The following is a 56486-nucleotide window of genomic DNA, read 5'->3' as shown; positions in this document are numbered from 1 at the left end:
AAGGTCTCTTCCTGACCCGCGGAGCGACCCCGGTGGAGTCGGGCCGATCCGCACGACGCGGGCGCGGCGCGGGCGCGGGCGGGTGGCTCCTACAGCAGCGGAGCCACCCGCTCCCCGAACTTGCCCATCTGGTCGATGAGTTCGGCCCGGCCGCGACTGCGGAACCGCACCTGGATCTGGTCCACGCCCATCGCCGCGTACCCCCGGAGCGACTCCGCGAGCGCCTCCGGAGGGCCGCTGAGCGTACGGCGGCCGACGTCCCACGCCGGCTCCCCGACGTACAGCGGCTCGGTGATCGCGCCGACCGTGAACGGGTCGGTGGCCCCCGCCTCCTCCCGCAGCCGCCGCAACCGGGCGATCTGCCCCGGCAGCCGGTCGCGCGGGTCGCCCTGCGGCAGCCAGCCGTCACCGCGGACGGCGGCCCGGCGGACGGCCGCCGGGGAGGAGCCGCCGACCCACAGTGGGACGCGGGCCTGCGCCGGGCGGGGCCGCTGGCCCAGGTCCTCGAAGTCGTACGCCTTCCCGTGGTGGGCCGGGAACTCGTCCGGGCCGAGCGCGGCCCGCAGCGCGTCGACGCACTCGTCCAGGACGGCGCCCCGCCGCTCGAAGTCCACGCCCAGCACCTCGAACTCCTCCCGCACGTGCCCGGCGCCCACCCCGAGGACCAGGCGCCCGCCCGCGAGGTGGTCGAGGGTCGCGTACTGCTTGGCCGTCAGCAGCGGGTGCCGCAGCCCGACGATCGCGACATGGCTGAGGAGGCGGACCCGTTCGGTGACGCCGGCCAGGAAGGCGAGCGTGGCGACCGGGTCGTACCAGACGGTGCCCATCGCGTCCGCGAGCCGCCGGGGGATCGCCACGTGGTCGCAGCTCGCGATGTAGGCGAACCCGGCCCGGTCGGCGGCCCGCGCGATCTCGACGAGGTCCTCGGGGCCGGCGTCCGCCTCCCACGGTTCGGCGTAGAGGGTGCTCTGCGACTGGACGGGGAGCTGCATGCCGTAGCGGAGTGACGCGCCGGCGCCGTTCACCTCGCGCTCCCCGGTCCCGTTCACGCCGTGCTCCCCGGCCCCGGCCAGAGCCCGTCGTCGGTCAGGCCCAGCAGGTCGATGGCGTTCCGGCGGACGATCCGGTCGACCACGTCGGGGGCGAGGTGTCCCATCTGGGCCTCGCCGACCTCCCGCGACTTGGGCCAGGTGGAGTCGGAGTGCGGGTAGTCCGTCTCGTACAGGACGTTGCCCACGCCGATGGCGTCGAGGTTGCGCAGCCCGAACGCGTCGTCGAAGAAGCAGCCGAAGACATGCTCGGTGAACAGCTCGGACGGCGGCCGGTGGACCTTGTCCGCGACACCGCCCCAGCCGCGGTTCTCCTCCCAGACGACGTCCGCCCGCTCCAGGATGTAGGGGATCCACCCGATCTGGCCCTCGGCGTACATGACCCTGAGGTTCGGGAACTGCTCGAACTTGCCGCTCATCAGCCAGTCGACCATCGAGAAGCAGCAGTTGGCGAAGGTGATGGTGGAGCCGACGGCGGGCGGCGCGTCGGCGGACGTGGACGGCATCCGGCTGCTGGAGCCGATGTGCATCGCGATGACCGTGCCCGTCTCGTCGCAGGCGGCGAAGAAGGGGTCCCAGTCGTCGGTGTGGACGGAGGGCAGACCCAGATACGGGGGTATCTCGGAGAACGCGACGGCCCGCACCCCGCGCGCGGCGTTGCGGCGGACCTCGGCGGCGGCGAGTTCGGCGTCCCACAGGGGGATGAGGGTGAGCGGGATGAGCCGGCCCCGCGCCTTCGGGCCGCACCACTCGTCCACCATCCAGTCGTTGTACGCCTTCACGCCCAGCAGACCCAGCTCGTGGTCCGCGGCCTCGGTGAAGGTCTGGCCGCAGAAGCGCGGGAAGGTCGGGAAGCAGACGGCGGACTGGACGTGGTTGACGTCCATGTCGGCGAGGCGCTGCTCCACGTCGTAGGAGCCGGGACGCATCTGCTCGAAGGTGATGATCTCCAGTTTGATCTCGTCCCTGGAGTAGCCGACGGCGGTGTCGAGGCGGGTCAGGGGGCGGTGCAGGTCCTCGTACACCCACCAGTCGCCGATGGGGCCGTCGTCTCCGGGGGCGCCCATGACGGGCCGGAAACGGCCGCCGAGGAACGTCATCTCCTTCAGCGGCGCGCGCACGATCCGGGGGCCGATGTCCCGGTACTTCTTGGGGAGCCGGTCCTGCCAGACGTTCGGCGGCTCCACCGTGTGGTCGTCGACGGAGATGATCTTCGGGAATACCGTCTCGCTCTCCATGGTCTCCATGTGCGCCACGGTAGCGCCGATCTGACGGATCGTCAGCTCCCGTGTCCGTCATTGCCCCGCACCGGGAGGGTCGAGGAGAGATTGTGTGGACCTGGTGACATCCCGCACGGCTCCCTGTGATCGGGGACTCGCACGGCTGACGTATCTGCCATGAACAAGGCAAACTGGCCTGGATAGCAAAGGGCCTTGGGGGGCGTCGATGGGCGGTGAGTCGCGAGTGCCGGAGGCTGGTGAGCCGCGGGTGCCGGAGCAGCGGGGTTCCGGGGAAGGACGGGCTCCGCTGCCGGCGCCCGGACCGACGGATCCGGAGCCGGAGGGCGCCGCGGCCCCCGAGCCGGAGGCCGGGACCGCCACGGGGCTCCGGTTCAGCGTGCTCGGCCCCGTACGCGCCTGGCGCGGCCCCGAACCCCTCGCCACCGGCTCACCTCAGCAACGCGCGCTGCTGGCCGCGTTGTTGCTGCGAGAGGGCCGGACCGCCACCGCGAGCGAACTGATCGACGCGCTGTGGGGCGACGACCCTCCGTCCCAGGCGCTGGCCGCCGTACGCACCTACGCGTCCCGGCTGCGCAAGGCCCTCTCCCCCGACGTCCTGGTCAGCGAGTCCGGCGGCTACGCGATCCGTTCCCTGGCGGGTGGAGCGCTCGACCTCGCCGTCGCCCAGGACCTCGCCGCCGACGCGGAGAAGGCCAAGAGCTCCGGGGACCTGTGCCAGGCCCGTCTGCTGCTGAACAAGGCGCTCGGCCTGTGGGACGGCGAGGTCCTGGCGAGCGTCCCCGGCCCGTACGCGGAGACCCAGCGGGCCCGCCTCGACGAATGGCGGCTCCAACTCGTCGAGTCCCGCCTCGACATGGACCTGGAGCAGGGCTGCCACGCCGAGGCCGTGTCCGAGCTGACCGCCCTGACCGCCGCGCACCCCCTGCGGGAGCGGCTGAGGGAACTGCTCATGCTGGCCCTGTACCGCAGTGGCCGGCAGGCCGAGGCCCTCGCCGTGTACGCCGACACCCGCCGTCTGCTCGCCGACGAACTCGGCGTGGACCCGCGCCCCGGCCTGCGCGAACTCCAGCAGCGGATCCTGCGGGCCGACCCGACCCTCGCCGAGCCCTCCGCCCCGCTCGCCGCCGAGCCCTCCGCGACCGCCGTGCGCCCCGCCCAGCTCCCGGCGACGGTGCCGGACTTCACGGGACGGTCCTCCTTCGTGTCGGAGCTGAGCGAGGTGCTGTCGGCGGCGTCCGCCGCCGAGGGCCAGGTCATGGCCGTCTCCGCGCTCGCGGGCATCGGCGGCGTCGGCAAGACGACCCTCGCCGTGCACGTCGCCCACCAGGCCAGACCGGCCTTCCCCGACGGACAGCTGTACGTCGACCTCCAGGGTGCCGGCGCCCGGCCCGCCGACCCGGAGACCGTCCTCGGCTCCTTCCTGCGGGCCCTCGGCACCGCCGACTCGGCGATCCCCGACTCGCTGGAGGAGCGGGCCGCGCTCTACCGGTCCGTCCTGGACGGCCGCCGGGTCCTGGTCCTCCTCGACAACGCCCGTGACGCCGCCCAGGTCCGGCCCCTGCTGCCCGGCACGGCGGGCTGCGCGGCCCTGGTGACCGCCCGGGTGCGGATGGTCGACCTGGCCGGGGCGCACCTCGTCGACCTCGACGTCATGTCCCCGGACGAGGCGCTCCAGCTGTTCACCCGGATCGTCGGCGAGGAGCGGGTCGCCGCCGAGCGCAAGGCCGCCCTCGACGTGGTCGCCGCCTGCGGTTTCCTGCCGCTCGCCATCCGGATCGCCGCGTCCCGCCTCGCCGCCCGCCGGACCTGGACGGTGTCCGTCCTCGCGGCGAAGCTCGCCGACGAACGCCGGCGGCTGGACGAACTCCAGGCCGGCGACCTGGCCGTGAAGGCCACCTTCGAACTGGGCTACGGCCAGCTGGAGACGGCCCAGGCCCGCGCCTTCCGTCTGCTGGGCCTGGCCGACGGCCCGGACATCTCGCTCGCCGCCGCGGCCGCCGTCCTGGACCTCTCCCCGGAGGACACCGAGGACCTGCTGGAGATCCTCGTCGACACCTCCCTCCTGGAGTCCGCCGCTCCCGGCCGCTACCGCTTCCACGATCTGGTCCGGCTCTACGCGCGTGCGTGCGCGGAGCGGGACGAGCAGCCGCCCGGTGAGCGGGACGCGGCCATGTCCCGGCTGCTGGACTTCTATCTGGCGACGGCGGCGGAGGTGTACCGGCTGGAGAGGCCCGGGGACCGGCTGGCGGACGACCTGGAGCCGACCGAGTACCCGGGTCTGCGCTTCAGCGGCCGGCAGGAGGCCCTCGACTGGCTGTACTCGGAGGCCAACTGCCTGCTGGCCTGCGCCCGCCAGGCCTTCGCCACCGACCGGCTGCGCCGGGGTGTGGACCTGCTGTGGGCCGCCAAGGACCTGGGGGAGTCGGGAGCCAACTCCAAGCAGTACGAGTCCGTCGCGCTGGCCGCCAGGGACGCCTCCCAAGCCGCTGGCGACCCGCGTACGGAGGGGCGGGCCCGGGCGACGCTCATCAACGTCCACCTGGTGGCGGGGCGCTACGACGACGCCGAGGACGAAGCGCGCCGGGCCGTGGACCTCGCCGAGCGGGCCGGGGACACCACCGCCCTCAACTGGGCGAGCAACGACCGGGGCATCATCGCGCTCATCCAGGGCCGCAACGCCGACGCCGAGAACTGCCTCCTCGCGGCGATCGAGGGTTCGCGGGCGGCCGGGAACCAGCCGCTGGAGGCGAGCGCGCTGTGCAACCTCTCCCGGGTCCACCTGGCCATGGGCCGCACCGGCCACGCGATCACGCTGGCCCAGCAGGGCATCGAGCTGTACGACCGCGTGGGGCTCACCCTGCGGCTGGCCAACGCGCGCTATGCCCTGGGGCTCGCCTTCACGGAGGCGGGGCGCACCTCCGAGGCGCTGGACGAACTGGGCGAGGCCCTACAGATGTTCGGGACCAACCGGCAGCGTCTGTGGGAGGGGACGACGCACTTCCGTATCGCGCAGGCCCATCTCGCGGGCCGCCGCCCGGCCAGGGCGGCGCAGCACGCCGAACAGGCCCTGGCGACCGGCTGCATCGGCGGGGACCGGATGCGGGCCAACGTCCTGACGGCTCTGGGGCGGTCGCTGGACGCCCTCGGCCAGGCGGACCGCGCCCGTGCCTGCTGGCGGGAGGCCCTGGCGCTGTACGAGCAGGTCGGCGCCCCCGAGGCGGTCGAGGTGCGGGCGCTGCTCTCACCGGCCTCCGCGGCCTGAGGCCCGCCGCGGTCCGAGGTGCGCCGCGGTCCGAGGTGCGCCGCGGTCCGAGGTGCGCCGCGGAGGGGCGTTCATCGATTGTTTATGCGCGCCTGGCATGCTCAGCGCAGTGATCCGTCGCGTCGGGGGGCAGGCGGGTCGTCGGCCCTCATGCTCCGTGCGAGGGCCGAGTGGGCCTCGGTCCGGCGACGCCTCGGGGGAGCCGCCGGACGGGGGCCGTACAGCCTTCACTCGAACCAGGGGAGAGTTCGTCAGCATGAGCGACAAGAAGAACCCGCAGAACGCCGCGCTGGACAACCACGCGCCGGTCCCGCCCGCCGACGACACGATCACCACGCTCGACAACCACGCGCCGGCCCCGCCGAAGGGCGACCCGGTCGCCCCGCTCGACAACCACGCGCCCGCGCCGCCGGTCGACGACACGATCACCACGCTCGACAACCACGCACCGGCCCCGCCCGCCCTCAACCTGGGCGGCGGCAAGTAGACCTCCATCCCGACGGGGATCGGCCGCGGTGGCGCGGAGGGGGAGCCACCGCGGCCGAGTCGTGTGCGGGGGCGGACCTCCGGGGGCGGGCGGCGGTCGGGGGGCCGCTGCCCGCCGGGGGCCGGGGCCGGGGCGGATCACATCGCCCGGCACCGGGCCCGGAGTTCGCCCTTGACCACTTTCCCGCCCGCGTTGCGCGGCAGTTCGCCGACGAAGTCGACCGTCCTCGGGACCTTGTAGTTGGCCATCTCGCGGCGGGCCCAGGCGATGAGGTCGTCGGCGGTGACCAGGGAGCCGGGGCGGCGGACGACGAAGGCCTTGCCGACCTCGCCGAGGCGGGTGTCGGGGACGCCGATGACGGCGACGTCGGCGACGTCCGGGTGCAGGCCGAGGAGCTGCTCTATCTCGGCGGGGTAGGCGTTGAAGCCGCCCACGATGAACATGTCCTTGATCCGGTCGGTGATGCGGAGGTTGCCCGCGTCGTCGAGGACACCGACGTCGCCGGTGCGCAGCCAGCCGTCGTCCGTGACGGCGCGGGCGGTCTCGCCGGGGTCCTCGAAGTAGCCGCGCATCACGTTGAAGCCGCGGACCCGGACCTCGCCGGGGGAGCCGGGCGGCAGCGGGGCGCCCGAGGGGTCCACGACCCGTATCTCGGTGCCGGGGACCGCCCGCCCGGAGGTCGAGGCGATCACCGACGGCTCGTCGCCGCGCCGGCACATCGTGACGATGCCGCTGGCCTCGGACAGCCCGTACGCGGTGAGGACGGTCTCGACGCGCAGCTCCGTGCGCAGCCGTTCGACGAGCCGCAGCGGGACCACCGCCGCGCCGGTGACGACCAGGCGCAGGGCGGAGAGGTCGTAGTCGTCGCGGTCGGGGTGGTCCAGGAGCGACTGGTGGAGCGTGGGCGGGCCCGGGAGGACGGAGACGCGTTCGGCGGCCACGTTGGCCATGGCCGTCCGCACGTTGAACACGGGCTGCGGGATCATCGTCGCGCCCCGCATGAGGCAGGCGATCACCCCGGCCTTGTAGCCGAAGGTGTGGAAGAAGGGGTTGACGATCAGATAGCGGTCGCCCCGGCGGAGCCCGGCCAGCCGGCACCACACCTCGTAGGCGCGCAGGGTCTGGGCGTGGGTGATGACGGCGCCCTTGGGGCGGCCGGTCGTGCCGGAGGTGAAGATGATGTCGGAGGGCGAGTCACCGTCCAGTGCGGCCGCCCGTGCCCGTACCGTCGCCGCCGGGACGCCGTCGCCGCCGGTGAGGAAGTCCTTCCAGGTGCGGAAGTCGGCGGGGGCGTCGTCGGCGAGGACGACGACCTGTTCCAGGTGCGGGAGACCGGGCAGCGGCCCGCCGCCCACCACCGCCGGGCCCGCCGTCCGCCGCAGCACCCCCTGCCCGGCCGCCCGCCGCAGCGACGCCACGTAGGAGGTGCCGAGGAAGGTGCCGGTGACGAAGAGGAGCTTCGCCCTGCTGCGGGCCAGGACGTCCGCGGCCTCGGCGCCCTTGAAGCGGGTGTTGAGCGGGACGAGCACCGCCCCGGCACAGACGGCGCCGAGCGCGGCGGTGATCCAGTCCAGGGAGTTGGGCGCCCAGATGCCGACCCTGTCGCCGGGTCGCACCCCGGCGGCGACGCACGCGGCCGCCGCCCGTTCGACGCGTGCGCCGAGGTCGGCGTAGGACACACGTGTCCGCCCCTCGACGACCGCCTCGGTCTCGCCGTACCGCTCGGCGGCGGCGCGGATGAGTCCCGGGATGGTCCCCCACTCCAGGTCGCCGCGTACCTCCGCGTCACCGCGTCCTTCCGAGTCACCGCGCACAGCCCGCCTCCGTACCCGAATCCCAGTAGCTGACTGACCGTCAGATTAGCTGTACCCTGACGGACTGTCAGCAGCGAGCGACGCCCCGGTGCGGAGGTGTGCCCCATGGCTCCCATGGCCGTGCTCAAGGACGCGACAGCGATCGTCGGCATCGGCCAGACCCCCTTCGCCAAACAACTCCCCGAGACGGAGCGGGCGTTGGCGTGCAGGGCGATCCTCGCGGCGCTCGACGACGCCGGGATCGCGCCGGACGAGGTCGACGCGCTCGCCTCGTACACGATGGAGGAGACGGACGAGGTGGAGGTGGCCAAGGCCCTCGGCCTCGGCGACCTCACCTTCTTCAGCAAGGTCGGCTACGGCGGCGGCGGTTCGTGCGCCACGGTCGCGCACCTGGCCGCCGCGATCGCCTCCGGTCAGGCCACGGTCGGTGTCGCCTGGCGGTCCCGCAAACGCGGCTCGGGCCCCCGCCCGTGGAAGAACACCACGGTCCAACTGCCCACCCCCGCCCAGTGGACGAGACCCTTCGGTCTGCTGCGGCCCGCCGACGAGATAGCCATGCTGGCCCGCCGCCACATGCACGAGTACGGCACCACCCGCGACCACCTCTTCAACGTCGCCCTGGCCTGCCGCAACCGGGCCAACCAGAACCCGGCAGCGATCATGTACGACCGCCCGCTGACCCGCGAGATGTACATGACCTCGCGGTGGATCAGCGAGCCCCTGTGCCTGTTCGACAACTGCCTGGAGACGGACGGCGCGCTGGCCTGCGTCCTCGTCTCCGCCGAGCGCGCCCGCGACTGCCGCCGGACCCCCGTCTACGTCCACTCCGCCGCCCAGGGCCTGCCCGCCCAGCACCACGGCATGGTCAACTACTGGAACGACGACCCGCTGACCGGGCCCGCCTGGACCGCCGCCCGGCATCTGTGGAAGCACGCGGACCTCACCCCCGACGACATCGACGTCGCCCAGATCTACGACGCCTTCACCGCCCTCATCCCCCTCTCCCTGGAGGGCTACGGCTTCTGCGCCCGCGGCGAGGGCGGCGCCTTCACGGAGGGCGGCGCCCTGGAGATCGGCGGCCGGCTCCCCCTCAACACCTCCGGGGGCGGCCTCAGCGAGGCGTATGTGCACGGGTTCAACCTGATCACCGAGGGCGTACGGCAGCTGCGCGGCACGAGCACCGCCCAGGTGCCCGGCGCCGCGACCTGCCTGGTGACGGCGGGCGAGGGCGTACCGACCTCGGCCCTGCTGCTGCGCAACTGAGCGCGCGGACAAGGACGTGGGACGAGCGAGGGAGTCGAAGGCATGCTGACACCGGTCGTGGACATCGACGGCGCCCCCTTCTGGGAGTACGCCGCCCGGGGCGAACTACGGGTCCAGACCTGCGCCGACTGCGGCGAGCCGCGCTTCCCGCCCCGGCCCTGCTGCCCGCACTGCCGGTCCTTCGACCACGAGTGGCGACCCCTGAGCGGCCGGGGCCGCATCTGGTCGTACGTGCTGCCGCACCCACCGCTGCTCCCGGACTACGCCGAGCAGGCCCCGTACAACGTGATCCTCGTCGAGCTGGCCGACGCCCCGCGCGTCCGGCTCGTCGGCAACCTGGTGAGCGAGGCCGGGGCCCGTCTGGACTCCGTGCCCGCCGACCGCATCCGCATCGGGGCGCGGGTCCAGGCCGTGTTCACCCCGCAGGGCCTGCCCCAGTGGGTTCTGGAGCGCCCGTGACCGTACGCCTGACCACCGACAAGGACACGGGTGTCGCGCTGCTGACCCTGGACCGCCCGGAGAAGCTCAACGCGATCGACGCGGACATGGCCGGGCGGCTGGGCCGGATCTGGCGGGAGTTGCGGTTCGACGACACCGTGCGGGCCGTCGTCGTCACCGGCGCGGGCGGGCGGGCGTTCTGCACGGGCCTCGACCGCGACACGGCGGCCGAGGTGCCGCAGCCCAGCTCCCCCTACGCGATCGACGATCCGCTGCTTTCGATCGGCCCGAAGGCGAACGACCTCTGGAAGCCGGTGATCGCGGCCGTCGACGGCATGGCCTGCGGGGGCGCCTTCTATCTGCTGGGCGAGGCGGAGTTCGTGATCGCGGGCTCGACGGCCACGTTCTTCGACCCCCACACCACGTACGGCATGGTCAGCGCCTTCGAGTCGATCCTCATGGCCCAGCGGATGCCTTTCGGGGAGGCGGCCCGCATGGCGCTGATGGGCACCGCCGAGCGGATGTCGGCGCGCCGGGCGTACGAGGTGGGCCTGGTGTCGGAGGTGACGGAGCCGGGTGAGGCGGTGGCGGCGGCCCTGCGGTGCGCGGAGGTCGTCGCCGGATACCCGACACAGGCGGTGCAGGGCACGGTGCGGGCCTGCTGGGCGGCCCAGGAGGCGGCGCGGACGCACGCCCTGACGCACGCGCCGCACCTGATCTCGCTGGGCAACCTGCCCGCCGACCGGCAGTCCCGGCTGTTCGCCGGACGCCGGCCGGGCGGGTTCCGGGTGCGGTGAGCCCCGGCGCGGGGCTCAGAAGGAGGAGCTCACGAGGGGCTCAGAAGGAGGAGCGCTCCAGGTCGGTCAGCTTGCAGCTGCCGCCGCTCGCACCGCCGTCCTCGACCGCGCCGGCGGGCGCCTTCACGTCGATGGTGGCGGACTCGCCCGGCGGCACCGAGGGGATGAGGTTGTCCTCGGCGGTGTGCAGCACGCTGCCGCTCGCGTCCGTGAACTCCAGGTCGAACGTGTAGGAGTACGTGGCGGTGGAGCTGCTGTAGGTGGCGCGGACACGGGAGACGAGACCGTTGTCGTAGGTGCAGGTCTCGATCTTCAGATCCCTCGCGGCGCCGCGCTTGGAGCTCGACGAGCCGCCGGTCCCCACGGTGCTGCTGCCGCCCGAGGTGGACGAGGAACTGCTGTCGGAACCACCGGAGCTGCTGGAGCCGCCGCTGGAGCTGGACGAGCTGGACGAGGACGAGCCGCCCGAGCAGCCGCCGCCGTGGGAGCCGCGGGCTCCGGTGAGGGCGATGACGGCGACACCGAAGACGGCGACGGCACGGATATGACGGGACTTCACGTGTTCAACCGTTCCTAAAGACTGAGCGGGCGTGCGTCCTGTCGCCAGAACTCATGCTCAGCCGGACGCCCCGAACGGTGTTGGGTGTCCTGGTCGCCCGCGTTCGCTCCGCGTCCGGCACGCACGGATCGTGTCCGTGGTCCGGGGATGCGGGGGCGGGGTCCCTCACGCCCCGGGACGCCTGGTCGGGCCTGGACGGTCCGATGCCCCTGCTCATCGCTCCGGTGAGCAGGGGGCGGTGCCGTCCGTCGCCGGACCGGGTGCCCGAGGGCGCGCCTTCCGATCGCCACGGCTGCCGCGTCGTGGCGGGTGATCTTGCGGTTTGTGCTGGTGAGGGGTTGTTGCCAGTGCTGGGCGCCCCAGCGGCTGGTGTAGGCGGGGTCGACGGCGACGACGGGGATGCCGAGTTCGGCGGCCATCGACACCAGCCGGGCCCGCAGCCTGGCCACGGGCATGCCGGAGATGAGCCTGCGGAACTTCTTGCGGCGGCCGTGTTTCTCGCGGGTCGTCTCGGCGGTGAAGTCGAGGTCTTCGATGGCGATGGCGAGGTGATGGCGGCGGGCCCAGTGCAGCAGGCGGATCAGGGCGTGCCGGATCTGGGCATCGCGGTGGGCGGCGCTGCCGGATAGGTCGTAGCCGAACCGTCTCGGTACGCCTACGGGGTTGCCGTGGGCGTCCAGGCGCCAGGCGGCCAGGTGGTCGGCGTTGGTGTCGACCCCCACCAGACCGCCCGCGCGGACTGCGGCCAGCGGCACGCTCTGCACTGTGGGGGTGGTCCAGGAAGCGGTGAGGTACCAGCGGTCGCGTGCGGGGTCCTCGTGGATGCGGTAGGCCACGGCCCGGTTCGCGTGGATGCGGTCGGCCCACTGCTCACCCCGGTGCGCGAACCTCACGCGGGCGGTGAGCACGTACCGGCCGTGCGGGGCGTTCGCCAGATACGCAAGCGGGGCGGGGAGTTTGAGGGAGACCTCGCCCTCGGGGGTGACGCGGATGGTCTCGTTGCCGAACCGTTTGCCGGACTCACCGTCAGCCTTCAGGAAACGCCGCTCGGCCTGCCACCGGGTGCGCCACTGCTCCTCGGTGAGCCGGGCGGCCTCCAGGTGGTGGCGGGTGTTCAGCAGCCGCTTTCCGCCCCGCACCACACCTACCCGCCCGGCCTGCCAGTCCGCCCGGAGGGCTTGGAGCCGGTCGGTGAGCACGTGCAGACGACGGGACTTCGCATGCCACTCCCGCCTGCTGGCATAGCCGCCCGGGGCGTGCTTGCTGCCTTTCTCGCCCACCGGAAGCGACAGCCGGTGGGCGATCATGCGCACCCCCGCTTCCAACTGCTGGATGTGTGCGAGCTGACTCCGCCGGGCCAGCGCCCACTGATCATGCGTGGCCTTCGTGATGCTGCCGGCCCAGCGGGAGGACGACACCCCCGTCACCATCCGCTTACGCGCGGCCCACCCCTCGGCGTCATGGTCCAACCCCACCGCGCACCGGACCTTCAGATCCCGGGAGGCGAGACTGCCCAGATGATCGCCGACCAGGCGCAGTACGGTCTCGTCCTCCGCCGTCAGGTGCTTGAGCCGGTCACAGACCGCCACACCAGACGGGCCGACGGCGACGAACGGCACCGCCAGCTGCCGCAGCCCACCCAACCCCGATCACCCCGCCGTCCGCGCCCGTCGAACCCACCACGCTCCTCAACGACCCACACGGGCGAAGGTCACACATTCGACCGAGGAACCTCCGTTCACACCCGTGAGGCCATATGGGAAGCAGCCCTGACAGGCGATTGCCCCCAGGGGGAGGGGCGGCATGCCTCCCCCCGCCCCTGCGGCTCAGCGGGCCCGGTCGTGGACCCGGGCCGTCGCGTCAGTCGTGGGTGGGGTCGAGGTGCCAGACCGTGGCCTTGTCCAGCTTCACCGAGCCGTTTTCGGCGAAGACCTGGACCCCTTGGCTCGCGGGGTCGGGGAAGATCTGGTCGGTGATCACCGCTTCGCCGCCGCCGAAGACCTCGACGGACGACCAGTCGACGAGGACCCGCAGTGTGATCTTTCCGTTCACCGCCTTCAGGGGCGCGGTCTGGATGCCGGGGAAGGTGCCGCCGAAGTCGACGGCGCCGGAGCGGGTGCGGTCGACGTACAGCTCCTGGGTCGTGGTGTCGTAGCCGATGACGGTCTCCTCGCCCCCGGCGCCGGTACGCACCTTGAGCCCGAAGCGTGCGGCGTCCTTGACGGAGAACGTGGCCTCGATGTCGAGTGCCTTGCCGTCCGCGGCGGGACCGATCAACGCCTTCGACGTGTTCGTCACGGTGCCCGGGGTCGCGGTCGCCGGGGCCTGCCGCAGGGACTTCACGCTGCTCACCGGCTCGCTGGTCAGCCGGACCCGGCCGTCGACGGTGCGCAGCGCCATCTGGCGGGGGATGCTCTGCGCTCCGCGCCAGGGGGAGGTGGGGACGGCACCGGCGTAGTCCCAGTTGCTCATCCAGCCGATCATGTACCGCTTGCCGCCCGGGGCGTCCTCCCAGGACACGGCCGCGTAGTAGTCCTGGCCGTGGTCGGCCCAGTGGGCGCGTCGCAGGGTGGAGAGGGCGGGCGAGTCGGCGGCGGTGAACCGGTCGGCGAGGATGTGGCCCCAGCCGCCGGTGTTCATGTCGACGAGTTGGATCCGCGCCTTCTTGCCGAGGTAGGGGCGCATGTCGAAGGAGGCCCAGTCCAGCTTCTCGCTGTCGGTGCCGGTCGCGCTGCGGACGACCTGCCCGTCGACGATCAGGTTGACGGAGGTCTCCTGGGAGCCGGGCCGGACCCGGGTGTCGGACAGCGTGATCTGGTCGGCGTTGATGTGGCCCCAGCCGCCCGTGTTGTCGTCGACCACCCTGATCCGCGCCTTCTTGCCGGCGAGGTCCCGGACGTCCCAGGAGGCGGCTTCGAGTGCCTCGGCGTCCTTCCCGGTGGCGCTGCGGACGACCTGGCCGTCGACGAGGAGTTCGAGGGCGGTGGGGTTCGCGGAGCCGGCGGGGTGGTTGCCGCCGCCGATGAGGAAGTTGACGTACCGCTTGTCGAGGGTGAACTCGGGCGAGGTGAGGGTGCCGGTGCCGGAGTCACCGTTCAGGAAGGTGTTGACGAGGCCGCCGCCCTGGAAGCCGGAGACCTGCTGCTGACCGGGAAGCGTGCCGGTGGCCGGTGCCGGGCCGAAGGCGTCGCCGGTCGCCGTCCAGTCGCCGTAGGTGGAGCCCTCGAAGTCGGCGAGGACCTTCCCGGGCTGGTGCGGGTGCCGGCCGCCGCCGACCTTGAAGTTCAGGTAGGGGCTGTCGACGGTGAAGGGGGGCGAGGTGAGGGTGCCGGTGGTGGCGTCCCCGGAGTGGAAGCTGTTGGCGAGGCCCTCGCCGTCGAAGCCGGTGACGGTCTGCTGCCCGTCGAGCGTCCCGGCCGCCGGTCCCGGCCCGAACGCGGTGCCGGTGGCCGTCCACGAGCCGAAGCCGGGGCCCTCGAAGTCCTGCACGATCGTCCCGGCGGGCGGGGTGTAGGTGCCGTCGTCGTCGGGGGTGAACTTCGTGCCGTCGAAGTCGCCGACGAAGTACTGGGCCGCCGAACCGCCCGCGATACCCCCGGGGTTGAGGTTGACGACCAGAACCCACTTGATCTTGTTCGTGTCCCCGTCGACGGCGAGGGGGAACAGGTCGGGGCACTCCCACACACCGCCCGTCGCGCCGGCCGGGCCGAACTCGCTGAGCTGCGTCCAGTCCTTGAGGTTCTTGGAGGAGTAGAACCGCACCTTGTGCTCGGCGGACAGCGACACCGTCATCAGCCAGCTCTTGGTCGGCGCGTACCACTGGACCTTCGGGTCGCGGAAGTCGCGCGAGCCGATGTCGATGACGGGGTTGCCCTGGTACTTGGTCCAGGTGCGGCCGCGGTCGGTGCTGTAGGCGAGCGCCTGGGACTGTACGCCGGTGGTTCTGTCGTGCCTGGTGTAGATCGCCACCATGGGCGGGTTCTTCTTGGTGCCGAACCCCGTGGTGTTGTTCGTGTCGACGACGGCGCCGCCGGAGAACACCATCTCCTTGTCGTCGTGCGACAGGGCGAGCGGCAGCTCCTTCCAGTGCACGAGATCCGTGCTCACGGCGTGGCCCCAGGACATGTCGCCCCAGGAGTCGCCGCTCGGGTTGTACTGGTAGAAGAGGTGGTACTCGCCCTTGTAGTACACCAGGCCGTTGGGGTCGTTCATCCAGTTCTTCTGCGGAGTGAAGTGGAACTGGGGACGATAGGTCTCGGAGTACGGCGGGGCGTCGGCCGCGGCGGCCTGAGGGGCGAGCAGGGGCGCGGACAGGGCGCAGACGGCTGCCACCGCCGCGATCGTCCGCACGCGGGCAGGCCGGGATACACGTCCAGAGCTCATGGCGACTCCTGTGATGCGGTCACCCACGCAGCACGACCTGCGGCGGGTGACCCGACGATGTGGCGCCCTGGCCCGCGCTGTCGTCCACACCGCCGACCAGAGAGTGTCAGCGTTGACATATGTCAACGCTGACATCGAGTGGCCCGATGATGAGCGCCATCCGGCCAACACGTCAATGGTTCGCGCGGGATTGCCCGGCACGGTTTACGGTTTGTGCGTCACCCAGAGCAGCTCCGCCGGCCAGCGGTGTGCCCAGTCGGGTGGGTCCGTCTCGTTGTAGCCGTTGGGTGTTCCGGGTTCGGGCCGCGGCTCGATGAGGTCGTCGATGACGAGACCCGCGCCGCGCAGCACCCTCACCCAGTCGCCGTACGTGAGCTGATAGCTGGTCGCGCCGTCGCCTTCGTCGATGCCGTTCAGCCCGAAGTAGTCCTTCTGTAGCGTCGTGGTGACACGGCTGGCGGCTTCGTCGTAGCAGGCTTCGAACCAGGGGCTGGCGACGTTGAACACCAGGCGCCCGCCTCGGACCAGGACACGTGCGGCCTCCGGGACGGCCAGGTGCGGGGGTGCCCAGCTGAGCCCACCGAAGTCGCAGAACACCAGGTCGAAGCTGCCGTCGGCGAAGGGGAGTTGTTCGGCGGCGCCCTGCACCAGCGGGTAACGGGCCGCTCCCATCGCGTCCGCCGCCGCGGCGAGTTGGGCTTCGGACAGGTCGAGTCCGACCACGGTGGCGTCCTCGGCGGCGAGCGCCCTGGACCACTGGCCGGCACCGCAGCCGAGTTCGAGGACGCGCTTGCCGGTGACGTCGCCCAGGGCGCCCAGGTACGCGTCGGGGACGGAGTACATGCCCCACAGCCGGGGGGCGGCGCCGATCTGCGGGTCGTGCCGGTGCTGGTAGTCGGCGCTGATCCGGTTCCAGAGCCGCCGGTTGGCGGGAATGCTGTCCACACGCCGGCTCCAGCACCGGGTGCCGGGGTCGGTCAACCGGATTCGGGCACCGCCGGCTTGCCGGTCAGGACGTTGGTGACGGCGCGTAGTGGCGGGCAAGGGCGGTGGCGAGGTCGTTGAGGTGAGCCCTGGCTTCGGTGGGGCCGTGCACGGTGATGGTGCTCCCGAACGGCAGGAGTTCTCGCACGTCCTCCAGGCGCAGGAAGCGGATCGTCACCTTGTGGCCGGTGGCGGACCGGCCGGTGCCGGACCGGGCGGTGCCGGACCGGGCGGTGGCCGCCGCGTCTTCATGGTCGTCCCGGACGAGTCGTTGGCCGAAGATCCGTCGCGCTCGCTCGATCTGGGTCAGGTCGACGGTGGCGCTGACCTCTACCACGTGGTGGTGTTCCCACTGATCGACGAGCGCTGCGGCGACGGTGGCCAGGGTCTGGTTCTCGCGGATCCGTCGCGGCTGGTCGACTTCCTTCCACGCCGTGATCCGTTCGAGCCGGTACATCCGTGGCTCTCGGGCACGGTCGGCGACGAGGTACCAGATGCCGGCCTTGGCGAACAGTCCGTAGGGATCCACGACCCGGCCGCGTGGGCATGACTGGCGCGGGCTGTCGTACTCGATCCGTAGTCGGTGACCTCGCCGCACCGCGCCGATCAGCGAAGCCGGAGTCGTGTCGGAGGCTCGTCCCTGACGCCAGGGACGGCTGTCCACGTGCACCACGTCGGTGAGCGGCAGGAGCTCCTGACCTCGACGTGACTGTGCGGCGGCGATCTTGGAGAGCGCGCGCCGGCTTTCGACCGAGGCGTCGAGCTCCGCACGTTGCCTCTCATCCAGCCCGGTGAGCAACAGATGATCGCGCTCGCCCGGGGTGAGCCGCGTGAGGTCGAAGCCGGACCCGGGCAGCATGGTCACGCCTCCGAGGCGGCCCCGGTGCGCGGTCACCGGCAGACCGGCGTCACGGAGCCAGTTCAGGTCCCGGGTGACGGTGCGAAGGGACACCCCGAGCGCCGAGGCGAGTTCCTGAGTGGTCACGGCATCCCTCGATGCGAGGAGCAGCATCAGGGAGAAGAAGCGGTCTGGGGTCACCCACCGATTTTCCCAGGGAATTGCGACAGGATACGGCGCATATCCCGGTCAGGCTGGTGGACGCGTACCTCCGACCAACGAGAAGGAACCACCATGACCACGTCCGTCGTGTCCATCGTCTACGTGAACGACGCCCCCGCCGCAGCGCGCTTCTACGGCGACCTCCTCGGCATGAGCCCCTCGTTCGAGACGCCGGGCTACATCACCTTCGACCTCGGGCCGGGCGCCGACCTCGCCGTCTGGTCCGGCCACGTCGAGGACCTGTCACCGGAGGTCCCGCGCACCAGCGAGGTGTGCCTGGCCGTCGACGGCGGACCCGACGACGTCAGCGCGATCTTCGAGCAGTGGAACTCCAAGGGGGTCACGATCCTGGCCGAGCCTCGTGACGCGGGGTTCGGGCTGACCTTCGTCGCGGCCGATCCCGACGGGAACCGTATCCGGGTGGCGCTGCGGGACTGAACGGCCGCGATGCGGCGGGCGCGCACTACAGGTGTCGCGCCTGCCGTCATCCGCCGAGGGGGGCCGTGGGGGCGCGCTCGGGCTCGGGTATCCCCGTGGCGGCCTTGCAGGTCACGTCCTTCGCCGGCAGCTTGCCGGTGGTCAGGTAGGCCGTGGCCTTCTTGTCGGCGCACGACATGAAACCGTAGATGCCGTGTCCGACGCCTCCGGTGACCGTGACCATCTTCGCCCCCTTCATGCCACGGCGCATGCCCTGGCCGCTGGCCAACGGCGTCTGGGAATCCCACTCGTTCTGAAGGATCAGCGCGCCGACCTTGTTGTCGACCCTGGTGGCGGGCTCGCTGCCTTCCTTCTTCCAGAAGGCGCACGGCCTGATGTTGGACGCGAAGTCGCCGTACACCGGGTACGCGGCCTTGTCCCGGATCGCGTCACGGCGGTACTGCTCCGGATCACGCGGCCAGTCGCGCGTGTCGGCGCAGACGATGGACCAGAAGGCAGCCTCTTCGTTGTCCGAGGGCACGGCACTGCCGAACGAGGACGGAGCCTGCTCAGGTGGGTTGAGGTCCTGGCCGGCGGACGGGGCTTTGCCCTCGGCGGCCTTCTTCACCTTGGCGATCAGCTCGGCGGCGTCGCGCACGTAGAAGAACCCGAGGCGGCTCTGGGCGCGGATGTCGGCGCCGGTCAGTGAGGTGCCGTCGAAGCGGATCGGCTTGCGGTCGGCCCGGGCGACCAGGTCGTAGAACGTCGTGCGGACCGCCTGGGGAGTGCTCCCCAACTTGTAGTGGGAGTTCCGCTGGGCCGTCCACTGGGTCCACCTGGTGAAGGCGGGCTCAGCGCCCTCCGCGAAGAGCCGGAACGTGCCGCGCCAGACCCGGGCCGGGTCCGCGGCGCTGTCCAGCACGAAGCGGTCGGAACGCTCGGGGAACATCTGCGTGTAAACGGCACCGAGGTAGGTGCCGTACGAGATCCCGAAGTAGGAGATCTTCTTCTCGCCGAGCACGGCACGGATCACGTCCATGTCCCGGGCGGTGTTGCGGGTGGTGATGTGCCGCAACGTGTCGCCCTGCTTGGCGTAGCACTTCTCGGCGACGGTCCGGGCCCACTTGACGTCCTTGGCGAACGTCTCGGCCTTGTAGGGCCGCTCCCGGTTCTGCTCCTTGGACGTCAGGCCACAGCTGACGGGGGAACTCCGGCCGACGCCCCGCGGGTCGAAGCCCACGAGGTCGTACTTCCTCGTCACGGACTTCGGCAGCATGTTCGCCATGTTCGCCCGACATGTCGAGGCCCTCGGTGGCCGGGCCACCCGGGTTGAGCAGGAGCACGCCGCGACGCTCGCTCTTGGTGCTCGCCTTGACCCTCGATATGGCGAGGTCGAGCTTCTTGCCGCCCGGGCGGCCGTAGTCGAGCGGAACCCTGATCGTGGCGCACTGGAAGGCGGCCGGCCGCGCCTTGGCGCAACGGTGCCAGGCCGGCTTCTGCCGGAGGTACGAGCCGAGCCGAGCCCCCGTGGCGGGCGCCGTGGTGGGGGCGAGCACGGGAACCAGGGTGCCGACGACGCCGGCAGCCAGGAGGAGGGCCATTCGACTTCTTCGCACAGGGACGGTCCTCCGGGTCGGCGTGTTGGTACGCGCCGACCCTGCCGCGAAAAGGAGTTGGACGCATCCATCGCACAGCCAGAGCTTCTCCTCCTGGGGATGGAGGGGGACTCTCCGCCTGTGGATGGAGGGGCCGGTGTGACAGATGCTCCCTGAGCCGCCCACACCACCGCGCTCAGGGACGGCGCCCCAGTTCATTCACGGGAAAGCCCTCGGCTGAGCGCGCCGCTCTTGGCCCCGTCGAGGAAGGCACGCCAGCCGTCAGGGGTGAGGTGAAGGAGGGGACCCCGGGGGTTCTTGCTGTCACGGACGGCTCGGCCGCCGGTGGAGAGAAGGGCGACCTCGATGCAATCGCCCTGTCCTCCGGAGTACGACGACTTCCGGAAGGGGCCTATCAACTCAGCGGTCACGACGCATCGTCCTTGCTTCTCTGTAGTGCGCGCCTGATGAGCTGCGCGCTCGCGTCAGGTGCCAACGCCGCCGATCGTAGTTGGTCGAAGGCGAGGGTGTAAGCGGCGAGGTCTTCGGGCGCCTCAAGAATCGAGGTACCTCGCAGGTTCTCCAGCGTCACCGCCTCAACGACGGCCGCGTCGTCGAAGCTGAAGGACGCGAACGCGGAGATCTCGCCGGCCATGGTGCCCGCGCTCAGGGGGAGCACCTGAATCGTCACGTTCGGCCTCTCCCCCACCTCAAGAATCCGTTCCAGCTGCGATCGGTGGATCTCGGCACGCACCAGAGAGTGGATGATCACGGGTTCCCAGAGGATGGCCGTGTACGCCGCCCCGCCCTCCTCGATCTTCGCCTGCCGCACCTCGCGCACCTTGACCATCTGCCCTACGCGTTCCGGGGCTACGTAACTCGGGCTGGACTTGATGACGGACTCCGCATACGCGGGTGTTTGCAGCAGGCCCGGCACCAGTGCTTGTGCCCACACTCGGATATAGGTCGCGTCGTCTTCCAGGGAGATGTGATCGAGGTAGTCGGGCCGCAAGCGCTCCGCATGTTCGAGCCACCAGCCACGCCGGTTGGACCGCTTCGCCAAGTCCTCCAGTTTGCGGAGGACTTCGGGATCACTCACGCCGTAAGCATCCAGCAGTACCCGGATCTCCAGGATGCGCGCCGTCACATGCCCGCTCTCTATACGGCTGACCCGCGCCTGATCCACACCGAGCACGCCTGCCGCATAGGCCTGGTCGATCTTGGCGGCCTTCCGATACCTCTTCAGTGCAGCACCAAGTCGCCTACTGCGCACGGTCGGCCGTCCCCTGCGGGCATTGCTTCCCCTCTCCTGCGAGAACTGGTACCGGCTCGCTCCACTCTAGGGGGCGTCATCACCAAGGAGGGAATCTGACATATATGAGACCGTTCTGCTTGTGGTCAACGAGATTTGAGCTCTAGCCTCATGAGTACGCGCCGCTACAGCGCGTGACTTGACTGCACGTCAGGGGGTCTCCTCGCCATGCCCGCACTCTCCCCTCGCCCCTCCCACCCGCGCCGTGACTCCTTCCGCATCCCCAAGCGCAGACGGCACGTCCCCGAGGCTCGGGCCGAGGTGCGGCGGATCCTCAAGGACTGGGCGGTCGGTGGGGAACTCGCCGACGACATCGCCACCGTCGCCACCGAGCTCGTCTCCAACGCCGTACGGCACTGCCAGGTGCCCCTCGCCGAGATCGAGGTGACCCTCTCGATCCGGGGCTGCGGCCTGCTCGTCGAGGTGGCGGACCCTGACCGGGGGCGGCTCCCGGCGCCTCGTACGGAACACGGCCCGGAGGGCGACGGCGGGCTCGGGCTCGTGCTCGTCGCCGCGTTGGCGGAGCGGTGGGGATGCGAGGCCCGGCCGTTCACCAAGTCCGCGTGGGCCTACTTCCTCGTGCCCGGCGAGTCCGGCGAGTCCGGTGAGTCCGGGTGCGACCAGTAGCCCTGCCGCCGCTCAGCCCCGAACGCGCCCGGTGGCGCCGCTGGGCCGCGCGCTCGGAGCGGCATCGGGCCACGCACGGCCGGTGGTTGCCGATGCTCCCGCGCGAACCGTGCTGGGAGCGGGCGCGTCCCCATAGGAATGTGCGCACCGAGGAGCCTGTGCACGCGGAGCGGGAGCTCGTACGGCCGTACGTCGCGGCCTACTTGAGAGAGGAGCGGCCGAGATGGGCATGAGGGAGGCAGCGCCGGGGGCGCGGCCCGAGCAGCCGGACCCGGTCAGGGCCACGTTCCACGCGTGGCTCGACCACGTCCTCGTCTGCGACGACGGCTGTCGGGTCCCGGCACGCCACTGCTACCACTCGGCTCTGCTGGGCGACCGCCACCGCGAGGCCACGAGAGCCGCGCGTCCCCGGCGATGAACCGGTGGCGGCGCGTCGGCGGCGGACGCGCGGGCCGCCGACGCCAGGGGTGGGCGCTGGTTCACCAGGCCAGCACCCCGTGCCGGTCGCGGAACGTTCCGGTCGGGCCGTCCGCGCCGATCGTCGCGAGTTCCACGATCGCGTCCGTGCCCTCGGTCACCGTCTGGGGGCCGCTGTGGCCGTTGAAGTCGGTCGCGGTGTAGCCGGGGTCGGCCGCGTTGACCTTCATGTCCGGCCAGGACTTCGCGTACTGCGTGGTCAGCATGGTCACCGCGGCCTTCGACGCCGTGTAGAGCGGCGCGAGGTTGCGGCCCTCGGCGCGCTCGGGGTCGTGGGTCAGCGCGAACGAGCCCATGCCGCTGGACACGTTGACGATGACGGGGTTCGCGGACTTGCGCAGCAGCGGCAGGAACGCGTGCGTCACGCGGACGATCCCGAGGACGTTGACGTCGAAGACGGTGCTCGCGTCGGCGGCGGTGAGCTGGTCGGCGGGGAGGTGCGGCCCGAAGACACCCGCGTTGTTGATCAGGACGTCGATGCCGCCCTCGCGCGCCTCGATGTCCTCGGCTGCGGCGGCCACCGACGCGTCGTCCGTCACGTCGATCTGGACGAAACGGGCACCGAGGGCGTCGGCGGCCCGCCGGCCGCGCTGCGGGTCACGGGCGCCGACGAGGACGGTGTGACCGGTCTGGATCAGGCGGCGGGCGGTCTCGTACCCGAGGGACTTGTTGGCTCCGGTGATGAAGGTTGTCGTCATGCGTCCACCCTCGGCGCGTGCCGAGAGGACAACCAGTGCCCTCCGCGACGGTAGGACTGCTGGTACCAGGCACGACGTCCGGTCGGCGGACACAATGGGTGGGTGGACGAGACCCTGGGCACGGCCGAGACCTTGGGCACGGCCTTGCGCCGCTGGCGCGACCGGCTTTCCCCTCTCGACGTCGGGCGGACCGCGCGGCCCGGACGACGTGCGGTGGGGTTGCGGCGCGAGGAACTCGCCGAACTCGCGGGACTGTCGGTCGACTACGTGGTGCGGCTGGAGCAGGGCCGCGCCACGAGCCCTTCGGCGCAGGTCGTCGCGAGCCTGGCCAGGGCGCTGCAACTGCAACCCGTCGAGCGCGATCACGCGTACCGGTTGGCGGGCCTCCTCCCGCCCCAGGAGGGGACGGTCTCCACGCACGTCCCGGCGGGGGTCCAACGGATGCTGGCGCGCCTCGGGGAGTTCCCGGTGGGTGTGTTCAGTGCCGACTGGACCCTGCTGTCGTGGACTCCCGCGTGGGCCGTGCTGATGGGCGACCCCGGCATGCGGACGCACCGCGAGCGGAACCTGGTGCGGTCGGTGTTCGCCGCGGGGGCCGGAAGCCTCGCCGCCTGGCCCGTGCTCCAGGACGGCGACACCTTGAAGACCGCCCTCGTCGCCGATCTGCGCACGGCCCTCGTCGGCCACCCCCGCGACCGCGGCCTCAACGACCTCGTCGAGGAACTGCGGTCCGCCAGCGCGGAGTTCACCCGGCTGTGGGACGAGGGAGCGGTCGGCCCGCACGTCTCGGCCCGCAAGACCGTCGTGCACCCCCAGGTCGGCGAGGTGACGTGCGACTGCGACGTCCTCACCGTCCCGGGCTGCGACGTCCGCCTCGTCGTCTACACGGTGGCCGCGGGTTCCGCCGACGCGGAGAAACTGGAGTTCCTGCGCGTCACGAACGGCCTCCGCACCGACGGCCCCCTGCCCCCGGCACCCGGCCTGCACTCCACGCCGTAGTCCCAGCAGGCCGACCCGCACTCCACGCCGTAGCCCCAGGCCCGACGCCCGCCCTCAGCTCGTGCGGGCCGTCCCCGTCCCCTTCTCCGCGTCCAGCGCGTACACGCAGCGGTCCTTGCTGCACGCGTACACCACGCCGTCCTTGACCACCGGGGAGCCGGTGATCTCCCCGCCCGTCGCGAGCTTCCACCGCAGGCGTCCGTCGTCCGCCTTCAGCGTGTAGAGGAGGTGGTCGGTGGAGCCGAAGTGGATACGGCCCTCCGCCACCGACGGGGCGCCGACGATCTCGCCGCCCGCCTGGAAGCGCCACTTGGGTGTGCCCGTGACCGCGTCGAGGGTGTAGAGCCCCTTGCCGCTGCCGACGTGGACATGCCCGGCGGCCACCAGGACCGGCTCCAGGGAGGAGCGGGACTCCGTCGCGATGCGCCAGCGGTCGCGGCCGTCGGTCGCGTCGAGGGCGTAGACCGTGCCGAGGTAGTCGGCGAGGTAGACGCCGCCACCCGTGACGGCGGGGCCCGGCGCGAACGTCGGCGCGGACAGGAACACCGCCGGTGCCTCGAAGTGCCAGCGGACATGGCCGCTCGCCACGTCGATGGCGAGGACCCGGCTGCCCGCGGAGACGTACACATAGCCGTCCGCCGCCGGGGTCAGCCGGACGGGGACACCGCCGCAGGACGCCGCGTCGCCGATGGGGTACGACCAGCGCTCCTCACCCGTACGGGCCTCCAGGGCACGCAGCCGGGCGTCCTTCCAGACGTAGACCGTGCCGTCGTGGACGAGCGGCCCGGCCTCGGGGGACTCGAAGTCGGTCTGGGTGCCGGTGATCTCCCAGAGCTTGTGCCCGTTGGACGCCTCCCAGCCCTGGACGCCGCCGCCCCGCGTGGCGGTGACGACGGTGCCCCGGTCGGCCTTCAGCGAGTACACCCACGCGTCGGTGGACAGCCGCCACAGGTCGGCGCCCTCCCGTGCGTCGAGCGCGAAGAGCGTGGGGCCGTCGGAGGCGTGGATACGGCCGTCCGCGACCGCCATCGACCAGGCGACGTCACGGGTCTTGAAGCGGCGCCGCCCGGTGGCCACGTCCAGGGCGTGCACCTCGAAGGAGGTGACGTAGACGAGGTCGCCTGCGACGGACGGGGTGCCCCACACATCGTTCGACATGCGGAAACGCCAGGGGCGCCAGCCGGAGGCGGCCGGCTCGTGCGCGGGGTGGGCGGTCACGGCGGGCGCCGGGTCGGCGCCGTTCACCCCGGCGCGGGGGCGCGACCAGGACGCGGCGAGACCCGCCTCGGGCGGGGGTGCCTTCACGGCGGCGGCGCGGGCGTCGGCGACCCGCGGACCGGGCCCGATGGGCACCTGCGCGCCGGCCAGCCGTACCGGCCCGGTGTCGGGGGCGCCGACCGGGACGGGCGCCGGGTCGTACGAGGGCGGGGGCGGCACGGGGGCCGGGGCCGTGGGCCGGCCCCCGCCGCTGCGGCCGCCGGAGGTCTGGCCCGGCTTGGGGGACGGGCGCCCGCCACGGCGGGACTCGATGAGGCCGACGGCCTTCTCGGGCAGCCACGCCGACGCCGTACCGCTGTCGTCGGACCCGGAGCCGAAGAGATGGGGGGCGAGCTGCGCCTGGAGGTCGGCCGGGCCCGGCCGGGCGGTCGGGTCCATCTGCATACAGGACTCGATGAGGGGCCGCAGATCGTCCGGGAGCCCGGACAGGTCGGGGCCCTCACGCAGCAGCATGAAGACGGTCTCGACGGGGTTCGCGCCGTGGAAGGGCGCGTGCCCGGTGGCCGCGAAGACGAGCATCGACCCGAGCGAGAAGACGTCGCTGGCGCCGGTGACGCTGCGCGAGTCCTTCGCCTGCTCGGGGGACATGTACGCGGGCGTGCCGACGGCGACGTTCGTCATCGTCAAACGGGTGTTCGAGACGCCGGAGGCGATACCGAAGTCGATCACGCGGGGCCCGTCCTCGACGACGAGGACGTTCGACGGCTTGAGGTCGCGGTGGACGAGACCGGCGCCGTGGATCGACTGGAGGGCCTCGGCGACGCCCGCGGCGAGCCAGCGGACGGCCTGGACCGGCATCGGTCCGCAGTCGTTCACTATCTCTTCCAGCGAGGGCGCGGGGACGTACGCGGTCGCCAGCCACGGCACGGCGGCCCGCGGGTCGGCGTCGACCACGGCCGCCGTGTAGAAGCCGGACACCGCGCGGGCCGCCTCGACCTCGCGCGTGAACCGCACCCGGAAGAGCTGGTCCTCCGCGAGTTCCGTCCGCACGGTCTTGATCGCCACGCGCCGACCCGACGCCGAGCGCGCCAGATAGACCAGCCCCATGCCGCCGGCACCCAGCCGTCCCAGCACCTCGAACGGCCCGATCCGCCGCGGATCGTGCTGCGTCAGCTGATCCACTTGCCCTGCCACCTCCCCGTACGGCCCGCGTCACCCACGTTGTGTGCGCGACCCCGTGCAGCGTCTCACCACCGCACCGCCCTGGCGGCACGCACCCCGATTCTTCCTGTACCGGGGGCAGGTTGCGAACCCGGGGGCGGAACGGGGTGTCTCAGGACAAAATCACGTCGTCCGCTCCGTGGGAAGCGGGGGCCCGCATGATGGAACACCGCGAGCGGGGGCGTACCACCGGCGCACAACCCCCTCACCCGCCCCCACGGCACTCCCCAAGACCTACCCGTACGACGTTGGCGCGACAGCCCCTCAGCCTTCGTCTTCGCGGTTTTCGTCCCCTTCCAGCCGCAGATCGTCAGGGAGCTGCTCCTTCTGGCCCTCCTCCTGCGGTGCCTCCCGCCAGTCGTCCCCGGCCCTCCGCTGGAGCAGCGCGAACGACGCGCCTTGATTGTCCGTGACGACCGCCACATTTCCGTACGACGTATCGAACGGCGGCACCTGGACCCGCCCGCCGAGCCGGGTGACCACACCCAGGGCGGCCTCGCGGTCCTCCGTACCGAAGTGGACGAGGAAGTGCGGCGGCATCTCGGCGGGGAACACCTCGGTGACGGCGGCCCGCCCGAAGTCGGGGTCGGCGTCGGGCCCGAAGAGCGCGTCGTGGAAGAGGTGCGCGTAGAAGGTGTTGGCCGCCTTGGTGTCCCGCGTGTACAACTCCGCCCAGGCGAAGGTCCCCGGCTCGTGCCGCCGCCCGAACCCCGGGTGCGTGCCCGCCTGCCACAGCCCGAACACGGCCCCCTCGGGGTCCGTGGCCAGCGCCGCGACCCCCAGGTCCCCGACCGGGGTCGGCGTCGTGATCACCTGTCCGCCGGCCGCCCTCAGCCGCGCGGTGAGCGCCACCGCGTCCGGCGTCGCGAAGTGCGGCGTCCACACGGTGGGCATCCGCCCGTCGGGCTTGGGCACGAGCGCGGCGACGGGGGCGAGGGGGACGTCCGAGGGGGCGCCCTGGGCGATGTCCGAGGGGGCGTCGGACGAGGTGGGGGACGCCTCTGGGAGGTACGCCCAGACCTCGTGCGCCCCGTCGCCGGGAGCCACCTTGAACGTCCACCCGAAGAGCTCGCCGTAGAAACGCTTCCCGGCCTCCACGTCGGGAAGCTGCACATCGATCCAGCACGGAACGCCCTCGGGGTACATACCGCCAAGCTAACGGCGCCCCACGCCCCCCGCGCGCGGAGCGGGTGCGTGCGGGTGGCCGGCGGCGCGGGGCCCGCCCCGGCGCACCCGGCAGCCCCGGCGCACCCACTCGCCCCTCGTACCCGCCCGCCCCGCTTCTCCTGCGCAGCGAAAGAAACCCGCCACCCCGCTGCCCGTCGCGTCCCGAGAAGCCCTTGGTGAAGCCCGTACTCCCCATTTGCAGTCGGCCGAATCGCGCTCCGATCACCCCTCGGTAAGCTGACGGCATGACAGGACAAGTGCGTACCGTCGACGGCCGCGTGGCCGGCCGACGTGGGCAGGCGACCCGGCAGAAGCTGCTCGACTGCCTCAGCGAGATGCTCAGCTCCTCCCCCTACCGGGACGTCAAAGTCATCGATGTCGCCCGGAAGGCGGGGACTTCGCCCGCGACCTTCTACCAGTACTTCCCTGACGTCGAGGGCGCTGTCCTGGAGATCGCGGAGCAAATGGCCGCCGAGGGGGCGACGTTGACGTCCCTTCTCGAAGGGCGCTCCTGGGTGGGCAAGGCCGGCTGGCAGACCGCCCAGGAACTCGTCGACGGCTTCCTGGAGTTCTGGCGCAAGAACGACGCGATCCTCCGGGTCGTGGACCTGGGCGCCGCCGAGGGCGACAAACGCTTCTACAAGATCCGCATGAAGATCCTGAACTCGGTCACCAACTCCCTCTCGGAGACGGTGAAGGAGCTCCAGGCCAAGGGCCGGGTCGACAAGGACGTGAACCCGGGCGCCCTCGCCGGTTCCCTCGTGGCGATGCTCGCCTCGGTCTCCTCGCACCAGAAGGGCTTCCAGTCCTGGGGTGTGAAGCAGGCCGAACTGAAGCCGAACCTCGCCCTGTTGGTGCACCTGGGCATCACCGGCAAGAAGCCCACGAAGTAGCCGGGAGTGCCCCCGGCGGCCCCGGACGCGGATCCTGTCACGCCGGCGGCGCCCTCACCCGAGGGGCACCGCCCGCCGCGTCCTCACCACCGCCGGGACGATCCGGAACACCGCGTCCTCACCACCGTCGGGACGATCCGGAACACCGCGTCCTCAACGCCGCCGGGACGATCCGGAACACCGTGTCCTCACCGCGGGCTTATCCGGAACACCCGTATCTCCCGTTTCACCCGGGCCTGGTAGGTCGAGTACGGCGGCCAGAAGCGCAGCAGTTCCTTCCACGCCGCCGCCCGTTCCTCGCCCTGGAGCAGCCGCGCGGTGACCGGTACGTCCTCGCCCTTCCAGCTGATCACGGCGTCGGGGTGGGCCAGGAGGTTCGCGGTCCAGGCGGGATGGTCGGTCCGGCCGAAGTTGGAGCCGACGAGCAGCCAGCTCCGGCCGCCCTCCTCAGGCATACAGGCCAGCGGCGTACGGCGCGGCACCCCGCTCCGCGCCCCGGTCGCGGTCAGGACGATCCCCGGCAGCAGTTGTGCGCTGAGGAGCACCCTGCCCCGTGTCACCCGGTGCACGGCCCGGTCCAGGGCGGGGATGACATGGGGCGCCACCCGTGCGAACGCCGGAGCGGACGACACCTTCTGCACCCATCGCACGCCCACGTCCTTCAGCCCACTCGCGCTCTTCGAGGCCATCAGCCCCGCACCTCCTCGTCGTCGCCGCCGAAAATGCCCGCCAGCTCCGCCGCCCGCCCCCGCAACCGGTGCACGGGGCCGAGGAGCAGTGCCTCCGCCGTGGCGCGCTTGACGTACAGGTGCGCCTCGTGCTCCCAGGTGAAACCGAGGCCGCCGTGGAACTGGACGCCCTCCGCGGCGGCGGTCCGCAGCGCCTCCAGTGCCTGGGCGAGCGCCTGCCCGCCGACCCGCTCGCCGCGCACGCCGGCGCTCCACGCCGCGTAGTAGGCCGCCGACCGGGCGGCCTGCACACCCACGTACACGTCCGCCAGCCGGTGCTTGACCGCCTGGAACGATCCGATCGGCCGCCCGAACTGCTCCCGCTGCCCGACATGGGCGACGGTCCGCTCCAGGGCCCGGCCGGCCGCTCCGACGGCCTCGGCGGCGAGAGCGGCGGCGGCCGCGTCACCCACCCCGGCGAGCGCGGCCGGTACGTCCGCCTCGTCGTCCTCGCCCAGCAACTCGGCTGGGGTGTCGCGCAGTTGGACACGACCCACCGGCCGGGTCTCGTCGAGGGCGGTCTGCCGTACCCGTACGAGTCCGGCCGCCTCCGCCCGGACGAGGTAGATCAGGGTGCGTGACCGGGCGAATCCGCCGGTGTGGGCGGCCACGAGGAGCAGGCCCGCGCTGTGCCCGTCGAGCACCTGCGTGACCTCCCCGTACAGCCGCCAGCCGTCGCCGGACCGCCGAGCCTGCACTCCCCCGGCACGGCCGCCGCCGGCCCACGCGCCACGGTTGTCGCCGGTCAGGGCGAGCGCGGTGGCGAGGGCGGCGCCGGGGACGGCGAGCGCGGCGGTGAGCCGGCCCGTGGCGAGGAGGGGCAGGAGCCGGTCGCGCTGGCGGTCGGCGCCGAGGGCGAGGACGAGGGGGGCCGCGAGGAGAGCGGTGGCCGCCAGCGGCGAGGGGGTGAGGCCGCGCCCCAGTTCCTCGCAGGCGAGGGCCAGTTCGGTGACCGAGCAGCCGACCCCGCCGTACTCCTCGGGGAGCGCGAGCCCCGGCAGGCCGAGCTGTTCGGCGAGCGTCGTCCACAGCGCGGTGTCGTACCCCTCGCCGGTCCGTACGGCCCCCCGAACATCCTCCGGGCCGCTGCGCTTGAGCAGCAACTCCCGTACCGTGCGGCGGATCTCCTCCTGCTCGGCGGTGAAGCGGGCGTCCATGGGCGGGTCCCCCTCTGCTCACCCTCTGCTCGATCTGACGGTGCGTCATGTTAGAGCGGGAGGCGACGGAAGCACAGGTCCCCCACGGCAGCAATCTGATGTACCGTCAGATTCATGACCACTGCCGCCGTACCGGGGATCCGCAGGGGAAGGGCCGGTCGCCGCGAGGTGGCCGTCGTGGGGGTCGCGCTCGCCGACTGCGGGCGGGTGGACGACGCGACGCCGTACGCGCTGCACGCGCAGGCCGCCCGCCGGGCCCTGGCGGACGCGGGCCTGGAGCACACCGTCGTGGACGGGCTGGCGTCGGCGGGCCTCGGGACGCTGGCGCCGGTGGAGGTCGGCGAGTACCTCGGGCTGCGGCCGACGTGGGTGGACTCCACGTCGGTCGGCGGCGCCACCTGGGAGGTGATGGCGGCGCACGCGGCGGATGCGATCGCCGCCGGGCACGCGAACGTCGTGCTGCTCGTGTACGGCTCCACGGCCCGCGCCGACATCAGGGCGGGCCGCCGCACCGGCACCCTCTCCTTCGGCGCCCGCGGCCCCCTCCAGTACGAGGTCCCCTACGGGCACACCCTGATCGCCAAGTACGCCATGGCCGCCCGCCGCCATATGCACCAGTACGGGACGACCCTGGAGCAGCTCGCCTCCGTGGCCGTGCAGGCCCGGGCGAACGCGGCGGCGAACCCGGAGGCGATGTTCCGCACGCCGATCACCGTCGACGACGTGCTGTCCTCCGCGCCGATCGCGGACCCGTTCACCAAGCTCCACTGCTGCGTCCGCTCCGACGGCGGCGCCGCGGTCGTGCTGGCCGCCGAGGAGTACGTACGCGACTGCCGGCCCACGACCCCCGTCCGGGTACTCGGCACCGGGGAGCACGTCTCCCACACCACCATGTCCGAGTGGCCCGACTTCACCGTCTCCCCGGCGGCGGTCAGTGGCCGTCTCGCCTTCGAACGGGCCGGGATCCGCCCGTCCGAGATCGACTTCGCGGAGATCTACGACGCGTTCACCTACATGACGCTGGTGACACTGGAGGACCTGGGTTTCTGCGCGAAGGGCGAGGGCGGCGCCTTCGTGGAGAAGAACCGGCTGACCCTCACCGGGGACCTCCCCGTCAACACCGACGGCGGCGGCCTGTCCGCCCAGCACCCCGGTATGCGCGGCCTCTTCCTCCTCGTCGAGGCCGTCCGCCAGCTGCGCGGCGAGGCCGGCGAGCGGCAGCTCCGCTCCCCCGGCGGCGATCTCCCCCGCCTCTGTGTCGTCTCCGGCACGGGGGGCTGGTTCTGCTCCTCGGGGACGGTGGTCCTGGGGCGGGGGTGAGGGGGCCTTTCACTATGAGCGTCCGATCAGGGCGCAGTGAAAGGACCCCCAAGGGCCCGGCCCGGCAGAATCGGCGCATGAGCACTCCCGGCGCCGACGCCCCCACCGACTTCGTCCAGCTGCTGCGGACCCTGCGGGTCTGGGACCCCGAGGTCACCGAGCTGCCCGGCTTCGACCCGGCCGGGGCACCCGCCGCACCGGTCCCCCTGTTCACCAGCTGGTTCGCGGACGCGGTCGCGGCCGGGCAGCCGGAGCCGCACACCATGTCGCTGGCCACGGCGGACGAGGAGGGCAACCCGGACGTCCGTACGGTGATGCTGCACGACGTGGACGACCACGGCTGGCACTTCGCGACGCACTCCGGCAGCCGCAAGGGGCGGCACCTGGCGGCCCGCCCGTACGCGGCCCTCGGTTTCTACTGGCCGGTGCGGGGTCGGCAGGTGCGGGTGCGCGGCCGGGTCACGGTGGCCCCCGACGCGTTCGCCCAGGCCGACCTGCACGCCCGCTCGACGGGCGCGCTGGCCGCGGCCCTCGTGGGGCAGCAGAGCGCGGTCCTGCCCTCCCTGGCGGAGCTGGAGCGGGCGTCCGACGACGCCTGGGCACGGGCCGAGCGGGAGCCGGACGCGCGCGTCCCGTCCTGGACGGCGTACGCGGTCGAGCCGGACGAGGTGGAGTTCTTCCAGGGCGACGCCCGCCGACGCCACGTCCGGCTCGTCTACCGCAGGGCGGAGGGGGGTTGGGCCACGGAGCTGTTGTGGCCCTGAGGCGCTACGGACGCCTGGTGAGAGGGCCCGCGCGGCTGCGGGCCGTCCCCTGTCCATCGGCCCTACCGGTTCAGCCCTTCTCCCACACCGACACGTGACGGGTGCTGTCGCTGGTGAACGGCCGCCGGTCCCAGTCCTCCCAGCGGTCGCGCAACCGCATCCCGGCGAGCCGGGCCATGAGGTCCAGCTCGGCCGGCCACACGTACCGGAACGGGATCGAGAGGTGCGTCGCCCGCCCGTCGACGACGCGCACATGGTGCGACCGCATCCCCTGCGTGGCCACGTCGTACGTGTCGAAGCCCAGCCGGTCCGGGCCCACATGGAACGGCACCGCGTCCTGCCCCGGCGGCAGACTGCGCAGCGCCGGTACCCCGACCTCGATGACGAAGCAGCCGCCGGGCACGAGGTGCGCGGCGGCGTTGCGGAAGCAGTCCACCTGGGCGTCCTGCGTGAGCAGGTTGTTGATCGTGTTGAAGACGAGGTAGGCGACGGTGAACTCGCCGTCCGCGCGGGCGGTGGCGAAGTCCCCGATGGTCACGCCGATCGCGTCCCCACCGGGCTTGGCCCGCATCCGCTCCACCATGGCGCGCGACATGTCGATGCCGTGCACGGGGACGCCCGCGCGGGCGAGGGGCAGGGCGATGCGTCCGGTGCCGACGCCGAACTCCAGCGCGCGGGGCTTGTGTTCGGGCCGTCCGGACCGTCCGGGCTGTTCGGCGAGTTCCGCGATCAACGCCACGGCCGGATCCACCGTCTCCGGGGCGAACATCTCGGCGGACGTCTCGTCGTAGTGGGCGGCGACGGCCTCACCGAAGTAGCCGTCGGGGTCGTCGACAGTGGCGTACCCGTCGTCGGACGCCTGTGTCTTCACGTCGTCGGGGGTCTGCGTCTTCACGTCGTGGTCGGGTGTCCGTACGTTTCCGTGATCTCGTCCCTCTGCACGCATTCTCACGACCGTACCGAGGAGGGCCCGCCGCCCGCACGCGGATTTCACGCCCCTTCGGCCGGGGCCGGACGTTCCCGCGCGGCCCTCCCTATACGCCTACGTCCCCGCTGGGCTCGGGGTCGGTGGACAGGCGGGCGTGGAGGTGGGCGTCGCGGAAGGCGTCGTGTCGGCCCGCCTCCCACATCGCCCCGCGCAGGGTCCCCTCGTACGGGTACCCGCACCGCTCGGCGATCCGGCAGGACGCGTCGTGGCCGAGGGCGTGGTCGAGTTCGATGCGGTGGAGGCCGAGTTCGGTGAAGGCCCAGCGCGTGGCGAGGTCGACCGAGTGGCGGGCGACCCGCCGGCCGCGGGCCTCCGGCAGCACCCAGTAGCCGATCATGGCCCGCCGCATGAGCCGGTCGATCCCACTGAACCCGACCTGCCCGAGCGTGACCCCGCTCTCCGCGTCCACGACCCGGAACGTCGCGGTGCTCCCCTCCGCGTCGGTCTCCGTACGCCGCCGCAGCGACTCACGCGCCCCCTCGGGCCCCTCGTCCAGCATCAGGGGCGTGTTCCACCGCCGGAACTCCGGGTCGGAACGCCCCCGGAACCAGGCGTCCACGTCGGCGTCGGACTCGGCGTCCCAGGCGCACAGCACAAGCCCGTGCCCGCGCACCTCGGCATCGGACGCGGCCCCGGACGACTCGGCGGGCAATTCATCGGCACACGACTCAGGAGTACGACTCACACCGCCATTGAAACCGAGGCCGGCCGCCCCTGACCTACCGGGTCCCGCACACACGGAACACCGGCACCCAAAACTCCCCGGCCTCCCGGAACACCGCCTCCACCTCCACCCCCACCCGCAGGTCCGCCGCCGCGCACTCCACGACCTCGGTCATCATCCGCGGCCCCTCGACGAGATCGACGACGGCGGCGACGTAGGGGACCCGCTCCCCGAAGGGCGGCAGGTCGTTGCGGTGGACGACGGACCAGGTGTACAGCGTGGCCCGGCCGCTCGCCTGCTCCCAGCGCACGTCCTCGCTCCAGCAGTGGGGGCAGAACTCACGCGGGTAGTGGTGGGCCCGCCCGCACGCCCCGCACCGCCGTACGAGCAGCCGCCCCTCGGCGGCCGCCTCCCAGTACGTACGGCTGAAGGTGTCGGCCTCCGGCAGATCGAACCGGCCCCCGGCCCCGCCGGAGCCCATCAGAAGAGCCCCAGCGCGTTGTCGAGCGACCAGCTCTGCCACGACATCCCGAACAGCGCCACGACCGAGATCAGCGCCATCATCGAGTTCTGCCCCTGCTCGGCCCAGTCGTGGATCATCAGCACGAAGTAGAGGAGGTTGAGCAGCAGCCCCCCGACCAGCGCCACGGGGGTGAGGTAACCGAGGACCAGGCCGAGCCCGAGGGCGAGTTCGGCGTACGCGACGACATACGCCATGGTCCGGGGCCGGGGCCTCACCACCACGTCGAAGCCGCTGCGCACCGCCTCCCACCGGTGTTTCCCGGCCACCCCGGCCGCCCAGGCGATCCCGGCGCCCTGGAACCAGGTCTTCTTGTCCTTGTGCCGCCAGCTCTCCAGCCACCACAGCCCGAGCCCGATCCGCAGCACAGCCAGCCATTCACCACCGGAGAGCCAGACCGAGTCCATCGCTGCCGCCCTTCGAAACGCGTCCGCGCGGGATTTCTGACGGTACGTCAGTTCAGCGGATGGAAGAGGGAAGCGCAAGACGCGAGACGGACGCGCCACCCCCACCCACCTCACGCGCCCGCCATATTCCGGGAGACCTACGCCACAGACCTCACGCACTCCTCCTCAGCCGTGATCAATCCGCAACCAATTCCGGTCTTGACCGAGACCCATCAATGAGGGACGTGAATACGCTCGGCACATGGCCGACTCCAGAGCTTCCGCGACCCCCGCCTCCGACCACCCGGTCTATGTGATCGGTGGCGGTCCCGGCGGGCTGGCCGCCGCCCACGCGCTGCGTGCCCGGGGGATACGGGCCGTCGTACTGGAGAAGTCGAACGCGGTGGGCGCGTCCTGGCGGCGCCACTACGACCGGCTGCGCCTTCACACCACCCGGCGGCTGTCGGCGCTGCCCGGCCTGCCGATGCCGCGCCGCTTCGGCCGGTGGGTGGCACGGGACAACGTGGTGCGCTACCTGGAGAAGTACGCCGAGGTCCACGCGCTGGAGATCGTGACCGGCGTCGAGGTCACCCGCGTGGAGCGGAACCCCGACGGCACCTGGCTGCTGCGCGCCACCGGCGGCCGTGAGCTGACCGCCGGCGCGGTCGTCGTCGCCACCGGCTACAACCACACCCCGAACATCCCGGACTGGCCCGGCCGCGACACCTTCACCGGCGACCTGTCACACGCCTCCGCGTACCGCAACCCCGAGCCCTACGCCGGCCGTGACGTCCTCGTCGTCGGCATCGGCAACACCGGCGCCGAGATCGCCGTCGACCTCGTCGAGGGCGGGGCGAAGCGGGTACGGCTCGCGGTACGGACGGCCCCGCACATCGTGCGTCGCTCCACGGCCGGCTGGGCCGCCCAGTACAGCGCCGTCCTCGTGCGGCGGCTCCCGGTCGCCCTGGTGGACCGGATCGCCAAGCCGATGGCCCGGCTCAGCGTGCCCGACCTGTCCGCGCACGGGCTGCCCCGCCCCACCTCCGGCCTGTACTCGCGGGTCAACGAGGGCTCCATCCCCGTCCAGGACGTCGGCATCATCGACGCCGTCCGCAAGGGCAAGGTGGAGATCGTCGCCGCGGTGGAGAAGTTCGAGGACGGCAAGGTCGTCCTCGCCGACGGCTCGCACGTCGAAACCGACGCCGTGATCGCCGCCACCGGTTACCGCCGGGCCCTGGAGGGACTGCTCGGCCACCTCGACGTCCTGGACGAGCGCGGCAAGCCGGTCGTGCACGGAGCGCGCTCCCCGCGGAACGCGCCCGGCCTGTACTTCACCGGCTTCACCAACCCCATCAGCGGCATGTTCCGCGAACTCGCCCTCGACGCCGAGAAGGTCGCCAAGGCCGTCGCCCACACCGGCGGCGTCGCCACGCGCGACGCGGTCACCGTCCAGGTACGCGCCGCGCGCTGAACGGGGCGGCAAGGTCAGTTCACCGCCCGCACCGCCGGGTCGTCGGACGTGTCCGGGTCGAACCCGAGCCGTCCGCCCGGACGCCCGGACGCCGGGGAGGGGGGACGCTACCCGGCACGGTCGCGGCCGACCGACCGGTATACGACTGGCGGCCGCCCCGCGCGGGTACAACTCCCCGTACCGCCGCGTAACTTTGCCCGCACACCCATTCCTGACGCAGCGTCAGTTCAGTAATCTGAAATCTGACGCTGTGTCAGTTAGATGAGTGGTACGTGACCGCGTCACCTCAGTGAATTGGCTGTCACACAGGAGCGGGCGGACCGATGCTTGGATCAACCCACGGCACCCTCACCACCGACTCCCGCCGGGCCCGGGCCATCGCCTGCGGCGAGGCCCCGCAGCAGATCGTGCACGGCAGACCTGCCGAAGCCGGCGACCTGGACGTCAGCGGGCGCCCGCTGTACGCCGCCGTCCCCGATCTGGACCGGTTCTTCCGCCCCGAGTCCGTGGCCGTGGTGGGCGCCTCGGACGCGGAGGGCCGGCCCAACACCGGGATCACCCGGCAGTTGCTCGCCTGGGCCGAGCGGGTCGGCGCCCGACTGCACCCGGTGCACCCCACGCGTCCGTCCGTCTTCGGCATCCCCTGCTCCCCTTCCGTCGCCGACCTGCCCGAACAGGTCGACCTCGCCGTGCTGCTCGTCTCCGACCCCCTCCCGCTGATCGACGAACTCGCCGAGGCCAAGGTGAAGTTCGCCGTCGCCTTCGCCTCCGGGTTCGCGGAGACCGGCGAGGAGGGCGCCCTCGCCCAGCAGCGGCTGGCCGCAGCCGTCGCCCGCTCGGAAGGTCTGCGGCTGCTCGGCCCGAACACCAACCTCAACGCCTTCGAACGCTTCCGTGACGACCTGGACGGGCCCGCGATCGCACTGATCACCCAGTCCGGCCACCAGGGCCGCCCGGTCTTCTCCCTCCAGGAACTCGGCATCCGCCTCTCCCACTGGGCCCCCACCGGCAACGAGGCCGATCTGGAGACCGCCGACTTCATCTCCTACTTCGCCGAGCGCCCCGAGGTGGGCGCCATCGCCTGCTACATCGAGGGCCTCAAGGACGGCCGCTCCTTCCTCCTCGCCGCCGACCGGGCCGCCCGGCGCGGGGTGCCCGTCGTGGCCGTGAAGGTCGGCCGCACCGAGGCCGGCGCCCGCACCGCCGCCACCCACACCGGCAAGCTGACCGGCGCGGACGCGGTGGTCGACGCGGCCATGCGGCAGTACGGCGTGATCCGCGTGGACGGTCTGGACGAACTCCAGGACACGGCGACCCTGCTGGCCCGCGCCCGGCGGCCGCGCGCCGAGGCCCCGTCACGTCCGGTGGCCGACGGTGTCGTCGTCTATTCGATCTCGGGCGGCACGGGCGCGCACTTCGCGGACCTGGCGACGGAGGCCGGGCTGCGCCTGCCGAAGCTGTCGGAGGCCAAGCAGGCCGAACTGCACCAGTGGATCCCCGACTATCTGAACGTGGCCAACCCGGTCGACAACGGCGGACACCCGGTGGGCGACTGGCGCGGCCCCCGCATCCTCGACGCGATCCTCGACGACCCGGCGGTCGGCGTGCTGATCTGCCCCATCACCGGCCCCTTCCCGCCGATGAGCGACAAGCTCGCCCAGGACCTGGTGGACGCCGCCGAACGCACGGACAAGCTGGTGTGCGTGGTGTGGGGGTCGCCGGTGGGCACCGAGGACGCCTACCGCGAGACGCTGCTCGGGTCGTCGAAGGTGGCGACCTTCCGCACCTTCGCCAACTGCATCACCGCCGTCCGCGCCCACCTCGACCACGCCCGCTTCACCACCGCCTACCGCTCCCCCTTCGACGAGGCGCCGCGCTCCCCGTCGCCCTCCTTCCGCAAGGCCCGGGCCCTGATGCGGCCGGGGCAGCAGCTGAGCGAGCACGCGGCCAAGCAGCTGCTGCGCGCCTACGGGATACGGGTGCCGCGCGAGCAGTTGGTGACGAGCGCGGCGGCGGCCGTACGCGCGGCGAGCCTCGTCGGCTACCCGGTGGTGATGAAGGCGTCCGGGGCGCGGATCGCCCACAAGACGGAGCTCGGCCTGGTGAAGATCGGGCTGACCTCCGCCAGCCAGATCCGCGACGCCTATCGCGAACTCACCGACATCGCCCGCTACGAGGACGTGTCGCTCGACGGGGTGCTCGTCTGCCAGATGGTCGAGCGGGGCGTGGAGATGGTCGTGGGGGTCACACACGACGACCTCTTCGGGCCGACGGTGACGGTCGGGCTCGGCGGGGTCCTCGTCGAGGTGCTCCGCGACGCGGCCGTACGCGTGCCGCCCTTCGGCGAGGACCAGGCGCGCGCCATGCTCGACGAACTGCGCGGACGGGCCCTGCTGGACGGGGTCCGCGGGGCGCCCCCGGCCGATGTCGACGCGCTCGTGGAGGTCGTGCTCCGGGTGCAGCGGATGGCGCTGGAGCTGGGGGACGAGATCGCGGAGCTGGACATCAACCCGCTGATGGTGCTGCCGAGGGGGCAGGGCGCCGTGGCCCTGGACGCGCTGGCGGTGTGCCGCTGAAGCCCGCCGGACCGCACCGAACAAGGCCGGCACAGCCAGTGACAGATGGAGCATCCACATGTCCGCTTCCCCCCCTGAACATCCGGAAAAGTCCCGTGACTCATTGATACTGCACGCCACTGACAACGCCGTCTCGTGGATCACCCTCAACCGCCCCGAGGCGATGAACGCCCTCACCCCCGACCAGCGCGACCGTCTCGTCCAGCTGCTCGCGGACGCCTCCGCGGACCCCGCCGTGCGGGCGGTCGTGATCACCGCGACGGGCCGCGGGTTCTGCGCGGGCGCCGACCTGCGCGGCGGGGCGGCCCGCCCCGCCGAGCGGGTCGCCGGCGACGTGGCCCGCACCATCCGTCTCGGCGCCCAGCGGCTCGTCGCGGCCGTCCTCGACTGCGAGAAGCCGGTGCTGGCGGCGGTGAACGGCACGGCGGCCGGTATCGGGGCGCATCTCGCCCTCGCCTGCGATCTGGTCCTGGCGGCCGAGGAGGCCCGTTTCATCGAGGTGTTCGTCCGCCGCGGCCTCGTCCCCGACGGCGGCGGCGCCTACCTCCTGCCCCGGCTGATCGGGCCGCAGCGCGCGAAGGAGCTGATGTTCTTCGGCGACGCCCTGACCGCCGCCGACGCGGAACGACTGGGCCTGGTCAACCGGGTCGTCCCCGCCGCGGACCTGGAGAAGACGGCCCGCGAGTGGGCCGAGCGCCTCGCCGCCGGCCCCACCCGCGCCCTGGCGCTGACCAAGCACCTGGTCAACACCTCCCTCGGCACCGACCGCGCCACCGCCTTCGCCGCCGAGGCCGCCGCCCAGGAGATCAACATGACGACGGCGGACGCCCAGGAGGGCGTGGCGAGCTTCGTCGAACGCCGCGCGCCGCGCTTCGAAGGCCGCTGAATGCTCGCCCTGGGAACGGCGACGGACCGGTCACCACCGGAGCGACCGGCACAGCGGCCGCGGCCGGCCACCTGCGCCACCCCCGGCACCGGCACCGGCACAGCGGTCGTTGCGACCCTTCACTTCTGACGGGCCGTCAGTTTCAATGGGGCTGTGATGGGACATGCGGGAATGGCGGCGGCGGCCGTCCGATATCTACGGTCCGACCGGACGCGGGCGACCGCGCCCTCGCGCCCGGTCGAAGCACTGCCCCGCCCCGAGCTGCGCTGCGTCCGCGAGGGCGAGCGGGCGCCCGTCGACCAGGCGGAGTTCCGCCGCGTCCTGGGCAGCTTCGCGACGGGCGTGACGGTCATCACCGCCCCACCGGCACCCGACACCACCCCGGGCCCAGGGCCGGCGCTCCGCCCCGCCGGATTCGCCTGCCAGTCCTTCTCCTCGCTCTCGCTCGACCCGCCCCTCGTCGTCTTCATGGTGGGCCGTACGTCGACGACCTGGCCCCGGATCGCCCGCGCGGGCGTCTTCTGCGTGAACGTACTCGGCGCGGATCAGGGCGAGTTGTGCCGGCGCTTCGCGGTGAGCGGCTCGGACAAGTTCGCCGGTGTCGCCCACGACCCCGCCCCCGTCACCGGCTCGCCCCGCCTCGCCGGCGCCGCCGCCTGGATCGACTGCGCGATCCACGCCGTACACCCCGGAGGGGACCATCTGATCGTGGTGGGCCGGGTGGAGGCGCTGGGCACGCCCGGCATGGACGCCGCGGCGAGCGCGCCCCTGCTGTTCCACCGCGGCCGCTTCGGCGGCTTCACCAGCGACTGAGACACCCCGCGGCCTCACGACCGGATGAGCCACCCCTGCCTCACTCCACCGCCAAAACCGCCCCGCCGCCGATCACCACGCACCCGACGGCCAGCGCGCCCCACGAGAGGATCGCCGCGCAGGGCTGGACGGGCCGCCCCGCCCGGGCCCGTACGACGGTGCCGTGCACCGCCAGGGCCGGGGGCAGGGCCACGACGTAGAGCCCGAAACCCACGAGGTGCCAGGCGGGGACGGCCAGGGCCGGGAGCACCCACAGGGTGCAGGCGGGCGGGATCCACCACCAGTCGGTGCGGCCGGTCAGCTGCCGCGCGGTCCAGTGGGCGAGGCGCACCGCCGGGACGACGTACACGGCGGTGAGCACACCACCGGCGAACAGGATCAGCACGAGCATCAGCGGCACGACCGCGAGGGCGGCGAAGGGCTCGCCGCCGCCGGGGCCCGCCTGGGCGCCGAGCACGGTCACGAACAGCGCGGCGCACACCAGCGCGCCCTCGACCCCGAGCACGGCCATGGACACCGCCGACGGTTCGGCGCTCCCGCGGGCCACGCCCTCGCCCGTCGCCCCTGCCTTCGCCATGGACATCACCAGCACCCTCCCCGTCTAGAGGGAGTGTGCCCGCCCCGAAACGGTTGCGCCCGCCCCACCCCGGAATCGCCGCGGACCGGGCTCCGACCCGCGACGCGTACGTCAGGCCCCGGCCACCGCGGCGGTCCCGCCGCCCGGGAGCACGGCGGGCCGTCGACGCCGGATCACCAACGCCATCAGCGCCGCCACCGCGCACAGCGCCCCGGAGGCGTACCAGACGACGTCGTACTCGCCGAACGTGTCGCGGGCGAGGCCACCGAGGAAGGCGACGAGGGCGGCGCCGACCTGGTGGGAGGCGAGGACCCAACCGAAGACGATGGCGCTGTCGTCGCCGTAGTGCTCACGGCACAGGGCCATGGTGGGCGGGACGGTGGCGACCCAGTCGAGGCCGTAGAAGACGATGAAGAAGATCATCGGAAGGTGCACGGAGGGGGCCAGCAGATAGGGCAGGAAGAGGAGGGAGAGGCCGCGGAACGCGTAGTACACGGCCAGCAGCCGCCGCGGCTCGAAGCGGTCCGTGAGCCAGCCGGAGGCGATCGTGCCGACGACGTCGAAGACCCCGATGACGGCCAGCAGGGAGGCCGCCGCGGTGATGGGCATGCCGTGGTCGTGGGCGGCGGGCACGAAGTGGGTCTGGATGAGGCCGTTCGTGGAGGCCCCGCAGATCGCGAAGGTGCCGGCGAGCAGCCAGAACGGCCCGGTCCGTACCGCCGAGAGGAGGACCCGGATCGTCCTGCGCGCCGCCCCCGGCACCGGCGCGGGCTTGGGCACGAACTCCGTCGCCCCGTACGGCTTCAGCCCCGTGTCCGCCGGGTGGTCGCGCAGCAGCAGCCAGACGAAGGGGACGACGGCCAGGGCGGCGAGGGCCACGGTGACGGCGGCGGGCCGCCAGTCGTGTTCCGAGACGATCCAGGACAGCAGCGGCAGGAAGATCAGCTGCCCGGAGGCCGAGGCGGCGGTCAGGATGCCCGAGACGAGGCCGCGCCGCTCGGTGAACCAGCGGTTGGTGACCGTCGCCGCGAACGCCAGCGCCATCGAGCCGGAGCCGAGCCCCACGAGCAGCCCCCAGCAGAGCATCAACTGCCAGGCCGAGGTCATCCACACCGTCGAACCGGCGCCGACCGCGATCACCGTGAGGGCCACCGCGACCACCCGGCGGATGCCGAAGCGGTCCATCAGCGCGGCGGCGAACGGCGCCGTCAGTCCGTACAGCGCCAGGTTGATCGATACGGCGGACGCGATCGTGCCGCGTGACCAGTTGAACTTGTGGTAAATCTTTGGGGCACGTTAGTCCGCGTGCATGAACAAGGGGGGCAGGACAGATGGACGTCACCATCTACGTACGACTCAGCCTCGATCAGCATGGCGACGAGTTGGGCGTCCAGCGCCAGGAGGACGAGTGCCGGGCGTTCGCCGCAGCCCGTGGCTGGACCGTACGAGAGGTGATCTCGGACAACGACATCAGCGCCACCTCGGGCAAGGTGCGGCCAGCGTTCGAACGGCTGTTGGCGTCCAAGCCGGACGCGATTCTCTGTTGGCACACTGACCGGCTCGTGCGCAGGACGGAAGACCTGCTGCGAGTGATCGCACTCGGGGTCAACGTCCACGCCATCCACGCCGGACACCTCGACCTGTCGACTCCGGCCGGTCGGGCCACGGCCAAGACGGTCACGGCTTGGGCGGAGTACGAGGGTGAGCAGAAGGCGCTACGGCAGAAGGCGTCGAACCTCCAGGCGGCGAAGAACGGCAAGCCACACAAGGCGGGCTTGCGAACGTTCGGATACGAAGACGACTACGTGACCGTGGTCGATGCCGAGGCGGAGGCGATCCGCAAGGGTGCCGAGATGGTTCTCCGAGGCGAGACCCTGGCGGCTGTCGCTCGCTTCTGGACCGGCCTCGGTCTGCTCGCTCCGCGCTCGTCGTCCGGCAAGGCGAAGGGTGAGGCAGATGGCGAGGCGAGGGGGTGGGGCGTGGGCGGTGTGAAGAAGGTGCTCATCTCCCCTCGGTACATCGCTCAGGTCACCTACCGGGGCGAGGTGATGGGCGCGGGCAAGTGGCCCGCGATTCTTGATGATGCGACGCACTACGCCCTCGTGTCGGCACTGACGAACCCCAAGCGCTTCACGGGCGGTGCGCGTACCGGCTCAGCCCCTCAGACCCTGCTTGCCGGACTGGCCACGTGTGACCGTTGCGGGGATACCGTGCGAGGCGGCATGTACCGAGGGGCCCCGGTCTACCGCTGCGGACAGAAGCACGTACGCGTGCCCCGGGAACTGGCCGACAAGCGAGCGGGTAACGCCGTCCTGGCGCGGATCGTCTTCCCCGACTTCCTTCCCTGGGTCCTCGCTTCCCGGCAGGAGCAGGGAGACGACTCAGCCCACCTTCATCAGGAAGCGCAGACCCTGCGGGAACGGCTCGACGGGTTGGCTGTGTCCTACGCCTCCGGGTCCATCACCCTGTCCCAGATGACGGCCGGTACCGAGGCGATCCGGTCCAGGCTCGACGAGATCGACGAGAGGCTGTCCGGTATCACTGGCCTGCCCCCGATCGACCACGTGTCGGGCATCGCTGGCCTGATTCAGGACTGGCCGAACACCCCACTCCCCGTCCGTCGAGCGTGGGTCAAATTCGTCACCACGATCACGATGCACCCGAACGGCTTCAAGAAGGCGGCGAAGATGACTGTGGACGACTACATGACCGTGGAGTGGAACCACACCGCCGACGACGAACAAGACGCGTAGCCTGCCTCACTCTCGTCTCCGCAGGCCCCCGTTGGACCACACCACCAGGAGGAACCAGATGTCATACCCGCAACTGCTCACCCCCGAGGAGAAACTCGCCGACGCGAAGAAGCTGTTGAGCCTCCCGCGTATCGTCGTGATCTGCGGCTCCACCCGCTTCATGACCGAGATGACCGAGGCCGATCTGCGGGAGACCAAAGCCGGAAGAATCGTCGTCAAACCGGGCTTCGACATGAAGGCGCCGCACGGGCTTTGGTCCGATCCCGCCGAGGCCGAGGCGCTGAAGGTCCGGCTCGGCGAGCTGCACCGGGCGAAGATCCGGCTCGCCGACGAGGTGCTCGTAGTCGGCGACCACATCGGAGACAGCACCCGAGCCGAAATCGCCTACGCCCGGTCGCTGGGCAAGCCCCTGCGGTTCACGCACCCCGAAGTCGACCCTGACGCCTGACCGCCCGCTGCCACCTCGACGACCAGGGCCGGCAGCCCGCCGCCCGACCGTCTCGCGGCGGCTTCGACCGACGCCCACTTCAAACCCTCCGCAGGCATCCCTTGGAATTGATCATCCAGAGGCCGGGGCTTCGTCATGCCGGATCAGAAAGGGGGCGGCTCTTGCCCCGCTTCTTGGAGCCGGTCGGTCAAGCGGTCGTAGTCGAAGTCCACCGGCAAGGGAGCCGCGTACGCGTCGCCGAACCAGCGTCGACGCTGGTCCTCTTGCTTGACCTTGCCAAGATCCACAAAGGACAGGGTGGGGGCCGGAGGCTCCCCAAGAGACCCGTCCCCTTCGTCTTCCTGCTGAGGGCCGCTCACGCGGCCCACCTTCGTCGGCTGCTTGCGCTCTTCGTCTTCGCCCTGTCGGCCCCCGACGGGGGGCCGCACTTCGCCTTCCGGCTTGCTCTTCGCCGCTGGCTCCTCGCTCTTACCGCCGTCGTTCTTGTAGGCATGTAGGTTGTATGGCTTCACAGCCATACTCGCCTGCTTCGGCAAAGTGAGTCGGTAGATCACTGGACCATCCGGCACCTTGCCGGTCTTCGTGAGCCAGCCAGCCTTACGGAGCCTGCCTACGATCTTGTTGACCGTCTGCTCTGGAGCCTTCCCGCCGTAGCCGAGTTCCCTGGCGATCGTGCCGTTCGACGGGCACACGTTCCCGCCCGTCTCGTAGTCCGCGTACAGCGCCATGGCGACGCCGACCAACTTCTCTGCGGGCTTCAAGTTCGAGCGCACCAGCGCACGACGCCATACGTGTTCCTGTATCGCGGGCTTCCCTTCTCCGAAGACTCACAAGGACCTCAAAATCTACAGGTCTCCAGATACGAAAGCGCAGGTCATCGCGTCTGAGGCTCCTCTCAGGCGGACCCCAGAACCGTGGCAGGATTTGAGCCGCCAAGACACGGCGGTCGAAATGGTGGGGAGGTCCACCAGGACGACCCTGACGACCCGATGCGCACGGCCATGCGGCAGGTCATCGGCGTGTTCGCCGAACTCGATCGGCGCATGGTGGTCAAGCGTCTCCGGGACGGGCGTGCGGCCAAGGCAGCATCCGGACGGAAGGCTGTCGGTGCGTATGCCTACGGCTTCCACGGGGACGGAGAGGGGCGAGAGCGCGACGCTGCACCCAACCCCACGGAGCAGGCGGCACAGGCCCGCATACTCGAACTGAGGGCGAAGGGGATGAGCTACCGGGCCATCGGCACGCAGCTCGACACTGAGGGCCTGCCCCCGCGCAGAGCCGCGAAGTGGAGCGCCATGACGGTTCGCTCCGTCTGCCAGAAGGCCGGGGTGTCCTGAGACAGGCGCACAGCCGCGCGGTCAGGTCGCCAAGGCACGGACAAGCATCGTGCCCACAGCCTTGCCCTCTGGCGGGTCGATCAGAGACACGCGCACGTCAGAGAAGCCGTGCCCCGTCAGGATGCGCCCCCACTCATCCGGGGTGCGATCGTGCCGCTGTCCGGCTTTGCCGGGCTTCGGCCCCTGGCTGCCCGGAGGCAAATGCGAGAAGGCCAGGATGCCGCCCGGCGCCATGCGCGAGCGGATCAGCGGGAGCAGGGTGTCCGGATCGACGAACCACACGGCACCGAAGATCGAGAGCACGACATCGAACGTCTCCTCTGTCTCGCTCAGGAATGTCGTCGCCTCCGCCGTCCGGAACTCAAGGCCCGGCAAGTGGCCCCAGCACTCCCGCGCGACCGTCTCGCGGGCGGGGGCGATGTCCACACCTCGACCCGTCGCGCCAAGCGTCACGAGGTGCGCGAGGTTGCTACCGCTCCCCGACCCGAGTTCCAGCACCCGGCGTCCGGCCACGGGGCCCAGAACACTCTCGTTCGGCCCGTGATCGGCGTACTGAGTCCAGTTCAGCCAGGTCGTATCACCCTTGGCGTTCACGGTCTTGCGTGGCTTGCTCCCGCCCGCGTACCTGTCCCAGGACTCAGCCAATGACATGCAGTGATCCTTTCCAGCATGAGGGGCCCACCCCCAACGTACGGGGACAGGCCCCAACTCACATGCTGCTCACTACTACTTGGGCGAGTCGTGGCACCCTGCGTGGCACTGGTTGCAGTCGGCCGCGTCCTCCATGCCCCACAGGTCGGAGTCGATCTCGAACCCGGCCGCCGTGATGGCCTTGATCGTCTGGTCCAGGACGAGCGGGCCGCCGGTCTTGAGGTCGTGGCCGTCCAGCGTCGCCTTGTTGTCGCTGACGCACTGGACACCGGCCGCCGCCCCCGGAAGCTCCGGTACGTGGTGGATGTACCGGCCGAAGTGCCGGCTGGTGAAGTGGTGGTACGGGATCGAGTCGAGCATGAACGAGTGCCATGCCTCGTCCACCTGCTTGGACGGGCCCATGAGAAGGTCCGGGTTCTCGCCGCACGTGACCAGGTAGGCGATGGCCTGTCCGAACTTGGCATCGGCCAGTTCGCGCGTGTTTTCCGGGTTGCGGAGCAGGAGGGCCACCTCCCGCTCCCACACCTCCGGGGTGACGTACGCCTTCGGGTCGCGGGTCACTACTGTCGTGCTCATGCTGGCTTGCCTCCACGCAATTGGGGGTCCGTGGTGCTCCGGTCATGTCGCCCACCCCCGCACTTGGGGCACAGGCACGGCGGCATCAGGCCAGTAGCGAGGGGTTCCCCGCCCTCACCCTCGTACAGGGTTCGTGGCTTGGTCTGGTGCCGTCGGCTCTCACCGTGTAAGCGCTGATGCGGATGGACATGACGACCATGTTCCGGATCGATCATGACCATTGCGGCGACGTTCAAGGCGCCCCTCGGGCGTCATGTCGGTGTCACCCCGAGGGCGTCAAACCGGTGTCATTGGAGGCGTGACGTGGCTACCCTCGGATCATGACGACTCCGGCCGAACGGGAGCGAATCCCCAACGACGTGCTGACTTCTGTGCGCAAGTCGATGAACCTCAGCCAAGACGAGTTCGCCCGGGGCTTACGCGGCGCAGGCGAGGAGCTGGGGGAGCCGAACGACGCCTCCAAGCGACTCGTGCAACGCTGGGAGTCCGGGGAGACCAGGACATGCCGCCCGCTGTATGCGCGGGCACTGAAGCGGTTCACCGGCCGTTCCCCTGAGTCGCTGGGGTTCGCGATCCCGATGGCACGCGTCCACTCAGACGGGGCAGGAGGCCACGACATGGAGGCTGAGGAAGTCGGTACGGCCGACGCTGTCACAAGCCCGGAGGCGGAGCCGCAGAGCGAGTACGCGGGCATCTGGCTGTCCCGGTACGAGTTCTACTCGTCCAGCCGCGACGAGACGTTCGACTGCAAGCATCACGTCGTGATCGTCCAGCACGGCAACCGGCTGACAGCTCAGAGCCTGCCCGGAGCATCGACCAACCCGGACAGCCCATTGTCTCTGGATCTCACAGTTGAACGGAACGTCGTCACCGGTACGTGGACCGAGCAGACGGCGGCTGACGGCTACTACCAGGGCGCCCGGTACCACGGTGCGATTCAGCTGTTGATCGAGCCGACGGGCCGACGTATGGCGGGCAAATGGGTCGGGTTCGGCAAGGACTTCGACGTGAACACGGGCCCGTGGGAGCTGCGCCTACTCGACCGATCGACAGGCCGTGCGAGCATCGAGCGGTACTCGACCACACCGGAGTGATGGATCGGGGCGCTCCCCTGCGGGAGCCGCCCGGTGCGGGCAACTGGCCACCGAATCCGCCCCGGCCGGTTCGAAACCGGCAGGTACGCAAGACCGCCTCCAAGTTCCCCAAAGCAGGAGGTCGGGGTCAGCCCCGGCCAGTGGCTGACCCGGCAGCGCGTCGAACGGGCCCGCCACCTCCTGGAGTCCACCGACCTGTCCATCGACCAGATCGCCCACGACGCGGGATTCGGCACCGCCCAGTCGATGCGCCAGCACCTCCAGGGCGCCCTGGGGGTGACCCCGACGGCGTACCGGCGCACGTTCCGCTCGGGCGGAGCGACACCCGCGGCCCCTCAGCGACAGCCCTGACCGCGGCCCCGGCGGCGGCGCCCATCCATCGTCACCAGACACCGGCGCGGCGGCCGCCCGCCGTCACCAGACCCCGGCGCGGCGGCCGTCCGCCATCACCAGGCCCCGGCGCGGCGCCCCGCCGCCGTCACCCGACCCCGTCCCGCCGTCACCCGACCCCGTCGAGCAGCAGCCGCGCGGCCACCGCCGTCCCGTCGGTGCGGACCGTGGCGGCGACCGCCCAGGCCCGCTCCCCCGTCTCCGGGGCGAGCGCCACCTCCAGCGCGGCCGACAGGGAGGCGTGGGTCGGGACGGGGCCGTCGTGGGCCGCGCCGATGCCGAGGGCCGCCACCCGGCCCGCCCAGTACGGCTGGTCCGCCAACTGCGGTACGACGACCTGGGGTGCGCCGGACCGGGCGGCCGTGGTCGTGGTGCCGGCGCCCCCGTGGTGGACGACGGCGGCCACCCGCCCGAACAGCGCCTGGTGGTTGACCTCGCCGACGGCGAGGCAGTCGTCCCGCTCGTCGATCAGGGCGAGATCGGCCCAGCCGCGCCCGACGAGCACCCGGCGGCCCTGCGCCCGCACCGCGTCGACGGCGACGCGGGCGACGTCCCGCGAGGCGTGCATGGGCATGCTGCCGAAGCCCACGTAGACCGGGGGGTCGCCGGCGTCCAGGAACGCCGACAGCTCGTCCGGCAGGGGCCGTTCGTCGGGCAGGAACCACGCGCCGGTCTGGACGACGTCGAAGTCCGGCATCTCCGTCGGCGGGTCGAGGACGGGGTCCGTCGCCAGCCAGGGGCGGTCGCCGACGACATGGTCACGGACGCCGTCCACCGGGGGCAGTCCGGCCGCGGCCCGGTGGGTGTTGAGCGCCTCCGCGAACAGCGCGTCGACGGCCTCGGCGTCGAGGTCCCACAGCGCCCGGTTGTCGGTCACGTCCGGCGGCAGCGGATGCCCCGGGTACGCCAGCGGCGGGCGCTGCGGCGACGGCAGCGTGAGCTGCTGGAAGGTCACGGACACCGAGGGGATGCCGAGTCTCTCGGCCACCGAGCGCGCGCCGGCCGCGGCCGGGATCATGCCGGTCGCCACGAGGACGTCCCAGCCCTCGGCGGCCGCGGTGATCACCTCGAACTGGCTTGCGATCACCTCGGCGGCGCGTTCGGGGATCGTCGACGCGGGCGGCGCCGCCTTCGTCAGCGACCGCGCCGACGGCCCGTACGGCACCATCTCGACGCCGATCCCGGCGAGCAGCTTCCCGAACTCGTCGTCCGACGGGCCGCACACCCGTACCTCGGCGCCCGACTCGCGCAGACCCGCGGCCAGTCCCGCCATCGGCTGGATGTCCCCCCGCGACCCGTAGGTCGACAGCACAACGCGCACTCCACCACTCCCGATCTCCGCCGAACTCCCGCTCAGGCCGGTGATTCTGCGGTACGACCGGGCCCTTGCCGCAAGACCCCCCGTGCGCTATAAGTTGAGCACGGCAAGGAGTTCGGTGACTCCTTGCCCTTTCGTTTGCGCCCCGACGCTCAGAACGTGAGCACCGCCCGCGCGACCCTTCCCTCCGCCGCGTCCTGGGCCGCCTTCGCGAAGTCCTCCACCGGGTACGTGGCGGTCACCAGTTCGTCGAGCAGCAGCAGCCCTGCGCGGTACAGCTCGGCGTAGAGCGCGATGTCCCGCTGGGGGCGGGACGATCCGTAGCGGCAGCCCAGGATCGCCTTGTCCAGGTAGAGGGAGGAGACCCGGAAGGACGCCTCGGCCGTGGCCGCCGGTACGCCCAGCAGCACCGCCTGTCCCCGCCGGTCCAGCAGATCGATCGCCTGGCGGATGAGTTCGACGCGGCCGACGCACTCGAAGGCGTGGTCGACGCCGGTCGGCACGACCTCCCGTGCGTCTTCCGCGGAGGTGAGGAAGTGCGTGGCGCCGAACCGCCGGGCCACGGCCTCCTTCTCCGGGTTGGCGTCGACCGCGACGATCCGGGTCGCGCCCGCGAGGCGCGCCCCCTGGATGACGTTGAGCCCGATTCCCCCGGCCCCGATGACGAGCACGCTCTCGCCCCGGTCGACGCGTGCCCGGTTGAGGACCGCGCCGACCCCGGTCAGTACGCCGCAGCCGATCAACGCGGCCGACGACAAGGGGATGTCGTCCGGTATCCGCACGGCCTGCACGGCCTTGACGACCGTCCGCTCGGCGAAGGCGGAGTTGGCGGCGAACTGGAACACCGGCTCCGCACCGCGTGTGAACGGCCGCTCCGGGCGCCCGATCGCGCGACGGCACATGGTGGGCCGCCCCCGGTCGCAGTCGGCGCAGGTCCCGCAGTTGGCGAGGGTGGACAGCGCCACATGGTCACCGGGCCGGACATGGGTGACGCCCGCGCCCACCGCGTCGACGACGCCCGCGCCCTCGTGGCCGAGCACCACCGGCGCCGGGAACGGGATCGTCCCGTCCACCACCGACAGATCGCTGTGGCAGAGCCCGGCCGCCGCGACCGCGACCCGCACCTCGCCGGGCCCCGGCTCCCGGACGTCGAGATCGTCGACGACCTCGACCCGCTTCCCGTCGAACACGACGCCTCTCACGCCGGCACCCCCCGGCCCACCGTCGACCGGCCGACTCTCACCCTCCGCACCGTCGTCACGCCCCTCAACCCCTCGGTTCTCTCGGCAGACCGAGCACCCGCTCGGCGATGATCGTGCGCTGCACCTCGTCCGAGCCGCCGTAGATGGTGTCGGCCCGGCTGAACAGGAACAGGTGCTGAAGCGGATCGAGTGCGTACGGCGTCCCCGGCGACCATTCCACGGGCCCCACCGCCGCGTCCGCGCCCCGTACCTCCATCGCGAGCTCGCCGAGCCGCTGATGCCACCGCCCCCACAGCAGCTTGGCCACGCTCGGCGCGCCCGGCTCCTCCGAACCGCCCAGCGTCCGCAGGGCGTTCCACCGCATCACCCGCAGCTCGGCCCACTGCCGTACGAGCCGCTCCCGTACGACGGGGTCGTCGGCGGCGCCGCTCGCCACGGCGGCCCGTACGACGTCGCGCAGCTCCTCCGCGAACCCGATCTGCTGGGCGAGCGTCGACACACCGCGTTCGAAGCCGAGGAGGCCCATGGCGACCCGCCAGCCGTCGCCCTCGGCGCCGACGACATGGGTCGCGCGCGCCCCGTCGAAGAACACCTCGTTGAACTCGCTCGTGCCGGTCATCTGCCGGATCGGCCGCACTTCGACGCGGCCCGGCTGGGCCATGGGGACGAGCAGGAACGACAGCCCGTGGTGGCGCCGCGACCCGGGCTCGGTGCGCGCCAGCACGAAGCACCAGTCCGCCTCGTGGGCGAGCGAGGTCCAGATCTTCTGCCCGGTGACGGTGTACGTCCCGTCCGGGCGGGGCTCGGCCCTGGTGCGGACGGCCGCGAGGTCGGAGCCGGCGCCGGGCTCGCTGTAGCCCTGGCACCACAGCTCCTCGCCGCGGGCGATCGGCGGCAGGAACCGCTCCTTCTGCTCCCGTGTCCCGAAGGCGATCAGGGTGGGCGCGAGCAGCTTCTCCCCGATGTGCCCCGACCTGGGCGGCACGCCGGCACGCGCGTACTCCTCGGCCCACACGACCTGCTGGACGAGCGTGGCCGTCCGATTCCCGTACCCGCCCTCGGCCCACCCGAGCCCGATCCACCCGTCGGCCCCGAGCGTCCGCTCCCAGGCCCGCCGGTCCCCGGCCGCCCCGGCATGCCCCGCGAGCCAAGCCCGCACCTCCCGCCGAAACGCCCCGTCCTCCACCCCAAAGTCCACGCCCACACCGCCTCCGGCCGACCGCACGAACCTCTGTCACCCAGGCAGAACAACTGACCTCAAAGCCGCACCCCCACCCCCCAGGGGCGCGGGGAACTGCGCGACCAGCCACAACCCACCCGCACAAACCGAACAACTCACACCCCCACCCCCCAGGGGCGCGGGGAACTGCGCGACCAGCCACACTCCACCCGCAGCCGCCCAACAACCCCCCGGCCCCGAGCTATGAGGCGCCCTTGTTCGGCCGCGCCCCCTCGGTCGCGGCCCGCGCCATCTCCTCCACTCGCGAAAGCATCGGCATCGGATCCACCCCCACCACCCCGGGCAACACCTCGGCGATCCGCTCCGGCGTCCACCCGCCCTCCGACCAGGCCGAACGCAGTTCCCTCGGCTGGGCCCACACCGCGATCCTCGGCCCCGCCACCGTGTACACCTGCCCGGTGATCCGCTCCTCCCGGGCCCGCTCGGACAGCAGGTACACCACGAACGCCGCCACATCCTCCGGCTCACCGATGTCGGTCAACTCCACCGGCACCCCCGCGGACATCCGCGTCCGCGCGACCGGCGCGACCGCGTTCGCGGTGACCCCGTACCGGTGCAGCCCGAGCGCCGCGCTCCGCACCAGCGAGATGATCCCGCCCTTGGCCGCGCTGTAGTTGGCCTGCGACACGGACCCCTGATGGTTGCCGCTGGTGAACCCGATCAACGTCCCGGCCCGCTGCTTCCGCATCACCGCCGACGCCGCCCGGAACACCGTGAACGTGCCCTTCAGATGCGTGGCGACCACCGGGTCCCACTCCTCCTCGGACATGTTGAACAGCATCCGCTCCCGCAGGATCCCGGCGACGCACACCACCCCGTCGATGCGCCCGTACGCGGCGACCGCCGCGTCCACGACCCGCTGTCCGCCCGCCATCGTGGAGATGTCGTCGGCGACGGCGAGGGCCTCGCCCCCGGCCGCCTCGATCTCCTTGACGACGGTCTCGGCGACGGAGCTGGTCGGTTCGGAGCCGTCGACGGACACGCCGTAGTCGTTGACTACGACCCGCGCGCCCTCCGCCGCCGCGGCGAGGGCGACCGCGCGGCCGATCCCCCGTCCCGCGCCCGTGACGGCGACGACCTTGCCTGCCAAGAAGTTACCCACCCCGGCCCCTTCCCCTCATCGCGGTTTCTGACGGACCGTTAGATTTGCTCGCACGCCGATTCTACGACCCGTCAGATACACCGGCACAAGCCCCGGGGAGGGCCGATGTCACTGCCTGCGGAGTTCCACGAGATCGCCAAGCGCGTGAACAACTGGGGCCGTTGGGGGGCGGACGACGAGATCGGCACGCTCAACCTGATCACCGACGACGTGGTTCGCGAGGCCGCTCGCTCGGTCCGTTCCGGTCGCCGCGTCCCGCTCGCTCTGCCCCTCCGGCAGGACGGCGTGCAGACGGGGATGATCCCGGGCCGGGTCAATCCGCTGCACGTCATGGTGCAGATCAACCAGGAGATCTTCGGGCCGGGCACGGTCGCGTGCAGCGACGACGCCGTGACGATGGGCCTTCAGTCGGGCACCCACTGGGACGCCCTGACCCATGTCTCCCACTCGGGCCGCCTCTACAACGGCCGCCCGGCGGACACGATCACCCCGCACACCGGGGCCGCGTTCGCCGGCATCGACAAGGCCCGCCACATCGTCTCCCGCGGCGTGCTCCTCGACATCCCGCGCGCCCTGGGCGTCGACACCGACCGGCTGCCCGGCGGCCACGCGGTCACGCCCGAGGACCTGGACGCGGCGGAGGAGTCGGCCGGGGTGCGGGTCCGCGCGGGCGACATCGTCCTCGTCCGCACCGGGCAGGTCCAGGCGTACCTCGCGGGCGACAAGCACGGGTACGCGTTCCCGTCGCCGGGACTGTCGATCCGTACCCCGGAGTGGTTCCACGCGCGGGACGTCGCCGCCGTCGCCAACGACACGATGACCTTCGAGATCTTCCCGCCGGAGATCGAGGACCTCTGGCTCCCGGTGCACGCGCTGCACCTGGTCGAGATGGGCATGCCGCAGGGCCAGAACTGGAATCTGGAGGAGTTGTCCACAGCCTGTGGAGAAGTGGGCCGGTACGCCTTCCTGCTGTCGGCGATGCCGGAGCCGTTCGTCGGCGGTACGGGCACACCGGTGGCCCCGGTGGCGGTGCTGTGAGAGAGGATCGGTGGGCGGCGCGCCGCTGCCCGCCCCGAGCTCGGCACCGCGCGCCGCCATCCGGCCTCGGCGTACCCGCCCCGCTCCCCGGGCCGCCCGGTCGGGAGCCGACGCCGAAACACGACCCACACTCGTCGAGGGCTCCCGTCACCGAAGCCCTCGTCGTCCCCTCGCGGCGAATCGATAGCCATAAGCGTGATCAAACGGACACGGCACGTCAACACCCGTTCGGGGATTTGCCCCTCGGGCCCGGGTCCCGACGCCGCGTACGGGAGCACCCCCGGCGCACACACCCGCCGCCGCGAGCGCAAGGGTCCGGCGCCGTGCTTCGGCGCGCAGGCGCATGCGACACAGAGGCGCACGCCGGGCGCCTGCCGAGTGAAACCACCCCACCCATCCCCGATCCGGACCACCCGCGCCGGACCGCCCCGTACGGCAGTCCGCCCCGCCCCGCCCTAGACCGCCCGGTACACCAGTCCGCCGCGGGACACCGCCGTCACGCCTGGGACGGCGCGGCCCGACGAGCACACGGCGGGGGTCGCGACGCCGCCCACGCCGGTCGCTCCGGACGGGCCGGGGGTGGCACGGTCCAGTTCGCACCAGATGCGTTTGCCGATGCCCTCGTGGCTCCAGCCCCACCGGTCGGCGAGCCCCTCGACGAGCGCGAGGCCCCGCCCGCCCGTCTCGTCGCCGTCGGCGCAGCGGGGCGCCGGCGGACACGCGCTGGTGTCGGCGACCTCCAGGCGGACCGTGCCGGCGGAGCCGTCACGGAGCCCGGACAGCAGCAGCCGCAGCACAGCCGGCCGCCCGGTGTGGACGACCGCGTTGGTGACCAGCTCGGAGACGAGCAGGATCAGCGTCTCGCCCAGCGGCTCGTCGTCCCCTATCCCGGACCCGGCGAGCCGTGAACGGGCCCATCTCCGGGCGCGACCCACTTCTGCGGGGTCGGGCCGGATCTCCAGCTGCACTTGAAGCACCTGCACCGCTCACACCATCCGAACCGGCGGACACATCGCCGCACGCCCCTCCGGGGCCACGATCGTGGTCATCTTCTGCTCGGCCGACTCCACTGCCGTCGGCACCGGGATCACGGAACGTGATCCCCTTACTAGACAGCATGGTTGACGTACAGTCACCCCAACAAGCGCTTCGGGCATATTCCAGCGCGAAGGAGTACGCCTGGGGCATACTGTGCGACGCTCATCGCGGGGAGTCGAACAGACCGGAGTGACGCGCCTCCGGCCCACTTCACGAGCGCCGGACACCGCCACGTCCGGGGCCGCCACAGGGGCAACACCGGGCCGGCTGAGCCTCGGAACCACTCGCATCCCCCAGAAGGTACCGGAGTACGACTCCGACTCCAGGCCGTGACAAGTCACACCTAGGACACAACCCGGTATCAACGCTCGGTAATTCCGGCATGCCACGTTCCGCGACATTCCCCGATGAGGCCGCCACGGACTTCACGGCGGCCCTGGTCAGCGCGTTCAGCGGGACTCGACCAACAGTTCGCCCGCCAGCGCTTCCTCACTGTCCGTCACCAATCCGCCACGTTCCGCCCGGACCCATGCCCGCTTCAGACACAGGTGTACGTCGGCCTCCCAGGTGAACCCCATACCGCCGTGGACCTGGAGACAGTCGCGGGCGCCGCGCACGGCCGCCTCGTCGGCCAGCAGCCGGGCCGCGGCGATGTCCACGGGGTCGGCGGTGACGGCCGCCGCGTAGACGGCCGCCCTGGCGACCTCCACACGGACCAGCAGGTCGGCGCAGAGGTGCTTGACCGCCTGGAACGCGCCGATGGGCCGCCCGAACTGCTCGCGCGTCCGGGCGTGTTGCACGGCCGCCTCGCAGGTCCGCACCGCCGTGCCGAGCTGCTCGGCGGCGGTGAGCAGGACGAGGAGGCCGTCCGGCTCGGCGGTACGGGAGCCCGCCGGGACCCGGTGCAGCGGCGTCAACGGGTCGACGGACCGCACCGGGACCGCGCCGGTCGCGTCCCCCGTCACCACGTCGGCCTCGTCCAGCCACTCCACCAGGCCACCACCCCCGACGGTGGTCACGACGGTCTCCCCGGTCGCGGCCCCCGGCACCACTCCCGCCGCGAGATGCGTGGCCACCAGCGGTCCGGGCAGCAGCGCACGCCCCGCCTCCTCGAACACCAACACGGCCTCGGGCAACCCCAGCCCGACCCCACCGTCAGCCTCCGGCAACCGCAGCGAGAAGACCCCGGCACGCCCCAGCTCCCGCCAGAGCCCCCGATCGACCCGAGGAGCCTCGACCCCCTCCCGCAAGGCGCCCCGCCCAAACCGCCGATCAAGCAACTCCCGCACAGCACGCTTCACATCAAGCTGCTGCTGATCAAGTCGAAACCGCATCAGGGACCCCCTTCAAAGCCGAGCACACCAACGCCTTTCAGGGGCGCGGGGAACTGCGCACCGAAAGCAGGGCGCAGCCCTGCCTTTCAGGGGCGCGGGGAACTGCGCGACCAGCCACACCCCACCCGCACCCGCCAACCCACCGCACACCCCC

General features: G+C 71.9%; 51 protein-coding genes and 3 pseudogenes (1 of these 54 running past the window's edge). 23 read left to right on the top strand and 31 right to left on the bottom strand.

What is annotated here, in order from left to right; genetic code table 11:
- Positions 1–15 carry the 3' portion of a S1 family peptidase gene (locus SMA5143A_RS25690; protein ID WP_181362011.1) on the top strand. It extends 1026 nt beyond the left edge of the window, so 15 of the gene's 1041 nt are visible here — the last part of the coding sequence; its start codon lies off the left edge, out of view; the stop codon is at positions 13–15.
- A gap of 74 nt (positions 16–89) precedes the next feature.
- Here the strand turns inward: SMA5143A_RS25690 and SMA5143A_RS25685 are convergent, their stop codons facing one another.
- Both SMA5143A_RS25685 and SMA5143A_RS25680 read right to left on the bottom strand, forming a co-directional pair.
- Complete coding sequence (locus tag SMA5143A_RS25685; protein WP_107465291.1) at positions 90–992, bottom strand: LLM class F420-dependent oxidoreductase; 903 nt, start codon at positions 990–992, stop codon at positions 90–92.
- A gap of 53 nt (positions 993–1045) precedes the next feature.
- The gene (locus SMA5143A_RS25680) at positions 1046–2296 is read right to left on the bottom strand and encodes an amidohydrolase family protein (RefSeq protein ID WP_107465214.1); all 1251 of its coding nucleotides are present in this window, start codon (positions 2294–2296) and stop codon (positions 1046–1048) included.
- A 199-nt stretch (positions 2297–2495) separates the two neighbouring features.
- Between SMA5143A_RS25680 and SMA5143A_RS25675 the strand changes: the two genes are divergently transcribed.
- A complete protein-coding gene (locus SMA5143A_RS25675; RefSeq protein WP_107465213.1) occupies positions 2496–5552 on the top strand; it encodes an AfsR/SARP family transcriptional regulator in 3057 nt (1018 codons plus the stop codon).
- 256 nt (positions 5553–5808) lie between these two features.
- Positions 5809–6039, top strand: coding sequence for a hypothetical protein (locus tag SMA5143A_RS25670; protein ID WP_107465212.1), 231 nt, complete (start codon positions 5809–5811; stop codon positions 6037–6039).
- A 137-nt stretch (positions 6040–6176) separates the two neighbouring features.
- Here the strand turns inward: SMA5143A_RS25670 and SMA5143A_RS25665 are convergent, their stop codons facing one another.
- Entirely contained in the window at positions 6177–7853 is a 1677-nt protein-coding gene (locus tag SMA5143A_RS25665) for a FadD3 family acyl-CoA ligase (protein WP_107465211.1), read from the bottom strand.
- A 114-nt stretch (positions 7854–7967) separates the two neighbouring features.
- Here SMA5143A_RS25665 and SMA5143A_RS25660 point away from each other — a divergent pair, with 114 nt between their 5' ends.
- The 3 genes from SMA5143A_RS25660 to SMA5143A_RS25650 are packed head-to-tail and all read left to right on the top strand — an operon-like array spanning position 7968 to position 10351.
- Positions 7968–9116, top strand: a complete 1149-nt coding sequence (locus SMA5143A_RS25660) for a lipid-transfer protein (RefSeq protein ID WP_055539631.1) — start codon at positions 7968–7970, stop codon at positions 9114–9116.
- A 42-nt stretch (positions 9117–9158) separates the two neighbouring features.
- Positions 9159–9575, top strand: a complete 417-nt coding sequence (locus SMA5143A_RS25655; protein WP_107465210.1) for a Zn-ribbon domain-containing OB-fold protein — start codon at positions 9159–9161, stop codon at positions 9573–9575.
- The gene (locus tag SMA5143A_RS25650; protein WP_107465209.1) at positions 9572–10351 is read left to right on the top strand and encodes an enoyl-CoA hydratase/isomerase family protein; all 780 of its coding nucleotides are present in this window, start codon (positions 9572–9574) and stop codon (positions 10349–10351) included. Before SMA5143A_RS25655 ends, SMA5143A_RS25650 begins: the two co-directional genes overlap by 4 nt.
- A 40-nt stretch (positions 10352–10391) precedes the next feature.
- Here the strand turns inward: SMA5143A_RS25650 and SMA5143A_RS25645 are convergent, their stop codons facing one another.
- The 5 genes from SMA5143A_RS25645 to SMA5143A_RS25625 form a co-directional block, all read right to left on the bottom strand.
- Positions 10392–10910: a hypothetical protein gene (locus tag SMA5143A_RS25645; protein WP_107465208.1), complete on the bottom strand. Its 519-nt coding sequence runs from the start codon at positions 10908–10910 to the stop codon at positions 10392–10394.
- Positions 10911–10924: 14 nt separating this feature from the next.
- Positions 10925–12553 (bottom strand): IS200/IS605 family accessory protein TnpB-related protein, encoded by a 1629-nt coding sequence (locus tag SMA5143A_RS25640; protein WP_107465207.1) that lies wholly within the window; start codon positions 12551–12553, stop codon positions 10925–10927.
- A gap of 217 nt (positions 12554–12770) precedes the next feature.
- Positions 12771–15293, bottom strand: a complete 2523-nt coding sequence (locus SMA5143A_RS25635) for a glycoside hydrolase family 32 protein (protein ID WP_107465206.1) — start codon at positions 15291–15293, stop codon at positions 12771–12773.
- Between the two features lie 204 nt (positions 15294–15497).
- Positions 15498–16238: a class I SAM-dependent methyltransferase gene (locus tag SMA5143A_RS25630; protein ID WP_107465205.1), complete on the bottom strand. Its 741-nt coding sequence runs from the start codon at positions 16236–16238 to the stop codon at positions 15498–15500.
- 64 nt (positions 16239–16302) lie between these two features.
- Positions 16303–17316: a helix-turn-helix transcriptional regulator gene (locus tag SMA5143A_RS25625; protein ID WP_107465204.1), complete on the bottom strand. Its 1014-nt coding sequence runs from the start codon at positions 17314–17316 to the stop codon at positions 16303–16305.
- A 93-nt stretch (positions 17317–17409) separates the two neighbouring features.
- Between SMA5143A_RS25625 and SMA5143A_RS25620 the strand changes: the two genes are divergently transcribed.
- Positions 17410–17775, top strand: a complete 366-nt coding sequence (locus SMA5143A_RS25620; RefSeq protein ID WP_107465203.1) for a VOC family protein — start codon at positions 17410–17412, stop codon at positions 17773–17775.
- Positions 17776–17821: 46 nt separating this feature from the next.
- Here the strand turns inward: SMA5143A_RS25620 and SMA5143A_RS25615 are convergent.
- From SMA5143A_RS25615 to SMA5143A_RS25605, 3 genes and pseudogenes are all read right to left on the bottom strand, one after another.
- A pseudogene (locus SMA5143A_RS25615) lies at positions 17822–19355 on the bottom strand (alpha/beta hydrolase).
- A 209-nt stretch (positions 19356–19564) separates the two neighbouring features.
- Complete coding sequence (locus SMA5143A_RS25610) at positions 19565–19780, bottom strand: DUF397 domain-containing protein (RefSeq protein ID WP_107465202.1); 216 nt, start codon at positions 19778–19780, stop codon at positions 19565–19567.
- Positions 19777–20622 carry a helix-turn-helix domain-containing protein gene (locus SMA5143A_RS25605; RefSeq protein WP_107465201.1) on the bottom strand — a complete coding sequence of 282 codons (846 nt, stop codon included), beginning with the start codon at positions 20620–20622 and terminating at the stop codon, positions 19777–19779. Before SMA5143A_RS25605 ends, SMA5143A_RS25610 begins: the two co-directional genes overlap by 4 nt.
- 207 nt (positions 20623–20829) lie before the next feature.
- Here SMA5143A_RS25605 and SMA5143A_RS25600 point away from each other — a divergent pair, with 207 nt between their 5' ends.
- Both SMA5143A_RS25600 and SMA5143A_RS25595 read left to right on the top strand, forming a co-directional pair.
- Positions 20830–21288 carry an ATP-binding protein gene (locus tag SMA5143A_RS25600; RefSeq protein WP_107465200.1) on the top strand — a complete coding sequence of 153 codons (459 nt, stop codon included), beginning with the start codon at positions 20830–20832 and terminating at the stop codon, positions 21286–21288.
- 229 nt (positions 21289–21517) lie between these two features.
- Positions 21518–21706: a hypothetical protein gene (locus SMA5143A_RS25595; RefSeq protein ID WP_146193951.1), complete on the top strand. Its 189-nt coding sequence runs from the start codon at positions 21518–21520 to the stop codon at positions 21704–21706.
- A 61-nt stretch (positions 21707–21767) separates the two neighbouring features.
- Here SMA5143A_RS25595 and SMA5143A_RS25590 read toward each other — a convergent pair whose 3' ends face one another.
- Positions 21768–22463: an SDR family NAD(P)-dependent oxidoreductase gene (locus SMA5143A_RS25590; RefSeq protein WP_107465198.1), complete on the bottom strand. Its 696-nt coding sequence runs from the start codon at positions 22461–22463 to the stop codon at positions 21768–21770.
- A gap of 102 nt (positions 22464–22565) precedes the next feature.
- Here SMA5143A_RS25590 and SMA5143A_RS25585 point away from each other — a divergent pair, with 102 nt between their 5' ends.
- On the top strand, positions 22566–23462 hold the full coding sequence (locus SMA5143A_RS25585) for a helix-turn-helix transcriptional regulator (RefSeq protein ID WP_181362010.1): 897 nt from the start codon (positions 22566–22568) through the stop codon (positions 23460–23462).
- A 54-nt stretch (positions 23463–23516) separates the two neighbouring features.
- On the opposite strand, the gene SMA5143A_RS25580 is transcribed toward SMA5143A_RS25585, so the two are convergent.
- Positions 23517–25862 (bottom strand): outer membrane protein assembly factor BamB family protein, encoded by a 2346-nt coding sequence (locus SMA5143A_RS25580; RefSeq protein WP_107465197.1) that lies wholly within the window; start codon positions 25860–25862, stop codon positions 23517–23519.
- 303 nt (positions 25863–26165) lie between these two features.
- Positions 26166–27047: a VOC family protein gene (locus SMA5143A_RS25575; protein ID WP_107465196.1), complete on the bottom strand. Its 882-nt coding sequence runs from the start codon at positions 27045–27047 to the stop codon at positions 26166–26168.
- Between the two features lie 266 nt (positions 27048–27313).
- On the opposite strand from SMA5143A_RS25575, the gene SMA5143A_RS25570 reads away from it, so the two are divergent.
- A complete protein-coding gene (locus tag SMA5143A_RS25570) occupies positions 27314–27961 on the top strand; it encodes a TetR family transcriptional regulator (RefSeq protein ID WP_107465195.1) in 648 nt (215 codons plus the stop codon).
- 188 nt (positions 27962–28149) lie between these two features.
- Here the strand turns inward: SMA5143A_RS25570 and SMA5143A_RS25565 are convergent, their stop codons facing one another.
- Together SMA5143A_RS25565 and SMA5143A_RS25560 are read right to left on the bottom strand one after the other, a co-directional pair.
- Positions 28150–28650 (bottom strand): nitroreductase family deazaflavin-dependent oxidoreductase, encoded by a 501-nt coding sequence (locus tag SMA5143A_RS25565; protein WP_107465194.1) that lies wholly within the window; start codon positions 28648–28650, stop codon positions 28150–28152.
- On the bottom strand, positions 28650–29846 hold the full coding sequence (locus tag SMA5143A_RS25560) for an acyl-CoA dehydrogenase family protein (protein WP_107465193.1): 1197 nt from the start codon (positions 29844–29846) through the stop codon (positions 28650–28652). The genes SMA5143A_RS25565 and SMA5143A_RS25560 overlap by 1 nt, the downstream gene beginning before the upstream one ends.
- A gap of 114 nt (positions 29847–29960) precedes the next feature.
- Here SMA5143A_RS25560 and SMA5143A_RS25555 point away from each other — a divergent pair, with 114 nt between their 5' ends.
- Positions 29961–31166 carry a thiolase C-terminal domain-containing protein gene (locus SMA5143A_RS25555; RefSeq protein WP_181362009.1) on the top strand — a complete coding sequence of 402 codons (1206 nt, stop codon included), beginning with the start codon at positions 29961–29963 and terminating at the stop codon, positions 31164–31166.
- Positions 31167–31243: 77 nt separating this feature from the next.
- Positions 31244–31930 carry a pyridoxine/pyridoxamine 5'-phosphate oxidase gene (locus SMA5143A_RS25550; RefSeq protein ID WP_107465191.1) on the top strand — a complete coding sequence of 229 codons (687 nt, stop codon included), beginning with the start codon at positions 31244–31246 and terminating at the stop codon, positions 31928–31930.
- A 70-nt stretch (positions 31931–32000) separates the two neighbouring features.
- Here SMA5143A_RS25550 and SMA5143A_RS25545 read toward each other — a convergent pair whose 3' ends face one another.
- The 4 genes from SMA5143A_RS25545 to SMA5143A_RS25530 all read right to left on the bottom strand — a co-directional run bounded on the left by SMA5143A_RS25545 (position 32001) and on the right by SMA5143A_RS25530 (position 34509).
- Positions 32001–32876, bottom strand: coding sequence for a class I SAM-dependent DNA methyltransferase (locus tag SMA5143A_RS25545; protein WP_107465190.1), 876 nt, complete (start codon positions 32874–32876; stop codon positions 32001–32003).
- A gap of 88 nt (positions 32877–32964) precedes the next feature.
- Positions 32965–33603, bottom strand: a complete 639-nt coding sequence (locus SMA5143A_RS25540) for a GNAT family N-acetyltransferase (RefSeq protein WP_375136545.1) — start codon at positions 33601–33603, stop codon at positions 32965–32967.
- A 34-nt stretch (positions 33604–33637) separates the two neighbouring features.
- A complete protein-coding gene (locus SMA5143A_RS25535; RefSeq protein ID WP_107465188.1) occupies positions 33638–34063 on the bottom strand; it encodes a Zn-ribbon domain-containing OB-fold protein in 426 nt (141 codons plus the stop codon).
- Positions 34063–34509, bottom strand: a complete 447-nt coding sequence (locus tag SMA5143A_RS25530) for a DoxX family membrane protein (RefSeq protein WP_107465187.1) — start codon at positions 34507–34509, stop codon at positions 34063–34065. The genes SMA5143A_RS25535 and SMA5143A_RS25530 overlap by 1 nt, the downstream gene beginning before the upstream one ends.
- Positions 34510–34750: 241 nt before the next feature.
- Here SMA5143A_RS25530 and SMA5143A_RS25525 point away from each other — a divergent pair, with 241 nt between their 5' ends.
- The 4 genes from SMA5143A_RS25525 (at position 34751) to SMA5143A_RS25510 (ending at position 40234) form a co-directional block, all read left to right on the top strand.
- Positions 34751–35959, top strand: coding sequence for a flavin-containing monooxygenase (locus SMA5143A_RS25525; protein ID WP_107465186.1), 1209 nt, complete (start codon positions 34751–34753; stop codon positions 35957–35959).
- A 323-nt stretch (positions 35960–36282) separates the two neighbouring features.
- Positions 36283–38535 carry an acetate--CoA ligase family protein gene (locus SMA5143A_RS25520; RefSeq protein ID WP_107465185.1) on the top strand — a complete coding sequence of 751 codons (2253 nt, stop codon included), beginning with the start codon at positions 36283–36285 and terminating at the stop codon, positions 38533–38535.
- Positions 38536–38593: 58 nt separating this feature from the next.
- Positions 38594–39421: an enoyl-CoA hydratase/isomerase family protein gene (locus SMA5143A_RS25515; RefSeq protein ID WP_107465184.1), complete on the top strand. Its 828-nt coding sequence runs from the start codon at positions 38594–38596 to the stop codon at positions 39419–39421.
- A gap of 156 nt (positions 39422–39577) precedes the next feature.
- Positions 39578–40234 carry a flavin reductase family protein gene (locus tag SMA5143A_RS25510; protein WP_181362008.1) on the top strand — a complete coding sequence of 219 codons (657 nt, stop codon included), beginning with the start codon at positions 39578–39580 and terminating at the stop codon, positions 40232–40234.
- 40 nt (positions 40235–40274) lie between these two features.
- Here the strand turns inward: SMA5143A_RS25510 and SMA5143A_RS25505 are convergent, their stop codons facing one another.
- Both SMA5143A_RS25505 and SMA5143A_RS25500 read right to left on the bottom strand, forming a co-directional pair.
- The gene (locus tag SMA5143A_RS25505) at positions 40275–40811 is read right to left on the bottom strand and encodes a hypothetical protein (protein ID WP_107465289.1); all 537 of its coding nucleotides are present in this window, start codon (positions 40809–40811) and stop codon (positions 40275–40277) included.
- A 111-nt stretch (positions 40812–40922) separates the two neighbouring features.
- Positions 40923–42086: pseudogene (locus tag SMA5143A_RS25500) on the bottom strand (MFS transporter); the annotation flags it as partial.
- Between the two features lie 56 nt (positions 42087–42142).
- Between SMA5143A_RS25500 and SMA5143A_RS25495 the strand changes: the two are divergent.
- The gene (locus SMA5143A_RS25495; RefSeq protein ID WP_107465182.1) at positions 42143–43564 is read left to right on the top strand and encodes a recombinase family protein; all 1422 of its coding nucleotides are present in this window, start codon (positions 42143–42145) and stop codon (positions 43562–43564) included.
- Positions 43565–43622: 58 nt separating this feature from the next.
- On the top strand, positions 43623–44012 hold the full coding sequence (locus SMA5143A_RS25490) for a hypothetical protein (RefSeq protein ID WP_107465181.1): 390 nt from the start codon (positions 43623–43625) through the stop codon (positions 44010–44012).
- A 143-nt stretch (positions 44013–44155) separates the two neighbouring features.
- Here the strand turns inward: SMA5143A_RS25490 and SMA5143A_RS25485 are convergent, their stop codons facing one another.
- Positions 44156–44785 carry a helix-turn-helix domain-containing protein gene (locus SMA5143A_RS25485; protein WP_107465180.1) on the bottom strand — a complete coding sequence of 210 codons (630 nt, stop codon included), beginning with the start codon at positions 44783–44785 and terminating at the stop codon, positions 44156–44158.
- Between the two features lie 141 nt (positions 44786–44926).
- On the opposite strand from SMA5143A_RS25485, the gene SMA5143A_RS25480 reads away from it, so the two are divergent.
- A complete protein-coding gene (locus SMA5143A_RS25480; protein ID WP_258193737.1) occupies positions 44927–45349 on the top strand; it encodes a recombinase family protein in 423 nt (140 codons plus the stop codon).
- Between the two features lie 21 nt (positions 45350–45370).
- Here the strand turns inward: SMA5143A_RS25480 and SMA5143A_RS25475 are convergent, their stop codons facing one another.
- Together SMA5143A_RS25475 and SMA5143A_RS25470 are read right to left on the bottom strand one after the other, a co-directional pair.
- On the bottom strand, positions 45371–46000 hold the full coding sequence (locus SMA5143A_RS25475) for a class I SAM-dependent methyltransferase (protein ID WP_107465178.1): 630 nt from the start codon (positions 45998–46000) through the stop codon (positions 45371–45373).
- Positions 46001–46075: 75 nt separating this feature from the next.
- A complete protein-coding gene (locus tag SMA5143A_RS25470) occupies positions 46076–46576 on the bottom strand; it encodes a glycine-rich domain-containing protein (RefSeq protein ID WP_258193736.1) in 501 nt (166 codons plus the stop codon).
- 320 nt (positions 46577–46896) lie between these two features.
- Here SMA5143A_RS25470 and SMA5143A_RS25465 point away from each other — a divergent pair, with 320 nt between their 5' ends.
- The gene (locus SMA5143A_RS25465; RefSeq protein ID WP_107465176.1) at positions 46897–47670 is read left to right on the top strand and encodes a helix-turn-helix domain-containing protein; all 774 of its coding nucleotides are present in this window, start codon (positions 46897–46899) and stop codon (positions 47668–47670) included.
- A gap of 111 nt (positions 47671–47781) precedes the next feature.
- A pseudogene (locus SMA5143A_RS25460) lies at positions 47782–48021 on the top strand (helix-turn-helix domain-containing protein); the annotation flags it as partial.
- A gap of 148 nt (positions 48022–48169) precedes the next feature.
- Here SMA5143A_RS25460 and SMA5143A_RS25455 read toward each other — a convergent pair.
- The 4 genes from SMA5143A_RS25455 to SMA5143A_RS25440 all read right to left on the bottom strand — a co-directional run bounded on the left by SMA5143A_RS25455 (position 48170) and on the right by SMA5143A_RS25440 (position 52922).
- A complete protein-coding gene (locus tag SMA5143A_RS25455; RefSeq protein ID WP_107465175.1) occupies positions 48170–49381 on the bottom strand; it encodes a glycosyltransferase in 1212 nt (403 codons plus the stop codon).
- Between the two features lie 149 nt (positions 49382–49530).
- Positions 49531–50580, bottom strand: a complete 1050-nt coding sequence (locus tag SMA5143A_RS25450; protein ID WP_107465174.1) for a Zn-dependent alcohol dehydrogenase — start codon at positions 50578–50580, stop codon at positions 49531–49533.
- A gap of 64 nt (positions 50581–50644) precedes the next feature.
- Entirely contained in the window at positions 50645–51778 is a 1134-nt protein-coding gene (locus SMA5143A_RS25445) for an acyl-CoA dehydrogenase family protein (protein ID WP_107465288.1), read from the bottom strand.
- A 223-nt stretch (positions 51779–52001) separates the two neighbouring features.
- On the bottom strand, positions 52002–52922 hold the full coding sequence (locus SMA5143A_RS25440; protein ID WP_107465173.1) for an SDR family NAD(P)-dependent oxidoreductase: 921 nt from the start codon (positions 52920–52922) through the stop codon (positions 52002–52004).
- A gap of 105 nt (positions 52923–53027) precedes the next feature.
- On the opposite strand from SMA5143A_RS25440, the gene SMA5143A_RS25435 reads away from it, so the two are divergent.
- Complete coding sequence (locus SMA5143A_RS25435) at positions 53028–53960, top strand: cyclase family protein (protein WP_107465172.1); 933 nt, start codon at positions 53028–53030, stop codon at positions 53958–53960.
- Between the two features lie 455 nt (positions 53961–54415).
- On the opposite strand, the gene SMA5143A_RS25430 is transcribed toward SMA5143A_RS25435, so the two are convergent.
- Both SMA5143A_RS25430 and SMA5143A_RS25420 read right to left on the bottom strand, forming a co-directional pair.
- A complete protein-coding gene (locus SMA5143A_RS25430; RefSeq protein WP_375136544.1) occupies positions 54416–54943 on the bottom strand; it encodes an ATP-binding protein in 528 nt (175 codons plus the stop codon).
- Between the two features lie 504 nt (positions 54944–55447).
- Positions 55448–56332: an acyl-CoA dehydrogenase family protein gene (locus SMA5143A_RS25420; RefSeq protein WP_107465169.1), complete on the bottom strand. Its 885-nt coding sequence runs from the start codon at positions 56330–56332 to the stop codon at positions 55448–55450.
- Positions 56333–56486: the final 154 nt, after the last annotated feature.

It is taken from the genome of Streptomyces sp. MA5143a, assembly GCF_900290235.1.
In the GTDB taxonomy this organism is placed as follows: domain Bacteria; phylum Actinomycetota; class Actinomycetes; order Streptomycetales; family Streptomycetaceae; genus Streptomyces.
The sequence above is the reverse complement of the archived record's forward strand: the minus strand, read 5'-3'. Positions and strand labels throughout refer to the sequence as shown.

Excerpts from the sequence above, each read along its gene's own strand:
- SMA5143A_RS25470 (WP_258193736.1), bottom strand. The coding sequence starts at position 46,576 with ATGAGCACGACAGTAGTGACCCGCGACCCGAAGGCGTACGTCACCCCG.
- SMA5143A_RS25510 (WP_181362008.1), top strand. The coding sequence starts at position 39,578 with ATGGGACATGCGGGAATGGCGGCGGCGGCCGTCCGATATCTACGGTCC.
- SMA5143A_RS25575 (WP_107465196.1), bottom strand. The coding sequence starts at position 27,047 with ATGTACCCCGAGGGCGTTCCGTGCTGGATCGATGTGCAGCTTCCCGAC.
- SMA5143A_RS25475 (WP_107465178.1), bottom strand. The coding sequence starts at position 46,000 with ATGTCATTGGCTGAGTCCTGGGACAGGTACGCGGGCGGGAGCAAGCCA.
- SMA5143A_RS25635 (WP_107465206.1), bottom strand. The coding sequence starts at position 15,293 with ATGAGCTCTGGACGTGTATCCCGGCCTGCCCGCGTGCGGACGATCGCG.
- SMA5143A_RS25620 (WP_107465203.1), top strand. The coding sequence starts at position 17,410 with ATGACCACGTCCGTCGTGTCCATCGTCTACGTGAACGACGCCCCCGCC.
- SMA5143A_RS25420 (WP_107465169.1), bottom strand. The coding sequence starts at position 56,332 with ATGCGGTTTCGACTTGATCAGCAGCAGCTTGATGTGAAGCGTGCTGTG.
- SMA5143A_RS25520 (WP_107465185.1), top strand. The coding sequence starts at position 36,283 with ATGCTTGGATCAACCCACGGCACCCTCACCACCGACTCCCGCCGGGCC.
- SMA5143A_RS25525 (WP_107465186.1), top strand. The coding sequence starts at position 34,751 with ATGGCCGACTCCAGAGCTTCCGCGACCCCCGCCTCCGACCACCCGGTC.
- SMA5143A_RS25590 (WP_107465198.1), bottom strand. The coding sequence starts at position 22,463 with ATGACGACAACCTTCATCACCGGAGCCAACAAGTCCCTCGGGTACGAG.
- SMA5143A_RS25680 (WP_107465214.1), bottom strand. The coding sequence starts at position 2,296 with ATGGAGACCATGGAGAGCGAGACGGTATTCCCGAAGATCATCTCCGTC.
- SMA5143A_RS25495 (WP_107465182.1), top strand. The coding sequence starts at position 42,143 with ATGGACGTCACCATCTACGTACGACTCAGCCTCGATCAGCATGGCGAC.
- SMA5143A_RS25505 (WP_107465289.1), bottom strand. The coding sequence starts at position 40,811 with ATGGCGAAGGCAGGGGCGACGGGCGAGGGCGTGGCCCGCGGGAGCGCC.
- SMA5143A_RS25600 (WP_107465200.1), top strand. The coding sequence starts at position 20,830 with ATGCCCGCACTCTCCCCTCGCCCCTCCCACCCGCGCCGTGACTCCTTC.
- SMA5143A_RS25555 (WP_181362009.1), top strand. The coding sequence starts at position 29,961 with ATGACCACTGCCGCCGTACCGGGGATCCGCAGGGGAAGGGCCGGTCGC.
- SMA5143A_RS25565 (WP_107465194.1), bottom strand. The coding sequence starts at position 28,650 with ATGGCCTCGAAGAGCGCGAGTGGGCTGAAGGACGTGGGCGTGCGATGG.
- SMA5143A_RS25660 (WP_055539631.1), top strand. The coding sequence starts at position 7,968 with ATGGCCGTGCTCAAGGACGCGACAGCGATCGTCGGCATCGGCCAGACC.
- SMA5143A_RS25560 (WP_107465193.1), bottom strand. The coding sequence starts at position 29,846 with ATGGACGCCCGCTTCACCGCCGAGCAGGAGGAGATCCGCCGCACGGTA.
- SMA5143A_RS25675 (WP_107465213.1), top strand. The coding sequence starts at position 2,496 with ATGGGCGGTGAGTCGCGAGTGCCGGAGGCTGGTGAGCCGCGGGTGCCG.
- SMA5143A_RS25550 (WP_107465191.1), top strand. The coding sequence starts at position 31,244 with ATGAGCACTCCCGGCGCCGACGCCCCCACCGACTTCGTCCAGCTGCTG.
- SMA5143A_RS25535 (WP_107465188.1), bottom strand. The coding sequence starts at position 34,063 with ATGGGCTCCGGCGGGGCCGGGGGCCGGTTCGATCTGCCGGAGGCCGAC.
- SMA5143A_RS25515 (WP_107465184.1), top strand. The coding sequence starts at position 38,594 with ATGTCCGCTTCCCCCCCTGAACATCCGGAAAAGTCCCGTGACTCATTG.
- SMA5143A_RS25670 (WP_107465212.1), top strand. The coding sequence starts at position 5,809 with ATGAGCGACAAGAAGAACCCGCAGAACGCCGCGCTGGACAACCACGCG.
- SMA5143A_RS25490 (WP_107465181.1), top strand. The coding sequence starts at position 43,623 with ATGTCATACCCGCAACTGCTCACCCCCGAGGAGAAACTCGCCGACGCG.
- SMA5143A_RS25465 (WP_107465176.1), top strand. The coding sequence starts at position 46,897 with ATGACGACTCCGGCCGAACGGGAGCGAATCCCCAACGACGTGCTGACT.
- SMA5143A_RS25545 (WP_107465190.1), bottom strand. The coding sequence starts at position 32,876 with ATGCGTGCAGAGGGACGAGATCACGGAAACGTACGGACACCCGACCAC.
- SMA5143A_RS25595 (WP_146193951.1), top strand. The coding sequence starts at position 21,518 with ATGAGGGAGGCAGCGCCGGGGGCGCGGCCCGAGCAGCCGGACCCGGTC.
- SMA5143A_RS25435 (WP_107465172.1), top strand. The coding sequence starts at position 53,028 with ATGTCACTGCCTGCGGAGTTCCACGAGATCGCCAAGCGCGTGAACAAC.
- SMA5143A_RS25655 (WP_107465210.1), top strand. The coding sequence starts at position 9,159 with ATGCTGACACCGGTCGTGGACATCGACGGCGCCCCCTTCTGGGAGTAC.
- SMA5143A_RS25570 (WP_107465195.1), top strand. The coding sequence starts at position 27,314 with ATGACAGGACAAGTGCGTACCGTCGACGGCCGCGTGGCCGGCCGACGT.
- SMA5143A_RS25685 (WP_107465291.1), bottom strand. The coding sequence starts at position 992 with ATGCAGCTCCCCGTCCAGTCGCAGAGCACCCTCTACGCCGAACCGTGG.
- SMA5143A_RS25530 (WP_107465187.1), bottom strand. The coding sequence starts at position 34,509 with ATGGACTCGGTCTGGCTCTCCGGTGGTGAATGGCTGGCTGTGCTGCGG.